The sequence below is a fragment of the Phytobacter sp. RSE-02 genome, from assembly GCF_040578655.1.
GTDB lineage: Bacteria > Pseudomonadota > Gammaproteobacteria > Enterobacterales > Enterobacteriaceae > Phytobacter > Phytobacter diazotrophicus.
This window is the reverse complement of record NZ_JBEULY010000002.1, coordinates 286,500-344,170: the sequence shown is the minus strand read 5'-3', so window position 1 is coordinate 344,170 and position 57,671 is coordinate 286,500. Positions and strand designations below refer to the sequence as shown.

Sequence of the window (57,671 nt, the reverse complement as noted above, 5' to 3'; positions counted from 1 at the left end):
CGACGGGGGACAAATTCTCTCCGGCGTATTATGTGATGGCCGCTGCGTTGATTACCTTCCTGACAGTCCTGCGCGCCCGCGAAACGGCTGGCTTGCCCCTGAAACGTTAATAGCTCGCCCGGTAGCCATGTTGCTACCGGGTGTTTATCTCTTGCGCTAAAAGCGGTCAAAAAGCGATCTTTCGATCGGTTTCGTCGATCAATGATATATTTTTATTTGATTAATCCTTTCAATGGCATAGACTCAATTCTGTTCTGCTTGTTAGGCCAACACCAGAAAAGGCAGAACATGTTGCCCTGGCAAGACCTACGCGGTCTTTCAGCTAGCTCAAGGATGGCGTAATAGTTCATGCCAGGGCGACACCCTTAAATCCAGCCATGATATTTTTCCGTGCTCGTGCTTTATTCATGTTGGTATGTTATTGAATGAGATTGAACAGACCCGACATTGATGATGCGCCTTAAAGGAACACGTTATGCTGGAATTGAGACCTGGCTGCGAATGCTGCGATACCGATCTTCCCCCCGATTCCACCCAGGCGCGCATTTGCTCGTTTGAATGCACATTTTGTGAGGATTGCGCGCAGAAGATGGCAATGCGCTGCCCGAACTGCGGCGGTGAACTGGTCAGCCGACCCCGCAGGCCGGCGGCAAAACTGGTGAATAACCCGCCATCAACAACCCGCATTTTTAAACCGCAGGGGTGCGCTTAATTACTTACACCCCGGTGAGATTCCGGGCGTAATAATGCAGCGCTTTTTGGTAGCGTTTAATATTCTCTGTCGGTGGATGCTGTGCAAGGAGTTCCAGCATCATCGACATCGCCTTATCGTGTTCGCCAAGGTTATGCAGGCAGAGGGCATAAAACGGGATAATTTCCGTTGCCTCTGGCCAGGTTGCCAGTGCTTCGGCAAAACGGGCTTTGGCTAAAGTGTATTTCCCCAGACACCGGTAAGTGCAGGCGAGGCCAAATAGCGCTTCAAATTTGTCTTCTCCTTCAAGCCCTGCCTCTAAAGCGGCTTGATAATATATTTCCGCTTTATCCTCAACGCCCTGGTTGTCCCAGGACCAGGCAATATTGAGCAACGCGCGCGCCTTTAATGCATCAATATTAATAAGGCCTTCAAGCAATTCACGGCTTTTTTCATATTCGCCCCCCTTACGCAGAGCAATGGCGGTGTGCAGGTTCTTTTCCATAGGTTCTGTTTCAAAGCCTCAGCCAGATTTACGTCATCCCCGACAGTAAAAGGAATAACAGGAAAGAGGATTTTCCTCGATACACAGCATCATTGATGCTTACCTTGCGTTCACGCTGAGATGTGCTTTGGTTGAATAAAGTGACAGTTGTGAGGACAAATAAGGAAGCGAGAAATGGTGACTGATTTATTGCTACGCGTGGCACTGGCGGGGTTACTTGGCGGGCTTATTGGTCTTGAACGTCAGTTGCGCGCTAAAGATGCTGGATTAAGAACGCATGTTCTTGTCGGGATTGGTAGCGCGCTGTTTATGATTGTCTCCAAATATGGTTTTGAGGATATTTTGCAGGAGAATCATGTGACACTGGATCCCAGCAGGGTGGCGGCACAGGTGGTCAGCGGCGTGGGGTTTCTGGGGGCCGGGACCATTATTATTCAAAAGCAGATCGTCAAGGGGCTGACCACAGCGGCAGGGATGTGGGTCACATCAGCCATTGGGTTGGTTATTGGCAGCGGAATGTATGCCATTGGCATCTATGGCGCATTTATGACGCTTTTCGTGCTCGAAGTCTTCCGGCAGTTAAGTCATCATTTTTTGAGCAAGCATTATGGCGTGCAGATAAAACTGAAACCGGAAAGTGTACCCATCGTTTTGGTCGCGTTGCAGGAGAGGAACGTTAAATTTGCCTTTCGCTCCCTGAAAAATAGCCAGACGGGCGATAAAACAAGCGAATTGTTTCTCGTATTAACGCTACGCCCCGGTACGCCAATAAGCGATATTGGCGCGGATTTATCCCGCATTGAAGGTGTGAAATCACTGGCGGTTAAATGAAAACCAGAGTGGCTTATGGCGAAAACGCCTGTGCGCCAGGATGGCGATCCTGGCGCAATATGAGACTAAACCACGCGGAACGTTCCTACTGTTTGTGTCAACGTTGACGCCTGTTCCTCCAGAGAGGCCGCAGCCGCTGCGGCTTGTTCAACTAACGCGGCGTTTTGCTGCGTTACGTCGTCCATCTGGTTCACTGCCACTCTGATATGTTCAATGCCGGAAGATTGTTCTCCGGATGCCGATGAGATTTCGGCCATCAATGAAGAGACTTCACGAATAGAGGCCATGATTTCATCCATCGTGGAGCCAGCCTGACCGACCAGCGTCGTGCCTTCTGATACTTTGGCACTTGACGCTTCTATCAACGCTTTTATTTCCTTTGCAGCGGTCGCGCTTCGCTGCGCAAGTCCCCGGACTTCACTGGCGACGACAGCAAAACCACGACCTTGTTCTCCTGCTCTTGCCGCTTCAACTGCCGCATTTAATGCCAGAATATTCGTCTGGAAAGCGATCCCCTCGATGGTCGCGATGATATCAACGATGTGTTGCGAACTGTCGGAAATAGAGCTCATTGTATTAATGACATTTTGCACTACCTTGCCACCACGCTCCGCGACAGACGAGGCAGTGGCTGCAAGCGTACTGGCATGCTGTGCGTTAGATGTGTTTTGGCGCACCGTTGCCGTTAGTTGTTCCATGCTGGCCGAGGTCTCGATGAGTGATGCGGCTTGCTCCTCAGTCCGGCTCGATAAATTGGTATTCCCGATCGCCACTTCTCTGGCGGCCTCGTCAATTGACGCCGCTGAATCCTGAATTTTTTCGACAAGGGAACGTAACTGTATCTGCATGGCATCCAGCGCGTTAAGAAGTTGCCCGGTTTCATCACGGGAGTGCCCTTTAATCGAAGACGTTAAATCACCTTGCGCAATTGACTCTGCGGTTTTTACGGCAATCTGCAACGGTGCAGTAATGATACGTGCAACAATAATGCACAGTGCCACAGCAATAATCACGCTCAGGAGGGCGCCAAAAAGAAGAATAGAGCGAGTTTGTGTCTCAGTAGACTTCACGGTGTCTTGCCTGACGAGTAGTAATGCACTTTCCGCATTAATCATCTCATCAATTATGCCTCGCATAGTGTCCATCTGACTTTTGCCTGTATTCGCTTCGAAACTGGCATTAAAGTCATTAATACTCATCTTTTGGTTCACGACTTCCCGGCGGTGGTTAATAATTTTCTCGGCGACGTCGTGTAACCACAGCGAATACTGTTCAGAAAGGTGTTTTAAGCGCTGTTGCTGAGCGGGATTGTCGGCGGTAAATTCTTTAAGCGCGTCCCAGTGGCTGGAAAATGATTTCATGCCGATGTTGTAAGGTTCCAGCATCTCCTCTTTACCCGTGAGCGCAAAACCACGTAAACCGGTTTCCATATTTACCAGGCTTAATGTCAGTGCTCTGTTCTCATCAATGACTTGATAAGTATGCACATTCCAGTTGTTTGCGTTAACCAGAGTGGAAAAATTATAATAAAATACGCCACTTAGCACCAATAAGACCAAAATAATCAAGCTAAAAGCCGATGTTAACTTCCGACGGATGTTCATATTCTTAACCATATCTTCCTGCTCCAGCGTGAAACCAAAAATAATGCGACTGTATAAATGTTCAATAAAAGTATTATCGTCATGGGGTTTTAATAATTTATATTTCGTGAGAAATAAATGAGTCTGGCGTTACACATAGCTATATATCAATAAGTTGAAGGCGCCGGAATCATTTTAAAAATGAGGGTTATTAATATTGCTGCTTGTTATTATTTAGTGAAGCTGAATTAATGCAAAGCATGGCTAAACTTCTTCCGATAATATATTTATTTTATTCTTCACTCACACATCTTGCCGTTTCGCAAGATATATTCCTGTGCGTATGTAGAACGCAACAAAATTGCACATGCATTGCTTAAAAATATATCGGTTATAGATGACGCTATACCAGGGCGTTTATCCTGGGTCGGGATAATTATCTGGCCAGCGGGAAAAAGCAGGGGGAATACGTTCACTTTCGGCCTTTCCGATGGTGCTGACTGTGCAGGTCAATCCCCATACCATTCAACCAGTGAGTCATTGACACGCGAAGGCCAACCTGTGTGCCGGCTGTTTTATTTGGTAATGCAACACATTAATTTTACAGCAAGACCCCGAATCCTGTACCATACCCCCCTATAGTATAAAAAGGAGTGGCTATGCCGCATTCACCTGAAGATAAAAAACGTATCCTCACACGGGTTCGTCGTATCCGTGGGCAGGTCGACGCACTGGAGCGCGCGCTGGAAAACGGCGATCCCTGCATTGCTATCCTGCAACAGATCGCTGCCGTACGCGGTGCAGCGAACGGTCTGATGGGGGAAATGGTGGAGATACACCTGAAAGATGAACTGGTCAGTGGTGATACTACGCCCGATCAGCGCGCCGCCCGTATGGCGGAAATCGGTCATCTTTTACGCTCTTATCTAAAATAAATTCTAACGTACACATAAAAAGGAAGAGTCTGATGAAATCACGTGCTGCTGTTGCGTTTGGGCCGGGTCAACCGCTCAAAATTGTTGAGATTGATGTCGCGCCGCCGAAAAAGGGTGAAGTTCTGGTACGCATCACCCACACCGGCGTTTGCCATACCGATGCCTTTACCCTTTCAGGAGATGATCCGGAAGGCGTATTCCCGGCGGTCCTGGGCCACGAAGGCGGCGGTATTGTTGTGGAAGTCGGTGAAGGGGTGACCAGCCTGAAACCCGGCGATCACGTTATTCCGCTGTACACGGCAGAATGTGGCGAGTGTAAGTTCTGTAAATCCGGTAAAACGAACCTTTGTCAGGCCGTTCGCGCCACGCAGGGTAAAGGCCTGATGCCAGATGGCACCACCCGTTTCTCCTACAATGGCGAGCCAATTTACCACTACATGGGCACCAGTACGTTTAGTGAATATACGGTGGTGGCAGAAATTTCCCTCGCGAAAGTCAACCCGCAGGCGCCGCTGGACAAAGTCTGCCTGCTCGGCTGTGGTGTGACCACCGGTATTGGCGCGGTGCATAACACGGCGAAAGTAAAAGAGGGCGACACCGTTGCGGTGTTCGGCCTGGGCGGGATTGGTCTGGCGGTTATTCAGGGTGCGGTTCAGGCCAAAGCCGGTCGTATAATTGCCGTGGATACTAACCCGGATAAATTCACCCTGGCAAAAGAGATGGGGGCCACCGATTTCGTCAATCCTAAGGATTACGAAAAACCGATTCAGGAGGTGATTGTTGAACTGACTGACGGCGGTGTTGATTTTAGCTTTGAATGCATCGGTAATGTGGATGTGATGCGCGCGGCGCTTGAGTGCTGCCATAAAGGCTGGGGCGAAAGCGTTATCATCGGTGTGGCCGGTGCGGGCCAGGAGATCAAAACCCGTCCGTTCCAGTTGGTAACCGGCCGTGTCTGGCGTGGTTCAGCATTTGGTGGTGTAAAAGGGCGTACTCAGTTACCGGGAATGGTGGAGGATGCGATGGCAGGCAAGATTCGTCTCGACCCGTTTATTACCCATCGACTCCCGTTAGATCAGATCAACGACGCCTTCGATCTCATGCATAAAGGTAAGTCTATCCGTACCGTCATTCATTTCGGTGACAAATAAGTAAACGACCTGCCAGCGGTTACGCCGCTGGCATTTTCAATGTCTAAATCTGTGACCCGCCTGACATTTTTCCCCTTAACATAAATCCCACAATTGCCGATACCTTTCTTACAGGCGTGTTTTACGCATCTTATATAAAAGAGAGTCGATAGCCATGGATAACACAGCAGCGATGCACAGACAGCAAGGCATTGGATTTATGCACAATATTCGATTGGTTCCCTTATTTTCCGCTATCCTGAGTGGCATTTTGCTGTTATTTGCGCTGAGTTCCGGGTTAGCAGGGTATTTCTTGATGCAGGCTGACCGAGACCAGCAGGATGTTACGCAAGAAATCCAGGTTCGTATGGGGTTATCTAACAGTTCCAATAATTTACGTATAGCGCGTATCAGCCTGATCCATGCCGGGGCGGCCAGCCGCATTGCGGAAATGGATGATATGAGAAAGAACATTGCGGATGCGGAAAAACGTATCAAGCAAGCGCAAGATGGCTTTAACGCCTATATGGCCCGTGCGGTGAAAACCCCGGAAGATTTAGCGCTCGATGGCGAGCTGACCACGCGCTTTAACGCCTATTTCGACGGTATGCAACCGATGCTGAAATATGCCAAAAACGGCATGTTTGAAGCCATCATCAACCATGAAAATGAGCAGGCGCGCGTTTTAGACAGCGCATTTAATGAATACCTGCTTAAAGCCATTCAGATTCGTAGCGATCGCGCGACTCGCCTCGGTGAACTGGCTCACCAACGCACTCAGCTTGGGCTGATCTTTATGGCTGGGGCTTTTGCTATCGCGCTGTTCTTAACGGTCATTACCTTTACCGTATTACGTCGTGTGGTTATTAATCCGTTGCAGCGCGCAGCCAAACGTATTGAACATATCGCGTCCGGAGACCTTACCGTCGCGGAAGAGGTCACCGGACGCAGTGAGATTGGTCGTTTGACCCACGATTTGCAGTTGATGCAGCACTCCCTGGTCAAAACCGTTACCACTGTGCGTGATGGCGCGGAAGAAATTTATCGCGGGACCAGCGAGATCTCTGCCGGGAACACCGACCTTTCTTCACGTACTGAACAGCAGGCTGCAGCGATTGAGCAGACCGCAGCCAGTATGGAAGAGCTTACGGCGACCGTGAAACAGAATGCGGACAATGCGCATCATGCCAGCAGCCTGGCGCGTGATGCCTCCGGTAAAGCGACGAAAGGCGGTGAGATTGTTGATGGCGTGGTACAGACCATGGGCAATATCACCTCCAGCTCGAAGAAAATCTCTGAAATTACTGCGGTCATTAACAGTATCGCCTTCCAGACAAATATTCTCGCGTTGAACGCCGCGGTTGAAGCTGCGCGTGCCGGTGAGCAAGGCCGCGGTTTTGCAGTGGTAGCCAGCGAAGTCCGTACACTGGCAAGCCGCAGTGCGCAGGCAGCGAAAGAGATTGAAGCACTGATCAGCGAGTCAGTGAGTTTGATTGATAAAGGCTCAAGTGAAGTCGTGGCCGCAGGTGAAACGATGGATGAGATCGTGACGGCGGTGAAACGCGTTACCGATATCATGCTGGAAATTGCCGCTGCGTCGGATGAGCAGAGTAAAGGGATTACTCAGGTAAGCCAGGCTATCACCGAGATGGATAATGTCACCCAGCAGAACGCCTCACTGGTAGAAGAGGCAACGGCGGCGGCAACGTCTCTGGAAGAGCAGGCTGCGCGTCTTACCGAAGCGGTTGGCGCGTTTCGCGTGCATGCCGGTGGCACAAGTCGTCCGGTGAAATCTTCATCAACCCCGACGAAACCCGTCAGTACTCAGCGCCCTGCGATGGCACATGGCAGCGAGAACTGGGAAACGTTCTAATGGTATGAGGGCCGTAAGGTTCGTCGTAAAGGCCGTGGTGAATATCGCCACGGCTTTTTTTATGAATGAATTGGGCGTGAATCGCAAGGATGTTGTAAATTACCGGCAATATGACGTGAGACTGCGTTGTAATAAATAGCGAGCAGATATTTGTGACAGGAGTCTTTAGTAATGAATAAGCTACTTATTTTTATACCACTTTTATTTATATCCTATGGTTTATCGGCGGCCTCCACTGGCAATATAACCACCTCAAAAATAGTGGACCAATGTTTCGATAAGTACGGCGAAAATAATGTTGAGTGTTTAGAGGAGATGAGTGACAAATCTGAACATCAACTTAAAAAAAGCTATCAGAAAAAACTAAAAGAAATCAAAAGCTTTGATTATACAAAATGGTGGATGGCAGATGAAAACCGAAGAACGGGCATGGCTGACGCCTTAAAGAAAAGTCAGGTGCAATGGTTGAAATATCGTAGTGATTACTGCAATGCGGCGACGACCGCTGCACAAGGCACGCACTATCTCGGCGCTGCTTTTACAAGTTGCGAAATTAATATGAACAAAAGGCGAATTGCTGAAATTGAAATGATCAAACTGGATACAGAATAAGCTCATTTTTTGTTATAGTTCCCACAACTTGCCAGCATTAAAAAATCTTAGTTAAAACTTCATGTTGAATAACAAACCCGCCATTGCGGCGGGTTTGTTGATAACGCGGCCAGTTTACGGCTTATCCGGCAACGCGTAAGCAATAATATAATCACCGCGATCCGGGGACTGACGTGCGCCACCCGCATTGATGATGATGTACTGTTTGCCCGTTTTTGGCGAAACATAAGTCATCGGGCCAGACTGGCTGCCGACCGGCAGACGCGCCTTCCAGATTTCTTTCCCCGTTGCGGTATCAAACGCACGCAGGTAGAAATCCTGGGTGCCAGCGAAGAACAGCAACCCGGACTGGGTAGACAGCGATGCGCCCAGCGTCGGCATCCCGACCGGGATCGGCATATGCATGCGGATACCCAGCGGACCGGTATCCTGAACGGTACCAACGGGAACCTGCCACACCATTTTCCCGGAGGTCAGGTCGATAGCGGACATTGTCCCGAACGGCGGTTTCTGGCACGGAATACCCAGCGGTGACAGGAAACGTTCGCGCATTGCGCCAAACGGTGTGCCGTCCATCGGTACAATACCCATCTCAATCCCACTGGCGTTTTTCGCCACGTTTTCACGCGGCACCATATAGTTTGCCAGGCCCAGACGCATATCGTTCACAAACATCAGGTTGTTAGTGGGATCGACCGAGACGCTGCCCCAGTTCATGCCGCCCAGCGACCCCGGATATTGCAATGCGCGATCCAGCCCCGGCGGAGTGAAGACACCCTGATGACGCATCCCTTTAAAGGCGATACGGCACATCAGCAGATCGACAGGCGTTGCTCCCCACATGTCGGACTCTTTCAGGGTTTCATTACCGATCATAGGCATGCCCACCGAGTACGGCTGAGTAGGGGAATAACGTTCGCCTTTCACATTACCAGCCGGAACCGGGCGTTCCTCAACCTTCGCCACCGGCTCACCGGTTTCGCGGTTGAGCATAAAGATCATGCCCTGTTTACTGGTCTGTACCAGTACCGGCGTGGTCCCGCCTTTACCATCCGGTAAGTCATAGAGCAGAGGCTGTGAGGGTAAATCAAAATCCCACAGATCGTGGTGGGTGGTCTGAAAATGCCAACGTACATCGCCGGTTGTCGCATCAACCGCCACAATCGACGAGCTGTATTTATCATCCAGCGCGGTACGTTCACCCGCCCAGAAATCTGGCGTGGCGTTGCCGGTCGGCAGATAGATCAGGTTCAATTTGGCGTCGTAAGACATCGCCGACCAGACGTTTGGCGTACCGCGTGTGTAGGTTTTCCCCTCAGGCGGCAAGCCTTTCAGGTCTGGGTTACCCGGATCCCACGCCCATGCCAGTTTGCCTGTATGGACATCATAGGCGCGAACCACGCCCGGCGGTTCGCCGGTGGAGAAGTTATCCGCCACGCGGCCACCGATCACAACAATATTGCCTGCCACCAGCGGCGTGGACGTTTGCTGATAATAACCCGGTTTGATTTCGCCCATGCCGACGCTCAGATCAACGGTGCCGTTATCACCAAAGTCTGCGCAGGGTTGCCCGTTATCGGCATTGAGTGCCACCAGACGTGCATCGGTGGTGGGCAGAAACAGTCGACGTTCGCACGTATCAGGCTGAGCCTGCACCGTTGGAGAGGCGGCAGTGTGCGGCTCTTCGTAATATCCTAAGCCACGACAGCGCTGCCAGTTTGGCGCTGTCGCTTTCGCGTCGAAGCGCCATTTCTCTTTACCGGAATCCACATCCAGCGCCAGCACTTTGCTGTACGGGGTACAGACAAATAACGTGTCGCCAATCTGTAGCGGCGTGTTCTGGTCTTCCGCGCCGGAGCCATTGCTCTGCGGGATATCCCCGGTATGTGCCATCCAGGCGACTTGCAGCTTGTCGACATTCTGTTTGTTGATCTGGTCAAGCGCCGCAAAACGATCGCCATGGGTGGTATTGCCCCAGTGTTTCCAGTCGTGCTGTTCACTGCCAGGTTGAACCGGTTTGACGGTAATGGATTCGGTTGGGGAGATCACATTCCACGTTTTAAACATCCCGCCAATACTGACCAGAAGTAAAACGGCGAGGATCGCCGCGACGCTAAACGCAGATTTGTTAACCGGTTTTATCGTCTGCCGGGCCCGCATAAATGGCCACAACAGTGCCGCCAGAAATGCCAGCACGGCAAAGGTAAACAAGCGTGAGAACAGAGGCCAGAATGCCCAGCCGGCATCGTAAATTGCCCAGATGATGGAAACGATAAAGCCCAGCGCATACAGAATGAGGCCGCCGGAACGATTTCGCAGGATAAGTATTGCGGCAATCAGCATCACAATCCCCATCGCGGTAAACCAGACGCTGCCGCCTAATGTGATGAGTTTGATGCCAGGAATGCCGATGGCCAGACCGATGACGAGCATCAGAATGGCGAGGAGCCAGCGCAGAAGGGTAACCAGCCTGCGTGGGGTGCTGCCAGGTGCCATATCCATCTCCTTAAACACACCGTTTATCCGGTACGCAATGATGAAGTCTGTACCAAATGGATAACGGTTTTAGAGGGTTATCGTTTTATTGCAGATATTATCGAGGGAATCCGCGTTAAAAACTCACAGTTTGCATGGTAAGCGAACCATTTGGTGAATTTGCAAATATGATAAATCTGTTAAATTGCTTGGCGCAATTGTTAATAAATTAGATCGCATTATTTGAGAATTGGCCCGCACAGGGCGGGCCTTGCTGTTCAGGCGATACGCAGCGTATCGGCGCTTTGCGACGGGGTAATCGTGACAGGGATAGATTTAGAGGTCGGTGTGCCGGTACCGTCACCATAGCGGGTCAGGGGAACCAGTGGGTTCGTTTCCGGATAATAGGCTGCGAGATTACCGCGAGGGATAGCGTACGCAACGAGACGGAAGCCGGTAACCTGACGCGTAATGCCGTCGGTCGACAGGGTGGTGATATCGACGCGGTCGCCATCGCTCAGTCCCAGGGCCAGAATATCATCCGGGTGCATAAACAGGACGTCGCGCTGACCATAAACGCCGCGATAGCGGTCATCCAGACCATAAATCGTGGTGTTGTACTGATCGTGGGAACGTAGTGTCTGTAACACAAAGGGCGCGCTGATCTCCGGGCAGACGGCATCCGGCAGCGACGCGCTGCTGAATTCCGCTTTCCCGGATGGCGTGGCAAAGGTGAGGGATGCCGCCGCGTTCCCCAGCCAGAATCCACCGGGTTCTTCGCAACGGGCGTTGAAATGGGTGAAGCCGGGGATAGTGGCGGCAATATGATCGCGAATCAGGTTGTAATCATCGGCTAAGGCCAGCCAGTCCAGCTTGCTGTTTCCCAGTACCGCATGGGCGATACCGGCCACAATCGCGGTTTCTGATTTTTGCGTGTCTGCCAGTGGCTTACCGATGCCTTCTGAGGCGTGCACCATGCTAAATGAGTCTTCGACGGTCACGAACTGACGGCCTGTCGCCTGCATGTCTTCTTCGGTTCGTCCCAGGGTCGGTAAAATGAGCGACTGCGCACCTGGCATCAGATGGGTACGGTTGAGTTTGGTACTGATGTGCACAGTCAAACCGCAACGTTTCAGCGCCTCGCAGGTCAACGTGGTATCCGGCGCGGCGGCAGCCAGATTACCGCCCAGCGTGATCAGTACTTTCACTTCATCGCGCAACATAGCCTGAATCGCGGCCACGGTGTGATGTCCCGGAGCGCGCGGTGGTTCGAAACCAAAGTGACGCGCCAGGCTGTCGAGCAGGGCGGCAGGCGGTTTTTCATCAATCCCCATTGTCCGGTTGCCCTGCACATTACTGTGTCCGCGCACCGGGCACAGCCCCGCGCCCGGTTTGCCCAGATGGCCGCCGAGCAACTGCAAATTGACGATTTCACGTACCGTATCCAGCGAGTGTTTATGCTGGGTAATGCCCATCGCCCAGGTGCAAATGACACGCCTGGCGCTCTGCCAGACGGCGGCGGCGTCACGTAATTGCTGCTCACTCAAACCGGATTGCGCTTCAAGGGACTGCCAGGACGTGGCATCGATTTGCGCAAACCAGGCCTCAATGCCGTTAGTGTGTTGCGCGATAAAGGCATCATCAAAGATACCGGCTTCGCCGTTCGCCAGGCGCTGACGATGGGTTTCCAGTAAGGCTTTTGCCATCCCGCGTACGGCGGCCATATCGCCACCCAGATTTGGCTGGTAATAGGCAGAACTGATCGCGCCCGCCATCGAGGTGACCACTTCCAGCGGTTTTTGCGGGTCAGCAAAACGTTCCAGACCACGTTCACGCAGGGTATTAAAGGTGACGATACGCGCGCCGCGATCGGCTGCATGGCGCAGGCTGTGCAGCATGCGCGGATGGTTGGTGCCGGGATTTTGCCCAAAAACGAAAATGGCATCGGCCTGTTCAAAATCGGTGAGATGAATGGTGCCTTTACCGACGCCAATGCTGCGTTTTAGCCCGGCGCCGCTGGCCTCGTGGCACATGTTTGAACAATCGGGGAAATTATTCGTGCCGACCATCCGGCCAAAGAGCTGGTAAAGGTACGACGCTTCATTACTGGCGCGACCCGAGGTGTAGAGTTCCATCTGGTTCGGGTGGTCCATCTCACGGATATGACGCCCAATCAGGGCAAAGGCATCATCCCAGCTCACCGGTTCGTAGTGATCGGTTTGGGGGTTATAGCGCAGCGGCTCCGTGAGTCGCCCCTGATATTCCAGAAAATAGTCGCTCTGGCGGTTGAGAGCGCTGACGCTGTGTTGCGCAAAAAAGCTGGCGTCAATCTGGCGGCGTGTTGCCTCCCAGGTCACCGCTTTCGCGCCGTTTTCGCAGAAACTGAAGGTACTTTTATTGTCATCACCCCAGGCACAACCTGGGCAGTCGAAACCACGGGCTTTATTCATGCGCAGCAGGTTGCGCAAGTTTTTAAGGGCATTTTTGCTGTCGATAACGAAGCGGGTAGTTGCTTCAAGAGAACCTAATCCACCGGCAGCGGCGCGATAGGGTTTTATGGCAGTTTTGAATTTCATGTGTTCTTCCGGACAGCGGATTGCGCTTACGCAAATACTACGCTGCGTAACAGCAATCCTTAATCAACAACTATCTTTTATCACACAATTAACAATAAGTTTACCATTTGCGCAACTGCCCGTGCCTGCCGCGCGTGCAGATTAATCCGGCACGGTTTTACGAATAGCGGCGATCAACGTTTGTACGCCGATGGAGAGGGGGGCATCCACGCGGGTAAGAATGCCAATAGGATCGCCCATACCCGGCGGAACAATGGGAAGCGCGGTGAGTGAACCCTCGCGTAAATCGTTCTTAACTGCGCCGGAAGGGACAAACCAGACATAATCAAAATTGACAGTCAGTTGTCGCGATAGCGACGCAGACAGCGTTTCAATACAGCCGGTCGGCAGTTTGCAACCCTGACTTTGCAGCAGATCCTCCGTGTTCTGACGTGGCACCGTACCGGTAGGCAGCACGACGACGGGCCATTCCAGCACCCGGCTCAGTGTTATCGTGGTTTGCAACAGCGGATGGTTGGGGCGTACCACCAATTTGAGCGACTCAAGGAACAGCATCTCATAGGTCAATCCGCTCATCAGTTCCGGGTCTGACATACGGCCAATGCCGACATCCAGCTCACCCGATTTCAGCCCGGCCAATAACATCGGATTGTTAGTGGTGGCCACCTGAATGGTGATATCGGGTTGCTGCTTATGGACCTGGCCAATTACCGACGGCAGAATGCCCAGCGCCGCAGTAGGTAACGCGCCAACACGGATCACCGCATTGTTCTGCTCGGGTTTGTAGTTGAGCGACTGCCCTGCGGTATTGAGCGCATCAAGTACCCGAACTGCATGTGTTAAAAACTGCTCGCCCACCAGGGTAAGTTGCGCCCCCAGACGACCACGTTCAAACAGACGTGTGCCGGTGAGTTGTTCCAGTTCATTGAGCGTCTTGGACAGTGCTGGTTGACTAAGGTTAAGGGTCTCTGCCGCACGCCCCAGGGTTCCCTGCTGAGCGACGGCGACGAATGTATGCAGATGGCGCAAGCGTATGCGCTGATTGAACAAACCGTTTTTTTCCATAAGATGATGTAAAAACGAAGCGATGTCCGTGGCAAGTAAAGTTGCTTAATTATGTTAACTTGGTAGCAAAACATTCTTAACATTTAATCTCGTTGAGTTACAAACAAATTTTCCCGGCAGTGTGATGTCAACCGCATGTCTGTGAGGGTTTAAGCATAATTTTTGGTTATGCAAATAGCCGGAAATACGGCATTTTTGGTTTTATGCCGCGATCACACTTCGTAAATTATCTCCCACAGGCCAGCAAGGGCTTCTCTACACTCCAGGTAATACACACTGGAGACATGACAACATGGCGAACACCATCACGGCTGATGAAATTCGGGAACAATTTTCGCAAGCAATGTCAGCGATGTACCAGCAGGAAGTTCCGCAGTACGGCACCTTGCTGGAGCTGGTTGCGGACGTCAATCTGGCAGTCCTTGAGAATAATCCCCGCTTGCATGAACAACTGGTTAACGCAGACGAACTGGCGCGGCTGAACGTCGAACGTCATGGGGCGATTCGTGTTGGGCGCCCGGATGAGTTGGCGACGCTACGACGGATGTTCGCGATTATGGGTATGTTTCCGGTGAGCTATTACGACCTGTCTCAGGCGGGTGTTCCGGTACACTCCACCGCCTTTCGCCCCATTGATGATGCGGCTCTGGCGCGTAATCCCTTTCGCATCTTTACGTCGTTATTGCGCCTTGAACTGATTGAGGATATGCAGCTTCGCAATAAAGCCGCTGCCATTTTACAACGCAGGGATATTTTCACCCCGCGTTGCCATGAACTCATTGCCCTACATGAACAAACCGGCGCGTTCACTGCCTCTCAGGCGAGTGAGTTTGTGAAAGAAGCGCTGGAGACTTTTCGCTGGCATCGTCATGCCACCGTGGACGCCCTGACATACCATGCGCTCCACAATGAGCACCGCCTGATCGCCGATGTGGTCTGCTTCCCTGGTTGCCATATCAACCATCTGACGCCGCGCACCCTGGATATTGATCAGGTACAGGCGCTGATGCCGAAATATGGAATCGAGCCCAAAATCCTGATTGAAGGGCCGCCACGCCGTGATATACCGATTTTATTGCGCCAGACCAGCTTCAAAGCGCTTGATGAACCGGTATTGTTCGCCGGTGAGCAGCAGGGGACACATACTGCGCGTTTTGGCGAAATCGAACAGCGTGGCGTGGCCCTGACACCAAAAGGCCGGGCACTGTATGATCGGCTACTTAACGAAGCGGGAACCGGAAAAGACAACCTGACCCATCAGTTACATTTGCAGGAGATGTTTCACGCTTTCCCCGACAGCGAAATGCTACTGCGCCGCCAGCAACTGGCCTACTTCCGTTATCGCCTGACGCCCTCCGGCGAGGCTCACCGGAAGGCGATTCGTCCGGGCGACGATCCGCAGCCGCTTATTGAGCGCGGTTGGGTTGTTGCGCAACCTATCATCTATGAAGATTTTCTCCCCGTTAGTGCGGCCGGGATCTTTCAGTCAAACCTTGGCAATGAAACGCAACAGCGTAGCCACGGTAACGCCAGCAAGCTGCGTTTCGAAGAGGCGCTCGGCTGCGAAGTGCTTGATGAGTTCACCCTCTACGCGCAAGCGGAAGAGCGCAGCAAACGACGTTGCGGTCTGTTGTAAAAAAGGTACTCTGCTACGGATGTGAATAAACAGGATGTTGTCATGGAAAATCCCTCCGCCCCGATAGCAGAAACCCGCCACGGCACGCTTTTGGGCACACTGGATGATGATTGCCTTAGCTGGCGCGGTATCCCTTACGCGGCGCCGCCCGTCGGTCCACTACGCTGGCGGGCGCCACAGCCGCCAGCGCCCTGGCAGGGGATCCGCGTTGCCGATACATTTTCTGCCGCCAGTTGGCAAAACAGTGAAACCTGCACGCAGATCGCTGGTGGCGATCCGGGAAGGCTTTCCGAAGATTGCCTTTATCTGAATATCTGCGCGCCTGCCGCGCGTAGTGGGTCACTCCCGGTGATGGTCTGGCTGCACGGCGGCGGTTTTACGATGGGCGCGGGCGATCTGCCGCCCTATGATGGCAAAGCGCTTGCCCGGCGCGGCGTGGTACTGGTTACGCTCAATTATCGCCTTGGTCATCTCGGTTTTTTTGCCCATCCGGCCCTGCAAGAAGAAGAGGAGGAAACCCTCTGTAATTTCGGCCTGCTCGATCAAATTGCGGCACTGCATTGGGTTAAAGAGAATATCCACGCTTTTGGCGGTGATGCCCGCAATATTACGCTGTTTGGCGAATCCGCCGGGGGGCGTAGCGTGATGTCGCTGATGGCCTCGCCGAAGGCAAAAGGGCTGTTCCATAAAGCCATTATCCAGAGTAGCTATACCTTGCCGGATACCCCGCTTGAGCGTGCGCTGGAAAAAGGGATTGCCGTTGCAGAGCATCTCGGCGTGGCTGACGCCACGGCAGAGACACTGCGTGCGATCCCGGCTGAGGCATTCTGGCCGCTCGCTTCCCCGTTAAAAATTGCCCCCGCGCCGATTGCCGGAGACAGCGTCTTACCCGTGCCAGCGCTGGACGTTTTTTTCAACGCAACGCAGCATCCGATGCCGGTTATTGTGGGGTCGAACAGCGATGAAGCCAGCGTAATGGCCGAGTTTGGCGTCGACCTTGCCGGGCAAATTGATAAGTTACGGCGCGAGCAGCGTTTTGGGTTGGGGATCATTAAGCTGCTTTACCCTGGGGTAAAAGGGGATGCGGAACTGGGGCGCCAGGTTTGCCGGGACATGGCGTTTACCTCGCTCGGGCTGGTGGTGATGCAGGCGCAACAACGCATCGGGCAGCCGTGCTGGCGTTACTGGTTTGACTACGTTGCAGAGGCCGAGCATGACACCTACGCCAACGGCGCGTGGCATGGAAACGAAGTGCCGTATGTGTTTGATAACCTCATGCTGACGGAACCGGCGCGCCATTACGTCAATGAACGAGACCTGGCGTTTGCGGCGAAGGTTGCCGATTACTGGGTGAGTTTTGCCCGCGAGGCCAGCGTCACCTGCGATGTGCTGCAGGGGCCTGTACACTGGCAGTCCTGCGGTAAAGGGCGCGACAGATTGCTACGCATGGGACTGAATAAACATGCGGGCTTTCGCATGACAAATCGCTTTATGCGCGCACGCCTGATGCTGTTTAAACGGGTCATGAGGCATCACGTCAAACTCGATTAATTATTCAGTAAACTCGTACGAAATGCCGCCAGCCCGGCGGCATTATTCTGTGAATCTCTCAGTACCAGACGATAGCTCGCACCCGTCTTAACGCTTTGCGCATAGGGGCGCATCAGCCGTCCGGCACGAATATCCTCCGCGACCAGGGTTTCATCGGCAATCGCCACCCCCAGCCCCTGGATGGCCGCCGTGATCGCCAGATCCATGGTGTCGAAGTGTTGATTTTTTTTCATAACCCACGCTGCGCTGTCCTGTTTCGCCAGCCACAGTGACCAGTCCGTTTTGTCTCTGGTCGGATGCAGAAAGGTCAAATGGCTGAGCGTTTCATCAGCCATTAATTGCGTGCTCATTACCGGCGTCAGCGCTTCATCAAACAGCAGATCGCCCGCGCTGAAATGGGTACCAAAAACGATCGCCGCATCATACGGCTCGGTTTTGAAGTTAACGCCATGGTCAGTGGTGGTGGTCAGTGCTACCTGCACGTCCGGGCAGGTCTGCTCAAGCTGGATAAGCCGTGGAACCAGCCAGCGCATCGCACAGGTTGGCGCTTTCAGACGAACGACCGTTTGTTGCGCGCGCGCCTGTGCGGCAAGCGTTTGCAGGTGTTCAAAAGCCGAGCGCAATTCCGGCAGCAGGGCGCTGCCCTGAGGCGATAACCGCAAACCACGCGCATGGCGTTCAAACAGCGGGAAACCAAACCATGCTTCCAGCGAAGCAATCTTACGGCTCACCGCGCCTTGCGTCAGACATAACTCTTTTGCCGCATGGGTAAGGTTTAAATGGCGGGCTGTGACCAGAAAAGCGTCAATAGCGTTCAGTGGCAACGTACGGTTCGGCATGACGACTCCAGCTATGCAATTTACTCATGGCTATTATGACAACAAATCGATTGTGGACTCAACGCGCTTTTATTTGAATGGTTATGCACTTTTAATGAGAAAGGATTAAGAATGACTCTGCGTACACCGGTGAAAACCCGCTCTAAATTACCCGACGTGGGTACGACCATTTTTACCGTTATTGGCCAGCTTTCCGCACAGCATAATGCGATTAACCTTTCTCAGGGCGCGCCCAATTTTTCCTGCGACCCGCAACTGATCTCCGGCGTGACCAGGGCGATGCAGGCCGATCATAACCAGTACGCTCCGATGACAGGTTTACGCCCGCTGAAAGCACGCATTGCGGAGAAAATTCACGACCTGTACGGCACGCAGTATGACGTGGACAGCGAAATACTGATTACCGCCAGCGCCAGTGAAGGTCTCTATTCGGCCATCAGTGGTCTGGTTCATCCGGGCGATGAAGTTATCTATTTCGAGCCGTCGTTTGACAGCTATGCGCCGATTGTCCGTCTGCAAGGGGCGACCCCCATCGCCATTAAACTGACGGTCCCTGATTTTGCGGTGAACTGGGATGAAGTTCGCGCGGCCATCACACCCCGCACGCGCATGATCATCATTAACACGCCGCATAACCCGAGTGGCCAGGTCTTTTCCGCTGATGATTTGCAACAACTGGCGGCGTTAACGCGTAACACGGATATCGTGATTCTGTCTGACGAAGTGTACGAGCATGTGGTCTTTGATGATCAGCCGCACCACGGTATGGCGACCCATCCGCAACTTGCGGAGCGCAGCGTGATTATCTCGTCCTTCGGTAAGACCTATCATGTGACGGGCTGGCGCGTGGGTTATTGTGTCGCGCCTTCTGAGTTGATGGATGAGATTGTGAAAGTCCATCAGTTTTTAATGTTTTCCGCCGATACGCCAATGCAGTACGCTTTTGCCGAGCATATGACCGATCCCCAGAGCTGGCTGTCGCTGTCGGCGTTCTACCAGCGCAAACGCGACTTGTTGCAAACCCTGCTGGCAGAATCGCCATTTCGCTTACTACCGAGCGCAGGCTCGTTCTTCCTGTTGGCGGATTACAGCCATTTCAGCGACGAGAGCGACAGCGAGATGGTGAAAAGGTTAATTACCGATTACGGCGTTGCCACCATTCCGTTATCGGCGTTTTACACTGATGGCACTGATAACAAATTGATTCGCCTCTCTTTTGCCAAAGATGAGGCCACACTCAGAGCAGGCGCGCAGGCCCTGTGTCGTGTTAAGCCACGCTAAGGAGCGTTAATCGTGAAATTGAAAGCACTCTTTCTGGGCATGGGCATGCTTTGCTCATTATCGTCTTTCGCCGCCACCCAGTTACGCTACGGCCTGGAAGCGGAATATCCGCCATTCGAAAGCCGCAATGCGTCCGGCGAACTGGAAGGCTTTGATATTGAGCTGGGCAATGCCATCTGTAAAGCCGCAGAACTGAAATGTACCTGGGTTGAAACTTCGTTTGATGCGTTGATCCCAGGCCTTGTGGCGAAAAAATTTGACGCTATCAATTCAGCGATGAATATCACCGAGCAGCGTCGTCAAAGCATTGATTTTACCCAGCCTATCTACCGCATTCCCTCGCAGTTAGTGGGCAAATCGGGTGATGGGATGGAAGCGACAGCCGAAGGTCTGAAAGGCAAAACCATCGGTGTATTGCAGGGTTCCATTCAGGAAACTTATGCAAAAGAGCACTGGGAAAAACACGGTGTCACCGTGGTGTCTTATAAAGATCAGAATATGGCATGGGGTGATTTGCTAAATGGCCGCATTGACGCCTCGCTGGTCATGTCGGCGGCCGGGCAGGCAGGTTTCCTGAGCAAACCGCAGGGTAAAGGTTTTGGCTTTATTGGCAAACCGGTATCAGACGATACGATCCTCGGCAGTGGCATCGGCTTTGGGTTACGTAAAGGTGACGAGGCCACCAAAAAGCAACTTGACGCCGCAATTGATAAAGTCCGCGCCGACGGCACCATCAAAACCCTGGCGGAGAAATATTTCCCGGGTATTGATGTTAGCGTCAGCGCTAAATAACAAGCCCACCTTTTCTGACCCCAGCCGTCGATGTCCGGATGGGGTCTTTTTATATCCGAAATCATCTGACCCGATACACCATGGGATACTTCATGCGGTAATGGCGTATGCGCCGTTACGTTTGCACTATGACCAGGCGCGAAAAAGAGTCGCGATACATTTAGCAAAGTAATGGGATATTTTCCGCTCCGCGAAAATTATACCTTTCTTTACACCGTTTTCAGGTCGATCCCATCGACAAAAATATTTCAAGCTTTGCGCAGAATATCACCCGTCAACAATTGGATTCTCAATCAATTTTGTCTAGAGTGTGCGGTCATAATCGTTAGCTTTTGCCGTGGTTTTGTTTTGTACAAAACCGCTTCTCACGACCATAAGGACGTATTATCAGGCATGAACCGCAGACGTTTCATTAAGGCATCAATGGCGCTGGCCGCAGCGTGCGGGACTTCCGGCTTTGCTTCTCTGTTCTCCCGTGCGGCGTTTGCTGCTGATTCCGATATCGCCGATGGTCAGAGTCGTCGTTTCGATTTTTCCGTGTTGCAGTCCATGGCACATGACCTGGCGCAACAGCCGTGGGGCGGTGCGCCGCGTCCACTGCCGGATACGCTCGCAAACATGACGCCACAGGCCTACAACGCCATTCAGTACGATGCGCAACATTCATTGTGGAACAATGTTGAGGGTCGTCAGCTTGACGTGCAGTTTTTCCATATGGGGATGGGTTTCCGTCGCCGCGTGCGCATGTTCTCGCTTGATCCCGTAACCCAACAGGCGCGTGAAATTCATTTCCGTCCTGAATTGTTTAACTACCATGATGCAGGCGTCGACACGAAGCAGCTTGAAGGGCAGAGCGATCTGGGGTTTGCCGGTTTCCGCGCCTTTAAAGCGCCTGAACTGGCTCGTCGCGATATTGTCTCTTTCCTGGGCGCCAGCTATTTCCGTGCGGTAGACAGTACTTACCAGTACGGGCTTTCTGCACGTGGTGCGGCAATCGACACCTTTACAGACACACCGGAAGAGTTCCCGGATTTTACCGCCTTCTGGTTTGAAACGGCGAAAGCCTCTGATACCTCTTTTACGGTCTATACGTTGCTCGACAGCCCGAGTCTGACCGGGGCCTACAAATTCGTGATCCACTGTGAACAGAGCCAGGTGATCATGGAGGTGGATAACCACCTGTATGCGCGTAAAGACATCAAACAACTGGGTATCGCGCCGATGACCAGTATGTTTAGCTGCGGTAACAATGAACGTCGCGTGTGCGACACCATTCATCCGCAGATCCATGACTCCGACCGTCTGGCCATGTGGCGTGGTAACGGGGAGTGGGTTTGCCGCCCTCTGAACAATCCGCAGAAACTGCAATTCAACGCCTTTTTGGACAACAACCCGAAAGGCTTTGGTTTACTGCAACTTGACCGCGACTTCTCTCACTATCAGGACGTAATGGGCTGGTATAACAAACGCCCAAGCCTGTGGGTCGAGCCGCGTAACCAATGGGGTAAGGGCAGCGTTGGATTAATGGAAATCCCGACCACCGGTGAAACCCTGGATAACGTGGTCTGCTTCTGGCAACCGGAGAAACCGGTTCGTGCGGGTGATGAGCTGGCTTTCCAGTATCGTCTGTACTGGAGCGCAATGCCGCCGGTACGCTCGCCGCTGGCGCGTGTCTATGCCACCCGCACCGGTATGGGCGGCTTCCCGGAAGGGTGGGCACCTGGCGAGCATTACCCGGAAAAATGGGCGCGTCGTTTCGCCATTGATTTTGTCGGTGGTGATCTGAAAGCCGCTGCGCCGAAGGGGATTGAACCGGTTATCACCTTGTCTAACGGGGAAGCCAAACAGGTTGAAATCCTGTATGTTGAGCCTTTCGACGGCTACCGTATCTTGTTCGACTGGTACCCAACGTCCAATTCCACCGACCCGGTTGAAATGCGCCTCTTCTTGCGCTGTCAGGGGGATGCGATCAGCGAGACCTGGCTGTATCAATATTTTCCGCCTGCGCCGGACAAGCGCAACTACGTGGATGATCGCATCATGCGCTAAATCGGTAACCTCCCTCGGGGAGGGAGGTTATGATACGAGGAGATGTCATGGATTCCACCGACAGCCTGATCGTCGTCAACGACCATCTGGCACTGCATGCCATTGATGAGCGTTTTGTTCACGATCTGCACCAACTGATCGTTAAAAACCGCGAATGGCTACAGCATTTTCTGGACTGGCCGCAGTATGTGCGCTCGGTTGATCAGACCCGGCAAACCGCGCAAAGCAATATTATTCTGCATCAGCGCGGCTACGCAAAAATGTTCCTGATCCTCGAAGATAACGTGCTGGTGGGTGTGCTCTCCTTCAATTCCATCGAGCCGACCAACAAAACCGGCTATATCGGTTACTGGCTCGATAAAGACAAAGAGGGAAAGGGGATTGTCTCCACCTGCCTGCAGGCGTTTATGGCATTTTACGCTCGTCGGGGTGATGTCCGCCGTTTCGTCATTAAATGCCGGGTTGCGAACGAGGCAAGCAACCGTGTCGCGTTGCGTAACGGCTTTATCCTCGAAGGGTGTCTGCGGCAGGCGGAGTTCCTGAACGGCAGCTTTCATGACCAGAATATCTACGGGCAGATTATCGATCGCTCATCATAGCAGCCCGGCCAATGGCGTGCGGGTAATATACTGTGCGCCATTAATCACCTTCTGACCACGCAGCAAAATGCTTTCGCCATCCGGTGCCTCCACTACAGCGTCATCGGTAATTTCAATATGATTCTCGATCAGCACATTGCCTTTAATACGCGCATTTCCCTGGATAACAACTTTTTCATCCAGCAAAATCGGTCCGCCGATTAAATGCGCATTGCCACCGACAAGCACGTGGTGTTTGAGCACACAGTTGCCTTCTATGGTGGCATTTTCCGCAACCTGAGCACTGTAGCGCAGCGTAGGAATGGCATCTTCATCACTTCCGGCCACAACGCGCGCTTTACCGTAAACTTTGGCACAGTCGCACACCCAGACGTCATTTTGCTCATTGCCTTCCAGCAGGGCGAAATCAAACACCTCGGCGCGATGTTCTATAAACGCGAACTTAACGATGGCATCGCCATAAATTTGCGCCTGGTGGACCACGCGCGAATGGGTAACCGTGGCGCGATCATAAATTTGCAGTATTTGTTGGTTATCCGGCGTAAGGCCCTGCGCCGCGATGATTTCACAACCGTGTAAAATACGCGCATTACCGAACAGGTGGCAGGCGCCACGAACGGTGGATGTCTGCACGGTGACGTTGTCACTTATTACGACGCCATGACTTAGCTCTGCCGCATCAACCCAACTGTTACCGCCAATTTCAACGTCATGGCAAACAAGACAGGGTTGCGTCAGACGGGCGTCAGCACGCACATGACTGTTGGCAAACACCATGCTGTTGACATCATAAATCCAGCAATCTCCTTCTTGTGACAGGGTGGTTTCATCCTCCACCCAGCCACCAACGGTGCCCGCCGTTACATCACCAAAATCACGCAACGCAATAATCTGGCGCAGCGAGACCTTCTGTTTTTCGCCGTTAATCTGATAACTGAACGCACGGCGCTCATCACTGAGTCGGTATTTAGTCATTGTTTGCTTCCATTAATTCCCCACGATAAACGTAGCAAACTTTGCGATACTGACTATTCAGAATGAAAAAATATAAGATGCATTTAAAATGCATCTTATAAATTTTGCGCTTATGCAGGGAAAAATAAGGAACAACCATGACCACGTTTGACGACAGCTATTTTACTGAAAAATATGGACTGACCCGCACCCACTCAGAGGTACTGCATGCCATGCAGTTTGTGAAACCGGGCAAAACACTGGATCTGGGTTGCGGCAACGGGCGTAACAGCCTCTATCTGGCGGCCAATGGGTTTGATGTGACGGCATGGGATAAAAACGCCGCGAGCATCAATAATATCGAGACCATTCGTCAGGCCGAAAGGCTCAACACGCTGCAAACCGCCGTTGTGGATTTGAACGCACTCAGCTTTGAGGGCGAATACGATTTTATTCTCTCGACCGTGGTAATGATGTTCCTTGAGCCGCAAACCATTCCGGGGCTTATCGCCAATATGCAGCGTTGCACCAAAGCGGGAGGTTACAACCTGATTGTGGCGGCGATGGACACGGCCGATTTCCCCTGCACCGTTGGTTTCCCGTTTGCCTTTAAAGAGAATGAATTGCGTGATTACTACGCAGGGTGGGAACTAGAAAAATACAATGAAGACGTCGGTGAGTTGCACCGCACCGACGCCAATGGCAACCGTATCAAGCTGCGCTTTGCGACCTTACTGGCGCGTAAAGCTTAACGCGCCGCCAGCAGGCATAACTGTAACGCGACCTGATATGAGGCCTCGAACGACTTCACCGGCAGAAACTCAAATTGCGAATGAAAATTGTGCGCGCCGGTAAAGAAATTCGGGGTTAATAACCCTTTTGCAGACAGCGCCGCGCCGTCTGTGCCGCCGCGCATGGGGGTGGGTTTGGGAGTGATGCCAAGCGTGGTCATCGCTTCAAACAGTAAATCAATCGCGCGTTTGTCTTCGCCGATGGCATTACTGATATTGCTGTAAATATCGCTGATGCTGTACTCCACTTTTGCGGTGGGGTACTGCGCGGCGATTTTTTTTGCGACATCGGCAATCTGCTGTTTCCTGCGCTCAAAGCTCGCTTTGTCGAAGTCACGGATGCTGGCGCTAAGATGCGCGTGCCCCTGAACAGCTTCCATCCCATTGAACCACACATAGCCTTCGCGGCCTTCGGTATGTTCCGGCGTTTGCTGGCGGTCAAAGTGGCTGATGTAATCCATGGCCATCAGCAGTGGGTTAACCAGCACACCTTTTGCCGACATCGGATGCGCGGTGACGCCGGTAAAATGGATAGACGCCGAGGCGGCATTGAAGTTTTCAAAAACAATCTCGCCTTTTTCGCAGCAGTCGATAGTCCAGGCGAAATCGACATCAAAGCGTTTTAAATCCAGTGCCTTCGCCCCACGCAGGCCGACTTCTTCATCCGGAACAAACGCCACGACAATATCCCCGTGTTGCTGTTCTGCCGTCAGATTTTCCAGCAACGTCATCACAACCGTGACAGCGGCTTTGTTATCTGCCCCCAGTACGCTGGTGCCATCGCTAAAGATGATCTCTTCATCGGGGTAGGCGTTAATTTCCGGGTGTTCCTCCACACGCAGCCAGATATCTTTGCTGGCGTTCAGACAGAGATCTTCTCCCTTGAAACGCAGAATTTGCGGATGAATATCCGGCGACAAACCCACGTCTACGGTGTCGATATGGGTGATAAAACCAATACGTGGCGCGCCCGGCACCGTGCCTTTTTTCACCGCAGTGACCGTGGCGTGTTCATCCAGCACAATTTCATCCAGGCCCAGCGTTTGCAGCTCTTGCGCCAGTGCGCGCGCCATGTCGACTTGCCCGGGCGTGGTCGGTAATGTCGTGGCGGCAGCGTCACTTTGGCTGGTGATAGCAAGATAGCGAAAGAAGCGTTGCGTTAATTGACTGGCGAGGGGCGATGTCATAGTGATTCCTTCTTTATTTGACTTATCAGGTGCTTGCAATATTACTTTAATGTTATTTATGGAAGCGCAAACAACAAGCACTATTTGGCTCATGGAAAGAAAACGACAGGAAAATCTATGACTAGAAAACAGACAACAGTTGCGCTGGCCTTGCTGGCCCTGGCAGTGAGTTCCTCTGTGGCGGCAAAAACCCTGGTCTACTGTTCAGAAGGATCGCCAGAGAATTTCAATCCGCAACTCTATACCTCAGGCACCAGCGTCGACGCCAGCGCGGTTCCGGTTTATAACCGGCTCGTCGATTTTAAAGCCGGGACGACCGAACTCCAGCCAGGGCTGGCCGAGAGTTGGGAAGTCAGCGAAGACGGCAAGGTGTATACCTTCCATCTGCGTAAAGGGGTGAAATTTCAGAGCAATAAATACTTTACGCCGACGCGCGATTTTAATGCCGACGACGTCATTTTCTCTTTTATGCGGCAAAAAGACCCGCAGCATCCTTACCATAACGTCTCTAACGGCAACTATTCCAATTTCGAAAGTCTGGAATTTGGCAAGCTGATTACCGCTATCGATAAAGTGGACGACAATACCGTGCGTTTTACGCTGGCACATCCCGAAGCGCCCTTTGTGCCTGACCTGGCCTGGTATTTCGCCTCTATCTTATCTGCTGAATACGCCGATGCGATGCTAAAAGCCGGGACGCCGGAAAAAGTGGATATGGAGCCAATTGGTACCGGCCCGTTCAAACTGGCTCAGTACCAGAAAGATTCCCGCATTCTGTTTACCGCCTTCCCGGAATACTGGCAGGGCAAAGCAAAGATCGACCGTCTGGTGTTCAGCATTACGCCAGATGCCTCAGTACGTCTCGCCAAGCTTGAGAAAAATGAATGTCAGGTGATGCCGTTCCCGAACCCGGCGGATTTGCCGCGTCTGAAAGAGAACAAAGACATTACGCTGATGAGTAAATCGGGGTTGAATACCGGTTTCCTTGCTTTTAACACGCAAAAAGCGCCGCTTGATAACGTTAAAGTGCGCCAGGCGCTGGCGATGGCTATCAATAAACCGGCCATTATCAATGCGGTTTTCCAGGGCACAGGAACCGCCGCGAAAAATCTTCTGCCCCCTGGCGTCTGGAGTGCGGACAGCGAATTGCAGGATTACGCTTACGATCCGCAAAAAGCCAAAGCTTTATTGAAAGAGGCCGGGTTGCCAGAGGGCACCACCATTGATTTGTGGGCGATGCCGGTTCAGCGGCCTTACAACCCGAATGCCAAACGGATGGCCGAGATGATTCAGGCCGACTGGGCGAAAGTCGGGGTCAACGCGAAAATTGTCACCTATGAGTGGGGTGAATATTTAAAACGGGTGAAAGGGGGCGAGCATCAGGCGGCGCTGATGGGGTGGACAACGGCGACCGGCGACCCGGATAACTTCTTCGGCCCGCTATTTACCTGCCAGTCTGCCCATGGCGGTTCTAACTCGTCGAAATGGTGTTATCAGCCGTTTGATAAAATCATCGCCGAAGCGAAAACCATTACCGATCACGACAAGCGCGTGGCGCTGTATAAAGAAGCCCAGCAGATGATGCACGATCAAATGCCTGCGGTGATGATTGCCCATTCCACTATTTTTGAACCGGTACGAAATAACGTGAAAGGCTATGAAGTCGATCCGTTCGGTAAACATATTTTCTACCAGGTCGATATTAATAAATAATCAGACGCGCCGGTGCCTTGCGCCGGCGTAAGCGTCCTTTATTAGAACAGTGAGTATTATATTTTTCTGAAATTTGAGCGTGACAGCTTTTTTCCGCCATCGCTGTAGCCGATTGTTTGCTATAACTTTTAGTGCATATATAAACTCAAAGGGACCTTCCATGCGTACTGTATTTAACGTTGCCGTGCTTGCCGGCCTGCTTGCGTTATCAGGCTGTGCATCAAAAGTGACTCAACCTGAACAATATTCCGGCTTCTTAAAAGACTATTCCAACTTACAACAAACAACGTCCGCAAGCGGTAAACCCGTATTGCGTTGGGTTGATCCTTCATTTGATCTGAGTAAATACGACAGTATTGTCTACCATCCGGTAACCTATTATCCGGTGGCAAAACCGACCAGCCAGGTGAGCCAGCAAACGCTTGATGGGTTGTTGACCTATACGAACACCAAATTGAAAGCCGCCGCCGCACAGCGTAAACCGCTGGTGACCTCTCCGGGGGCGCATAGCCTGATTTTCCGTGGCGCCATTACCGGCGTGGACAGCAGCAAGCAAGGCCTGCAATTCTATGAAGTGATCCCGGTTGCGATGGTGATTGCCGGTACGCAGGCCGCCACAGGTCACCGGACTATGGACACGCATCTCTATTTCGAAGGTGAATTGATTGATGCACAGACCAATAAGCCGGTGATTAAAGTGGTGCGTCAGGGCGAGGGTAAAAGTCTGAGCAATGCCAATGCGCCGATGACGGTAGATACGCTGAAACAGGTCATTGATAACATGGCGACCGATGCCACCATGTTTGATGTTTCCAAAAAATAAAAACAGGCGCGCCATCCCAAAGGATGGCGCTTTTTTTCAGGCTAACTTCCGTTTAAACGACAGCGTTCCCGGTCGCGAAAACATCACTAAATTTCCCGTCAGAATCAGCAGCAGGCCGACAATCCCGTTCATATGCCAGATATAACCTTCATAGACCGTTGAAATACTCAGCGCGACCAGCGGAAACAGCAGAGTACTGTAGGCAGCATTACTGGCACCGATACGGCCCACCAGAGTGAAATAGGCGCCAAAGGCAATGACCGATCCAAAGAGGGCGAGATAAACCAGCGCACCCAGATAGCTGAAGGTCCACTCAGGGGTAAAATCATCGCCGCGAAACAGGGCTATTGCGCCCATAATAATTGTCCCGTAAAGCATTGCCCAGGCGTTAGTGGTCATGGTTTCCAGCCCGTTGCGTTGGTGGCGCATGCTGATCATATTGCCAAGGGAAAAGCCAAATGTACCCAGCATCGAAAGTCCAATACCCAGTAACAGCGTGCTGTTCAGACCGCTGGCCAACAAATCATCCCAGAATAGCGTCACAATGCCCGTCAGCCCCAGAAAAGCCGCGGGATAGAAGCGCGAAGGGGGCTTCTGACCGAAGAACAGGAAACTGTTAACCGCATTAAACAAGACGGCCATTGAGAAAATGACCGACTCAAGCCCGGTGTTAATCCACGCGGCGGCGTTGTAAAAACAGAGGAAGTTGAAGCCAAACACACAGCATCCTTGCAGGATGCAAAAAAGATGATCCCGCAGGACAAGTTTGCGCAGCCGCCGCAGGGCAATCAACACCACCATGATGGTGAGTGATGCGAGTGCAAAGCGCCAAAAAATAGAGACCGGTGCCGCGACCGGACCCTGTTGCAGAAAAATGGCAATCCATGTCGTGCCCCATATCACCACCACCAGACAATATAAAAAAATGTTCATTGCGATCCCCGTTACGCCAACAGGTTTCCAGTCTTGCCAAAAAATGCCTCTCCGGCTTGCATAAACCCGCCGGTCACTTGCAAATTCTTGCGTTTTTTTGGCGAAACACTGGTATCGGGCAGGCGCAATTCATAGACTGAGATTCTGGTGACATTTTTGTTAATTGCGTCCATGACTGTTTATAAAGCCTTCGAAAATCTGCAACATCACAATGCCGTTCTGCATGACTCGGTTGCGCTGCATTCTGGTATTCAACTGGCGGCATGGTCTAATAAGCGCGATAACATCACCCAGTATTGTGATCATCACACCCTCAGCCTGTACATTGCCGACGGCTACGAGAGCTACCATAAAACGTCGCAGGGCTGGAAAAATGGCGGTGGGCCGGACAGGTTTTGCCTGATGCCAAAAGAGAGCGAATCCAGTTGGGATATCCGTGATGATTTGTCGTTTGTGCATCTTTATTGCACTGACGAACATCTGCGGGAGATCGGGGAGAAGGTGTGGGATCGCAGTCCGGCGTCGTTTACCCTTGATGAGAAAACCTTCGCCCAGGATGAGCGCATTACCGCGCTCTACCGCCAGTTCTTACTTGGCAGCGACTGGCATCAGCAGGCGAATCAGCTCACGCTCAGTACGGCTTCTACGCTGCTTCTCACCCATCTTGTCCAGCATTACAGCAATGTGCAGTGGCGTTTGCCCACCGTTAAAGGCGGTCTTGCGCCGGTGGTACTGCGTCAGGTGCTGGACTGGATAGAGGCGAATCTCGCCCAGCCGCTGTTGCTGAGCGATCTGGCGGCGCAGGCAGCGTTAAGTGAATACCATTTCGCGCGGATGTTCCGCCAGTCGATGGGGGTTGCGCCGCATCAGTATGTGATGCATCGCCGGATGGTGCAGGCGAAAGCGCAACTGTTAAATACCGGGCTGCCGCTGACGACAATCGCTATGGCCTGCGGTTTCAGTTCTGCCAGCCATTTCAGTAACCGCTTCCGCGCCGTTTTTGGCATGACGCCGTCGCAATTACGCGCGGCGCGCCAGTGACAGTGCGGCATAGCAGACGCCCCCTGCAACCAGTCCCCAGAAGGCTGACCCCACACCCAGCAGTGTGACGCCGCTGGCGGTAACCAGAAACGTCACGATGGCGGCATCACGCTCTTTTTCCTGGGACAGCGCCTGGAACAGGCTGCCGCCGATCGTACCGAGTAAGGCAAGCCCTGCCAGCGTCTGGATCCAGCTCAGCGGTAAGGCTGCCAGCAATGCGGTGATCGAGCCGCCAAATACGCCCGCTAGCAGATAGAATACACCCGCCGCCACCGCCGCCTTCCAGCGCTGTGCGGCGTCGGGGTGCGCATCCGGGCTCTGACAAATTGCCGCCGTAATGGCGGCGATGCAGATAGAGAAAACCCCAAACGGCGAGAAAAGCAGCGCCAGCCCTCCGGTAAAAATGATCAGTGGCGACACAGCCGCTCTGTAGCCCGCCGCCTGCATTGTCGCGAAGCCTGGCGCATTTTGTGACGCCATCGTGGCGAGAAAAAAGGGTATGCCGATACTGATAAAGGAGGTCCAGTTAAAGACCGGACGGGTAAATTCCGGCACCACAAAGGCAACATCCAGTTTCGCTGTGACAATATCGCCGCTAAGCCAGGCGACCAGAGCGCCAATAATCAGTGTCGCCACAATGGCATAGCGTGGGGCGAGGGCTTTACAGACCAGCCAGGCCAGTAGCATACTGCCGCACAGCACAAAATGGCCCTCAACGTTGTGAAACGCTTGCAAGCCGAAACGCAACAGGATCCCGGCGAGCATGGCTGCCGCGAGGGTATGCGGAATAATTTTCATCAGCCGGGCGAACAGTCCGGTCACGCCGCAAAGCACAATCAGCGCATTAGCAAAAATAAACACGCCGATGGCTTCGGCAAGCGTCAATCCTTGCAAGCTCGTCGCCAGCAATGCGGCACCGGGCGTGGACCAGGCGGTCAGTATTGGCATGCGATACCACAGCGACAGCGCGATGGTGCTGACACCCATGCCTAAACCGAGCGCCGTCATCCAGCCGGCAATTTGTGTGGCGCTGGCGCCCGCTGCGGCAGCAGCCTGCCAGATAATAGCGGCAGAACTGGCATAGCCGACCAGTACGGCCACAAAACCCGCCAGAAGCGTGGTAAAAGGAAACATGTGAGTGCGCATGATTATTCCTCGTGCGTTATAGCGTCCAAAGAATGTACCATTGTGCGTTATAGCGTACAAGTATGCGCAGCGAGACTGACAGGAGGAAAAATGGATCTAACACATTATCTGGCGAGCACCTTAAAGAATCTCCGTCAGGCGCGCGGCTGGAGCCTCTCGCGTCTGGCTGACGAGACGGGCGTGTCAAAAGCGATGCTCGGGCAAATTGAACGTAATGAGTCCAGCCCCACGGTGGCAACGCTGTGGAAAATCGCCACCGGTCTCAATGTGCCGTTTTCGTCCTTTATTGCGCCGTCGGAAAGCGAAACACTCCATTCCTTCGATCCGCAGCAGCAGGCCATGGTGGTCACTCCGCTGTTCCCCTGGGATGAAGCGCTGCATTTTGATCTCTTCTCGATAATCCTGGCGCCGGGCGCCCTGAGCGAATCAACGCCGCATGAGCAGGGAGTCATTGAACATGTGGTGGTGATTGGCGGGGTGCTGGAGATGTGTATTGAAGGGCAGTGGCGAACCCTGACGGCGGGTAGCGGGATTCGTTTCGCTGGCGACCGTCCCCATGCCTATCGTAATAGCTCCGCACAGAGCGCTCATTTCCACTCGCTCATCCACTACCCAAAAGAAAAAACCGCAAGCAAGCTTGCGGCAAAGAACGACGACGAGTAAACAACAACGTACAACGTGACGAGGAATGTCCGATTACGCGTCCTCTTCCAAATGGCCTCTTTGAGCCTGCCCCGGCCACTCAGTCACTTACTCATGTAAGCTCCAGAGGTTGCCGATTGCCGCCGCGACGCCATTTGAACGCTTTCGCGTAATAGAGGTTACCTTAACCTGCGCCGTTACGGCTGGAAAATAGCAATTTCATCAATGCTTTGCCGCCTGGCGGAAATTGGCCTTCGCCACAGGTGGTGAAAAGCCGGGGATGTGACTACAATAGCCGCCATTTTGCACATAATGGATAACGACGATTGTATGCGCCTGCAACCCCATCATCTTGAACTCTTAAGCCCTGCCCGTGACACCGCGATCGCTCGCGAAGCCATTTTGCACGGTGCGGACGCGGTCTATATCGGCGGTCCGGGGTTCGGTGCCCGCCATAACGCCAGTAACAGCTTGCAGGATATTGCCAGCCTGGTGCCGTTTGCCCATCGCTATGGCGCGAAAGTGTTTATCACACTGAACACCATTCTGCATGATGATGAACTGGAGCCTGCTCAGCGCCTGATTACCGATCTGTACGAAACCGGGGTTGATGCCCTGATTGTGCAGGATATGGGGATCATGCAACTCGACATCCCGCCGATTGAGCTGCATGCCAGTACCCAGTGCGACATCCGCAGCGTAGAGAAGGCGAAGTTCCTCTCCGATGCCGGTTTTAGCCAGATTGTATTGGCGCGTGAGCTGAACCTGCAGCAGATCCGCGATATTCACGCCTGTACTGACGCGACCATCGAGTTCTTTATTCATGGCGCGCTGTGTGTGGCCTATTCCGGGCAGTGTTATATTTCCCACGCCCAGACGGGGCGCAGCGCCAACCGTGGGGACTGTTCTCAGGCCTGCCGCCTGCCGTACACCCTGAAAGACGATCAGGGGCGCGTCGTGGCCTATGAAAAACATCTGCTGTCGATGAAAGATAATGACCAGACCGCTAATCTTGGTGCGCTAATTGATGCCGGAGTACGCTCCTTCAAGATTGAAGGGCGCTACAAAGACATGAGCTACGTAAAAAACATTACCGCGCATTATCGCCAGATGCTGGATGCGATTATTGAAGATCGCGGCGACCTGGCGCGCGCATCGGCGGGGCGCACAGAGCACTTCTTTATTCCGTCCACCGATAAAACCTTCCATCGCGGTAGTACTGATTATTTTGTGAATGCGCGTAAAGGCGATATCGGTGCGTTTGATTCGCCGAAATTTATCGGTCTGCCGGTCGGTGAAGTGCTGAAAGTAACCAAAGAGTACCTGGATGTAGAAGCCAGCGAACCGTTGGCAAACGGCGATGGTCTGAACGTACTCATCAAGCGCGACGTTGTCGGTTTTCGCGCCAACACGGTAGAAAAAACTGGCGAAGGTCGTTACCGCGTCTGGCCGAATGAAATGCCCGCGGAGATGTATAAAGTGCGCCCGCACCATCCGCTGAACCGTAACCTGGACCATAACTGGCAACAGGCACTGACCAAAACCTCCAGTGAACGTCGCATCGCCGTGGATATTGAAGTGAGCGGCTGGCAGGAACAACTGGTGCTGACCCTGACCAGTGAAGACGGGGTTAGCGTGACCCATACTCTCGACGGGCAATTCGATGAGGCGAACAACGCGGAAAAAGCGATCAATAGCCTGAAAGAGGGCGTGGCAAAACTGGGTCAAACCATCTACTACGCGCGTCAAATCTCTATCAATTTGCCGGGTGCGTTGTTTGTGCCGAACAGCATGTTAAATGCGTTTCGTCGCGACACTGTTGAAATGCTTGATGAGGCGCGTCTGGCGAGTTACCAGCGCGGCAGCCGTAAAGCTGTCTCCGATCCGGCACCGGTCTATCCTGATACCCATCTGACTTTCCTGGCGAACGTTTACAATCATAAGGCGCGTGAGTTCTACCAGCGTTTCGGTGTGCAACTGATTGATGGCGCATATGAAATGCATGAAGAGAAGGGCGATGTGCCGGTGATGATCACCAAACACTGCCTGCGCTTTGCCTTTAACCTGTGTCCGAAACAGGCCAAAGGGAATATCAAAAGCTGGAAGGCAACCCCAATGCAACTGGTGCATGGCGATGAAGTGCTTACGCTGAAATTCGATTGCCGGCCATGTGAAATGCATGTGGTTGGGAAAATCAAAAATCACATTCTGAAGATGCCGCTCGCCGGGAGTGTTGTGGCATCGGTCAGCCCTGAAGATCTGTTGAAAACGCTGCCTAAGCGCAAAGGCGTTTAAGACAGCACATCCCGCACAGTCGCGGCAGGGTATGTGCCGCGACTGATTTAAATCTTAGCGTTTATCATCCGGCAGCGGCGGTTTTTTACCGTCTTTGGGCGGCTGTTTGCCGTCATGTTTTGGCGGTTGGCCGTCGCGGTGATTCGCGTTGTCATCATGCTTCCACGCTTTCCCGTCATTTTTCCTGTGCTCCCGCGCGTGTTGCGGGTTTTTGTCGTCATGACGCGGCGGCTGACCGTCGTGCGTTACCGGATATTTTGGCGGTGGGACAGGCGCGTTGTCTGCGGCAAACACATAAGACGATAAACTCATGGCCACAATGGCAGACAGTGTCACGATCTTTTTCATACTCACTCCTTCTCTCATTTATCTGAGTGACACGGATTTCAACAACAAATCATGGAGAGAGTATGAAGACAGATTCAATTAAGAATATTCCTTCCATAGTAACTGCAAAAAATAAACGAATGTGTTAGCTGTCAGACAGTATTTTTATTATTTGCTGCAATTTATGCGTTGCATCACACTATTAACATAATTTCTGCGTGGTTAATAATAACACTAGCGCCTCATTTTTTAACTTATTGATATATAATGTTTAATTGTTAATTTAAGCGTAAGGGTATAATCTGAATTCATTAAAGATTTCACTTAGTTTGACGATAATTACACTGTGATCAAAATATATTCGTGGAATTTCCCGGCACTGTAAAAATCGTAGACTTGATGTATAGCCTGCTAAGTTCCATAAATTCACCAGACGCTCCACCCTATAAATGATCTCATAATACATAAAAGGTGAAATATGTTATCTATGGCGAAAAGGTTTTTAACCGCACCGTTAGGTCGCAGCCGCTCACAGCCTGCGAATGGTACCTATGATTGCCAGAATATGCCTCAGTCATTATCGGCAGCGGGTTTAAGCAATAAAGCCAGCGGTATCCTCATGACATTCGTCCCCCCTGGTGCCGACTATTCAAACGTGAGTCAGGCGTGGCAACGGTTTTCTTCTCCAGCCTTAACGGTTATTACGCTTTCTTCCAGTGGTGCGTTGAGCAGTAGCTGTCGTGAGACGACCTACTGTGATGCGGCGGGGCAACAGGGCAGTTGGTTAATGCTGCCCAAAACACTTATTGCCGGGCACGAAACCCATATTATTGATTTGCATGTGAAAGATACCCGAACAGCAACAGATCGCATCATTGCAATTCAGAACGAGCTGGAGCGGTTACAGGTACGCATGCCGCTCTCCTCAGATCATACTTTTGCCATGGTGTACTGTGACGGGCTCTCTGCTTCCGAAGGCTTTCTGATGCAGGCCTGGTATAATTGTGGGCGTTTTCCCTGCCTGGCTATCGGCGGTTCAGCAGGCGGCAAACTCACCTTTGACGGCACCTGGATAAGCGTGAATGGCAAAGTGCTGCAGGGCAAAGCGGTGATTATCTTTTGCAAAATGGCGCCGGGAAAATCCTTCGCACCCTTCAAAAGCCAAAACTTCAAACCACGCAATAAAAGCTGGCTCATTGCTCAGGCGGATCCGGTTGCCCGGACGGTGACGTCAGTCTTTAATGAACAGGGTGAACAGAAGCCTTTCACTGCTGTTCTGGCCGAACTCCTGCAATGTGGTGAGCAGCAGGTGGCAGAAAAACTAAAAGGGCTCACTTTCGGGGTTAAAGTCGGAGATGAATATTTCATTCGCTCTGTCGCAAAAATCGATGCTGAAGGCATTCATTTTTTCTGTGATCTGGAATTTGGCGATCGCTTGCATTTACTGGAAGAAACCGACTTTAAGCAAGCGACACTGCATGACTGGAAAAACTTTATTACCGGACGAGGTAAACCGGCGGCCATTCTGATGAATGACTGTATTTTGCGCCGCCTTGGCAGTGAATCACACTTACACAATGCCCATTTTTTTAAAGGTTTGCCCGCTGCCGGTTTTTCCAGCTTTGGGGAGATCCTGGGCGTTCCCATTAATCAGACGCTCTCCGCGCTGGTCTTTTTCAATCATGACGTGAAAGCCATGGCGCATTTCCCGGTGGAATATGCGCGATATGCCGGGCATTACGCCCAGCGTGCGCTGCGCCGTTGGGAGGCACTGAATGATTTTCAAAGCGGTGTGATTAATCGTGTCGTGGCATATCAACAAAAATTAGGCCCCCTGATGACGGCATTACCGATGCTGGAAGCCGCGACGCAGACACAAAACGACACCTTAGGACTGGCAGAAAACAGCATCCGTTCTATCAGCGATATTGCGCTCAAGAGCCAACAGGCGCAAAACCGGCTGGTGGAAGGGCTGGACGACCTGGAGAAAATCTCAGCGGGGATTAATGAGATAACCAGCGGGATCAGTAACATTGCTTTTCAGACAAACATTCTCGCGCTCAATGCGGCGGTGGAAGCTGCGCGGGCGGGTGAGGCAGGGCGCGGATTTGCCGTGGTGGCAAGCGAAGTCCGGCGGCTGGCGCACTCATCCAAAGAGCAGGCAGACGCGACGGCCGCCAATATCAACCAGGCGGTAAATACGATTTCCCGCATCCGTACCGTTGCCAATAATACCGTGGAGACCGCCAGCAATATGGCTCAGCACTCCATTTCCGCGGCTGACACCATCGCGGCCATGAGCAGTAAAACCAATAACGAACGGGATAATATTGTGAAGCATCTCAGTAGCCTGCACGCCCTGACCTCCGGCATGGATGCGATGCAGGAAGCGGTGGCGCAACTGACGGTGTTGCAAAAACTCTCCACCCGCCACGGCCAGCACTAAAAAAGCTGCCCTGATGTTCAGCATCAGGGCAGCTTTGCAAGCCGGTTGCGTGCGCCGCCGGGCCATAAAACTAGTGCGACTTAAACCCCGCGGCGGTCATCAGTACGCGGAAAAACAGGCCGACCAGCGCAAGGGCCAGCACACTGCCGCCCCACAAAACGACCAGCCACATCAGGCGTTTCCATAAGGGTTGTTGCATCAGTGATACCCCTCCCCATGCTGAACTTTGCCGCGAAATACGTAGTAGCTCCAGAAGGTATAGACAAGAATAATCGGGATAATCAGCAGCGCGCCAACCAACATAAAGCCCTGGCTTTGTGCGGGGGCTGCCGCCTGCCACAGGGTAATGGACGGCGGAATAATATGCGGCCAGATACTGATGCCAAGCCCGCTGAACCCGAGGAAAATCAGCCCGAGCGTCAGCACAAACGGTAATTTTTCGCCTTGTGGATGATTCAGGCTGCGCCATTGCCACAGGCTCAGCAATACGACTAATACAGGGACGGGCAGCAGGAAAAACAGATTCGGCAACGTAAACCAGCGGCTGGCGATGGCCGGATGAGCAAGCGGTGTCCAGAGACTGATTACCGCAATCACCAGCAGCAGGGCCAGTAAGAGCCGCTTTGCGAGCTGGCGCATCCGCGCCTGCAAGCTGTTTTCGCTCTTCATCACCAGCCACGTCGCCCCCAGCAAGGCATAGGCGACCACCAGCCCGAGGCCACAAAACAGAGTAAACGGGCTCAACCAGTCGAAGGGCCCCCCGGCGAAGGTGCGCCCATTGACCGGAAAACCGTTAATCACCGCCCCAACAACGACCCCCTGTGTGAAGGTTGCCAGAATCGAGCCGCCTAAGAACGCTTTATCCCAGAAAGGACGGTGCGCGGGTGTCGCTTTGAAGCGAAACTCAAAGGCTACGCCGCGAAAAATTAACCCCACCAGCATCAGCGTGAGCGGAATGGTCAGCGCATCGATAATCACCGCATACGCCAGCGGGAAGGCGCCAAATAGCGCCGCACCGCCGAGCACCAGCCAGGTTTCGTTGCCGTCCCATACCGGGGCGACGCTATTCACCATCACATCGCGGTCTTCGGCGTTTTGCGTCGCGGGAAAGAGAATGCCAATCCCCAGATCAAAACCGTCCATCACGATATACATCAGGGTGGCAAAAACGATGATCACAAACCAGATAAGCGAAAGATCGATACCCATTACGGTTTCTCCTGCAGGCTGTCATGAGTATTCACCGCAGAAAGCGGCCGGGCGGGGCGTCCATCCTGTTCACTGGCAAAGGATTCATTCGCCTGAGGCCCTTTTTTAATCAACCGCACCATGTAGCTGTACCCCACGCCAAACACCGAACTGTAAACGAGGATAAAACCCAGCAGGCTGATGCTCATGTGCAGCGTGCCATGGGCGGAAACGGCATCGGCGGTGCGCTGCAAACCATAGACCACCCACGGCTGGCGGCCCACCTCTGTGGTCACCCAACCGGCAAGAATCGCCAGCAAACCCGATGGCCCCATCAATAATGCGAACCACAGAAACGGGCGCGAGTGATAGAGGCGCTGCTTGCGGCGCAGCCACACGGCGACAACGCCCAGCAATATCATCAACAGACCAAGCCCCACCATCAGGCGAAACGACCAGAACACCACGGTCGAATTAGGCCGGTCTTCTTTGGCGAACGATTTCAGCGCGGGAACCTGTTTGTCCAGGCTGTGGGTGAGGATCAGACTACCCAGCGCCGGAATCGCCAGCCCATAGCGGGTGCGCTCTTGTTCCATATCCGGCCAGCCAAACAGCAACAAAGGCGTCGGCTCGCCGGGTGGGTTTTCCCAATGGCCCTCTATCGCAGCAATTTTGGCGGGCTGATGCTCAAGCGTGTTCAGCCCGTGCATATCGCCGATCAGCGCCTGGATAGGGGCCACAATGAGCGTCATCCATAGCGCCATGGAAAACATGGTGCGAATGGCGGGTGAATGATTGCCCTTAAGCAAGTGCCAGGCGGCCGACGCGCCAACAAACAGCGCGCTGCTAAGGAAAGCGGCAACGGACATATGCAACAGGCGATACGGGAAGGAGGGGTTAAACACCACCGCAAACCAGTCGACAGGCACCACCTGGCCATTCATAATTTCATAGCCCTGCGGCGTTTGCATCCAACTGTTGGAGGCGAGGATCCAGAAGGTGGAAATGATCGTCCCCAGCGCCACCATGCAGGTGGCGAAGAAGTGCAGCCCTGGGCCAACCTTGTTCCAGCCAAACAGCATCACCCCTAAGAACCCGGCTTCGAGGAAGAACGCGGTCAGCACTTCATAGGTCAGTAACGGGCCGGTGATGCTACCGGCAAACTGGGAAAATCCGCTCCAGTTGGTGCCAAATTGATAGGCCATCACCAGACCGGAGACTACGCCCATGCCAAAATTGACGGCGAATATTTTCGACCAGAAGTGGTAGAGCGAACGCCACACCGGATTGCCGGTTTTCAACCACAGCCCCTCCAGCACCGCAAGGTAGCTGGCAAGACCGATGGTGATCGCCGGAAAAATAATGTGGAAGGAAACCGTAAAGGCAAACTGGATCCTTGCCAGATGAAACGCATCTAAACCCAACATACTTAACCTCTGAAAAATGACTCTCCCGCAAATGGTAAAGAGCGGCGGAGAGGATTATCAGAGGCAGAAAAGCCAAATTTATCTATAACAGTTGGTAAAAATGTGCTTTTTAAGCGTGCTGATATAGAATGAATGCAGGGAAGGAGAGAGCGATGAAAAAATACCAGCGCCTGGCGCAGCAAATCATTTCGCAAATTGAACTGGGCGTCTGGCGACCTGGCGACAGGCTGCCCTCGCTGCGTGAACAGGTGACCAGCAGCGGGATGAGTTTTATGACCGTCGGCCACGCTTATCAGTTGCTCGAAAATCAGGGCTATATTACCGCCCGGCCTCAATCGGGCTATTATGTGGCGCCGCGTTCTCACCGTCCGCAAACCTTACCGCCCGCCACCTTAAAGCAAGACGAAGCGGTGGATATCAATACCTATATTTTTGATATTTTGCAGGCCAGCCGCGATGCCTCCATCTTGCCCTTCGGTTCGGCGTTTCCGGATCCGCGGCTGTTTCCTCTGCAACAGCTTAATCGCTCGTTAGCCAATGTCAGTAAAAGTGCGACTGCGGTCAGCATCATTGAAAACCTGCCGCCGGGAAATGCCGGGCTGCGTCATGCCATTGCCCGTCGCTACGCCCAGCAGGGGATGACCATTTCACCAGACGAAATCGTCATTACCGCCGGGGCGCTGGAAGCGTTAAACCTGAGTTTGCAGGCTGTAACAGAGCCAGGTGACTGGGTGATTGTCGAAAATCCCTGCTTTTATGGTGCGCTACAGGCGCTGGAGCGCCTGCGCTTAAAAGCGCTGTCGGTGCCGACGGATATTAATGAAGGTATCGATTTACAGGCGCTGGAGCAGGCGCTCAAATCCTACCCCGTTAAAGCCTGCTGGCTGATGCCTAATAGCCAGAACCCGCTCGGTTTTACCCTGAGTGCAGAGAAGAAAGCGCAACTGGTGGCGTTGCTGATGCAGCACAACGTGACCTTGATCGAAGACGATGTCTACAGCGAGCTCTATTACGGGCGGGAAAAACCGCTACCTGCAAAAGCCTGGGATACCCAGGACATGACACTACACTGTTCATCGTTTTCCAAGTGTCTGGTTGCCGGGTTTCGTATCGGTTGGGTGGCGGCCGGGAAACATGCCCGCCGGATCCAGCAGTTACAGTTGATGAGCACTTTATCCACCAGTTCGCCAATGCAAATGGCGCTGGTCGATTACCTTGGCACGCAACGCTATGACGCGCATCTGCGGCGTCTGCGGCGCGCCCTGGCTGAACGCAAGCATCAGGCATGGCAGGCTCTGGTGCGTCATCTGCCTGCGGAGGTAAAAATTCACCGCAGCGACAGCGGTTATTTTTTATGGCTGGAGTTGCCGCCAGAGCTGGATGCCGGAGAGTTAAGTCAGCGTGCCCTGGCCCATCAGGTCAGCATCGCGCCGGGCAAAATGTTCTCCACCTCCAGAGAACCGACGCCGTTCTTTCGCTTTAATGCATCCTGGCAATGGGGCGAGCGGGAAGAACGCGGCGTTATTCTGCTTGGCAAAATTATTCGCGAAATGATGAAATAAAAACGCAGGCGGTTGTTCTTATTTTCTGAATAATATTTTCTCAAATTAAAAATATCTCTGCGGAAATTTAAGCCGCAGAGGTCATTATTTTCTGTACTTGCCCATCAGGCATTCATACGAAATGCGAATGGGAACATAAATTAACCTTTCTCTGCTAACTCCTTGTCTATACTCCAGAAGATGCACCGCCAGCATTTTCGTAATAAATGTAATGCGCTGTATGTCACAACCTGGCGAAATTTCTCATTGACGGGATTCAGCCTTTCGGCGCTCCGTCTACCTTTAAATCAGGAGATATTTTTACGGCAAGGCGGCCGCTCATTTTCATTACGACAGGAGTAAAACATATGAGCAAGAAATTTGCCCCGAGCTGCCTGTGTGCGCTGGGCATGACCCTTATGACAGCACACGCCGCCGAGCCAACGGAAGTAGGGAAAGGAGAAGGTCGTCTGGATATTATCGCCTGGCCGGGTTACATCGAACGTGGCCAGACGGACAAGCAATATGACTGGGTTAGCCAATTTGAAAAAGAGACGGGCTGCGAGGTCAACGTAAAAACGGCAGCGACCTCCGATGAGATGGTCAGCCTGATGGCTAAAGGCGGTTATGATCTGGTGACCGCATCCGGCGATGCCTCGCTGCGTCTGATCATGGGCAAACGCGTACAGCCCATTAATACCGCGCTCATCCCGAACTGGAAAACCCTCGATCCGCGCATTGAGAAAGGTGAATGGTTTAACGTCGGCGGTAAAGTGTATGGCACGCCCTATCAGTGGGGGCCAAACCTGCTGATGTATAACACCAAAACATTCCCGACGCCGCCAGATAGCTGGTCGGTCGTCTTCGTGCAGCAAAATCTGCCGGATGGCAAAACCAACAAAGGCCGCGTGCAGGCGTATGACGGGCCGATTTATATCGCCGACGCCGCGCTGTTTGTCAAAGCCACTCAGCCGCAGCTTAGCATTGAAGACCCCTACCAGCTAACCGAAGCGCAGTATCAGGCGGTACTGAAAGTGCTGCGCGATCAGCACGCCTTAATCCACCGTTACTGGCATGACACCACTGTCCAGATGAGCGACTTCAAAAACGAAGGCGTTGTGGCGTCCAGCGCCTGGCCGTATCAGGCCAACGCCCTGAAAGGGGAAAACCAGCCCATCGCCACCGTGTTCCCGAAAGAGGGGGTAACGGGATGGGCAGATACCACCATGTTGCACGCGCAGGCGAAACACCCCAATTGCGCCTACAAATGGATGAACTGGTCGCTGACCCCGAAAGTACAGGGTGACGTCGCCGCCTGGTTTGGCTCACTGCCGGTGGTGCCGCAAGGCTGTAAAGCCAGTGATTTGCTGGGTGAAAAAGGCTGTGAGACCAATGGTTACAGCTTCTTTGACAAGATTGCGTTCTGGAAAACGCCTGTTGCTGAGGGTGGCAAATATGTCCCTTATAGCCGCTGGACGCAGGATTACATCGCCATTATGGGTGGACGTTAATCGGTCAGGAGTGATGTATGACCTATGCTGTTGAATTTGAGGATGTCTCGCGGCTGTATGGTGATGTTCGCGCCGTCGACGGTGTCAGTCTGGCGGTAAATGACGGGGAGTTCTTCTCGATGCTGGGGCCATCTGGCTCCGGCAAAACCACCTGCCTGCGTCTTATCGCCGGTTTTGAGCAACTAAGCGGCGGGGCTATTCGTATTTTTGGCCGTGAGGCCAGCGAACTGCCCCCCTGGGAGCGCGACGTCAATACCGTTTTCCAGGATTACGCGTTATTCCCCCATATGTCGATCCTCGATAACGTGGCGTATGGCCTGATGGTCAAAGGGGTGGACAAGAAAACACGCCATGCCAGCGCGCGCCAGGCGCTGGAAAAGGTGGCGCTGGATTTTGTTCACACCCGTAAGCCATCGCAACTTTCCGGCGGCCAGCGCCAGCGTGTGGCTATCGCAAGGGCGCTGGTTAATCAGCCTCGCGTTTTACTCCTTGATGAACCGCTGGGGGCACTGGATTTAAAATTACGCGAGCAGATGCAATTTGAGCTGAAAAAGCTCCAGCAGGATCTGGGGATCACATTTATTTTCGTCACCCATGACCAGGGTGAAGCGCTGTCGATGTCCGACCGGGTGGCGGTGTTCAACAATGGCAAGATTGAGCAGATTGATACGCCGCGGGAACTCTATCTGCGCCCACGCACGCCTTTTGTGGCGGGCTTTGTCGGCACGTCTAATGTTTTTGACGACCGGCGGGCGGGCGCGTTGTGCGCGATGAACGGCGTTTACTCTTTGCGACCCGAACATATTCGCCTCAATCAGCCGGGGGAAATTCAGGTCCAGGGGGTGGTACAAGCGGTACAGTATCAGGGGGCGGCTACCCGTTTTGAACTGAAACTTACCGACGGCGAAAAGCTGCTGGTCAGCCAGGCGAACATGTCCGATGCGCTGTTGCCTGATACCTTAGCACCGGGGCAAACGGTGCTGGCGTCGTGGTCGCGAGAGGCGATGGTGCCGTTACAGGGAGCGGGGTGATGGAGATGAGCCTTTCCCGTTCACCCCAGCGTAAACCGGGAAGCCGCCTGAGTGGCCTGTTCTGGCGCAAACCGGCGCTGGGGCTGTTCCTGCTGTTGCTGGGGCCACTGATGTGGTTCGGCATTGTGTATCTGGGGTCGTTGCTGACGCTGCTATGGCAAGGCTTCTACACCTTTGATGATTTCACCATGTCGGTAACGCCGGATTTCACGCTGGCGAACCTGCAGGCGCTGTTTAATCCCGCCAATTACGACATCATCTTACGTACCTTCACCATGGCGGTCGCCGTGACGCTGGCAAGCGCTATTCTTGCCTTCCCGATGGCATGGTATATGGCGAAATACACCAGCGGAAAATGGAAAGCCTTTTTCTATATTGCGGTGATGCTGCCCATGTGGGCGAGCTATATCGTGAAAGCTTACGCGTGGACGCTGCTACTGGCGAAAGACGGTGTTGCCCAATGGTTTCTCGGCCATATGGGGCTGGAACCTGTACTCGGCGCGCTGCTGACGCTGCCTGGCATCGGCGGCAATACGTTGTCTACCTCCGGGCTGGGACGTTTTCTGGTCTTCGTCTACATCTGGCTGCCGTTTATGATTCTGCCGATTCAGGCGGCGCTCGAACGGTTGCCGCCGTCGTTATTGCAGGCGTCCGCGGATCTTGGCGCCCATCCCCGGCAGACCTTTCGCCATGTGGTTTTGCCGCTGGCAATTCCGGGTGTGGCCGCCGGTTCTATCTTTACCTTCTCCCTGACGCTGGGTGATTTCATTGTGCCGCAACTGGTGGGGCCGCCGGGGTTCTTTATCGGCAACATGGTCTATTCGCAACAAGGGGCGATCGGCAACATGCCAATGGCGGCAGCCTTTACGCTGGTCCCCATTGTATTGATTGCCCTTTATCTGGCGTTCGTGAAACGTTTGGGAGCGTTCGATGCACTCTGACCGCGCACCGTTATTTCTCAAAATTGCCGCCTGGGGCGGGGTTATCTTTCTCCATTTCCCGTTATTGATAATCGCCATCTATGCTTTTAATACCGAGGATGCCGCGTTCAGCTTTCCCCCGCAGGGCTTTACGCTGCGCTGGTTTAGCGTGGCGGCGGCGCGGGGCGATATCCTGGATGCCGTGACACTGTCACTGCAAATTGCGGCGCTGGCGACCCTTATTGCCTTAATCCTTGGCACGCTTGCTGCAATGGCTCTCTGGCGCAGTGAGTTTTTTGGCCGGAACGCCATCTCACTGTTGCTGCTGCTGCCGATCGCCTTGCCCGGCATTATTACCGGGCTGGCGCTGTTAACGGCATTTAAAACAGTGGATCTGGAACCGGGTTTTTTCACCATCGTTGTTGGTCATGCCACGTTTTGCGTGGTGGTGGTTTTCAACAACGTGATAGCCCGATTTCGTCGCACGTCGTGGAGTCTGGTTGAAGCCTCAATGGATTTGGGCGCCACCTCATGGCAGACGTTTCGTTATGTGGTGTTGCCCAATCTCGGTTCGGCGCTGCTGGCCGGGGGAATGCTGGCGTTTGCCTTGTCGTTTGACGAAATCATCGTCACGACCTTTACCGCAGGGCATGAACGCACCTTGCCGCTCTGGTTGTTAAATCAACTGGGGCGCCCGCGTGATGTGCCGGTAACCAATGTGGTGGCGCTACTGGTGATGCTGGTAACGACCATCCCGATTTTGGGCGCCTGGTGGCTGACCCGTGACGGTGAAACCGTAGCCGGAAGCGGCAAATAACTGACAATTCTGAAAGGATAGCGCTATGCAACATCAATTATTTATCAATGGAGCACTGGTCGACGGCGAAGGCGAGAAACAGGCCGTGTTTAACCCGGCCACCGGCGAGGTGTTGCTGGAGATTGCCGAAGCCTCGCCTGCGCAGGTAGACGCGGCGGTGAAGGCGGCCGATGAGGCCTTCAAAACATGGGGACAGACCACGCCAAAAGCGCGCGCCGAGTGCCTGCTGCAACTGGCGCAGGTGATTGAAGACAATGCCGAAACCTTTGCGATGCTTGAGTCACTGAATTGCGGCAAACCCTTGCATTGTGTGCTGAGCGATGAAATTCCGGCGGTCGCGGATGTTTTTCGCTTCTTCGCAGGTGCCGCGCGTTGCCTGAACGGACTGGCCGCCGGGGAGTATCTGGAAGGGCATACCTCGATGATTCGCCGCGATCCGGTTGGCGTTGTGGCCTCTATCGCCCCGTGGAACTACCCGCTGATGATGGCGGCCTGGAAGCTGGGGCCAGCGCTCGCGGCAGGTAACTGTGTGGTCATTAAGCCGTCAGAAATCACGCCGCTGACGGCGCTCAAACTTGGCGAGCTGGCGCAGGATATTTTCCCGCCGGGAGTACTGAATGTGCTGTTCGGTCGGGGGAAAACCGTTGGTGATCCGCTGACCGGACATGAAAAAGTGCGCATGGTCTCGCTGACCGGCTCGATTGCCACCGGTGAGCACATCATCGGTCATACCGCCTCTTCGATTAAACGTACCCATATGGAGCTGGGCGGCAAAGCGCCGGTTATTGTGTTTGATGACGCCGATCTGGATGCGGTTGTCGAAGGCGTTCGTACCTTTGGTTTCTACAATGCCGGGCAGGACTGTACCGCCGCTTGTCGCATTTATGCCCAAAAAGGGGTTTACGATGCGCTGGTTGAAAAACTGGGTGCCGCGGTGGCGAGTCTGAAAATGGGTCCGCCGGATGATGAAACCACCGAGCTGGGCCCCCTGAGTTCCGAAGCGCATTTGGCGCGCGTCAGCAAAGCGGTGGACGAGGCTAAAGCATTAAGTCATATCCGTGTGGTGACCGGCGGCAGCAAGCGTGAGGGGGCGGGTTTCTACTTCCAGCCCACATTGCTGGCTGGGGCAAAGCAAGACGATGCGATAGTGCAACGCGAAGTCTTTGGGCCGGTCGTCAGCGTGACAGTATTCGATGATGAAGAACAGGTGCTGGACTGGGCTAATGATTCGCAATATGGCCTGGCATCGTCCGTGTGGACCAAAGATGTTGGCCGCGCGCACCGTCTCAGTGCGCGTCTGCAATATGGCTGCACCTGGGTCAATACCCACTTTATGCTGGTCAGTGAGATGCCCCACGGTGGACAAAAATTTTCGGGGTACGGCAAAGATATGTCGATGTACGGGCTGGAAGATTACACCGTGGTTCGCCACGTGATGATCAAACACTGAGCTTTTAACCCGGCTTAGCGTGAGCGTGGGAGTTACCGTTTCTGTAGCCGTTGATTCACAGGTACAGAATAATTGAGGTAATTCTCACGCTTTATAATTTCTTGTGTGTCAAAAAACGTAAAGATGGTATATTCCTGACAATGCTTAACGTGCCTTACCCGCGTAGCGTGACCAACATTAAAATAAAACCTACAAATGTACTACTGCATATCACGGCTGGGATTGTCACATTAATTTAATTAGTGCGACAAATTATCATCACATCCCGCCATTGATAATATTGCTTTTTTAGTCTCTGGGGGAAACAAAATGAGTAAAGTCGTTGTGGTACTGCTGCCTGGCGGTATCCCTGAGTATTTAACGGTTAATGATAGCGACACCACCATAACCTGGTCTGTAAACCAGACGTCAGAAGACGCGTCTGGCCTGACGTTGCCTATAGAAACCTATTTCTGTGAAGGTGAGGAGTTTCATTTTGTCCGCTATGAACCTGCGTTAAGTAACGCAGTGACCGGGCAATATTTTTTAACTGCCTGAAAACCATGCCAGTTAATTGTGCAATTGACGGGTAATCGCGTTTCATAAACGTTTTCAATAAACTTAGCAGGCTATGTGAAATAGAGCATGACCGGTGATGCGACGGCAGGGATGCACGGCGTAAAGCGTATTGCATATTAAACACGTGAAAATAAAAAAGGGCGCAGCGGCCCTTAATATTCTAATGATTCGCAGGCTAGCGTTTCAGGATGTTTTCATTATCCCGTGGAGCCCAGTCTTTTTCTGAGAAGTCATATAAAGAATAAGACTGATCGCGTAATCCATTGGCGCGTAACATTCCCCGGACATCCGCTGGCAGATTCTCATCACGAAAAAGCTCAGCTATCACAAACATTGCGTCGCTAAAGGAGAGCTGTTTAATTTCAAAGGGTTTCCAGCCAGTACGCTTGAAAATAAGATGCCACAGAGCTTCTTCCCCGGCCAGTGCCACATATGGGCTGGCATACTTCTCCCGATGACGAGACAGCAGGACTTCCAGAGTAAAAATATGTGCGACGCGTTGCTTCGCCGCAGATCCCCTGGCCGTCGTTTCGTTCGTCAGTTCCTCGTGCGTTATGTCATTGTTTTCACACACTCTGGTCTCGATGGCTTGCCATAGATCGTCAAACTTTTGCATTACTGTTACCCTGTAAGAATTAGTTACGGCATTGAGACAATACCAGAGAAATCAGCCATCCGCCAAAGCAAGCATCCGGTGAATTTATGACAAAAATGGAGGCAACCCGTTCTCTTTTTTAATGTCAATTTCACGCCAGGCTTAATCTTATGATTTATAAAAAACTTAACGTAAATCAAAAAAGAAAAATATATAACACGCAGACTGAGTGGTCTGAGAAAACAATCGGATGTTGCTTGCGATCAATATTGTCGTGGGGGGAGCGTCCTACATTGAAAGCTCATCCTCTCCTTAATGAGACGCCTCAATGAGAATCACACCGTGGGTGTTGATCATGCTGGCTGTAACCAGTGTGCTGAGCATCGAAAACAGTCTGGCTAAAACGCAGGCGTTGAGTGACGCACAGGTTAAACAAAAGGTGATTGAGGAGTCCATTGCAGCTTACCCGGGGCCATGTGCCTGTCCGTTTAATCAGGCCAGAAACGGCAGTAGCTGCGGTAAACGTAGCGCATGGAGCAAACCCGGCGGCTATGATCCTGTCTGCTATGCCAGTGAGGTGACACCGCAGATGATCAAAGACTGGCGTGAAGAACATAAACAATAGATGGCTCATGCAGCAGCGTCAGTTTTTGTGGCTAAGCGCTTAAGCCCGCCATCCTGATGTTCAGCACGTTTTAATGCCGTTTACTCTCGCTGTTATATAGTAGCGCCAGTGAGATATTCAGGACGTTAAAATGTTCGAATTTGCATGCGATAAATGCGGAAAAGCCGTGATTATCGAAGATTTGGCAGCCATCGCCAAAGATAAGGCGAGGGGAATAACCTACTGTCCCCATTGCCATGCCAGCATTGCAGACGAAAAAATTGTCGCTCATGCAAAAATCAGGGCGACTGAAATGATTCACGCCGCTCTCGATTCCCTTCAGGCGCGACGTAAGGCCCCCGGCGCAGGGTCGACCACCACCACCAGAGAACTTCAAACGCATTCTTAAACGCATTTTTCTTTCGTTGAATTACCAGAGTCAGCCTGTCATGTCCTTTGAAGGCAGACTGGGATGCCATAGTGTATGTTTCAGGGTCGAACAAGGGAGGTTTTCATGGTCAGGCGTGCTTTCGTGAGTTTTTTCCTGTTTTGCGCATTTGCCGCAAACGCTGCTAATGGCGGAAATGGGGGGGACGGGGGAAACGGTTCTGATGGAGGCAACGGAACGGATGGTACGGCTGGCGTCAGCGCTGCGGGCCGCTCGGGTTGTCCGGGTGGCACAGATCCAGATCGGTCGGGAAAATTTTATCTTCCGGGTACAAAAGAGCAATGCAATCCCGGCAAGCAGGATGCAATGAAAAGCGCCAGGCAATAGTGTTGATGCGGGCTGATTTGCATCCAGTGATGGCCCGGCTTCGCCACGCGGGCATTACGAATACGGGTAAAATGCAGTAACGAGAAGCGACGGTCGCGCGTTGCCAGTCCGTAAAATCAGGGTCACGTCAATTTCCCCCTCGTGATAAAGCGCACAATTAGTGAAAAAACTTGATAAATGTCAATAAAAGCGGCATATTGCGCCCGTTTTGTTATCACAGGGTTAGTGTGGCTATGTCGCTTTATCAAAAAATGCTGGTTTTTTACGCAATTATGGCGCTGCTTTGCGCAATTATTACCTGGTTTTTATCCAGCGACCGTAAACGGATCCGTTTTCTGAGCGCGTTTCTGGTGGGCTCAACGTGGCCGATGAGCTTCCCGGTGGCCTTACTGGTCTCACTGTTTTGATCTTTTGATAAAGAGTGACGCAAGGCGTGACCGGTTAAACAAAAATAACCTTAAAAAATGTGCAACATAGTCTGCGTATGTTTTCCATGGAAAGGAGGCGGACGATGGACTTGTTCATTAAGATGTTAATATTTTATGCCGTGATGGCATTACTGACGGGCGTAGCGACCTGGTTTTTATCCAAAGAGACTCGCCGGATCAAAACGCTCAGCGCGTGCTTAGTCGGCGCAACATGGCCGATAAGTTTCCCGGTTGCCCTGGTGTTCTCATTTTTTTAGCATACTGAGCGCGTGTAAAGCGATAAGGCCCGACCCACCTTTTATGGTGGCCGGGTCTTTTTTATGGCAGCAGCGTTTTGAGTTTCTTGCGCGCGGTGGGAGAAATATCATGCGGATGGCTATAACCCATGTTTTCCACTGACCGGGTATAGAGAGCGACCAGCCAGTCGTAAACATAGCGCGTTGCAGCATGAACAGGTTGTTCGCCTAAACGCGTTAACCGTTCCGTCGAGCCAGAACTCGCGGAGGCGAACACAGCGCTGCCTTTCTGCACGCGGCTGGCAGGGCGCTGCGCTTCCGGAACATCGGCATAACCCAGCCAGGCGACAAAATTACCAATAGCGGCGTACAACTGCGCCGCAGAAGCGGTATCGCGCTGCATAATCTTCTGCAACTGCTCCGGCATATTCAGTCGGTAGCTACTGATGATGATGATTTCCGCCATCTGCCGCACCGTGGCGGACGAGAGGCCAAGCCGGGCGGCGTTCTCATCATTACGACTCCACTGACGCAAGTGGTTGATCCACATCGCGTGCGCCTGTTGGCCCGCATCACGCGCCACTTGAGGCTGTTCGCTGCTCTCTGCCGCCTCGCCAAACAGGTCGATGGCATCGTTAAACAAGCCGCTGACCTGTTCTTCGCGCGGTTGCTGAACCTTCCACAGAGAGTCAAATTGCTGCATATCCGGGAGCAGGCCTTCCAGCAATTCGCCATGACGCGCCGCATGGGTCTGCAACTCACGCACGACCGCCTCTGCGCGGGTACGCTGAGCGGCATTCTCTTTTGCGGGGGCAATAAGCCAGGCCTGCATCAGATCGCGCAGCGCCAGTTGATGACGTTCGCGCAGGGATTTGAAGCGATGCTGACGCAGCGCCGGGGCGGTTGCCTGGGCGAGCCACTCAAGAACCCGTTGTAAACTGCTGGCATCCAGCGCCTGCAGCGTACCCCAGTGCTGGCCCGGTTTCCCGACCAGTTGTTGCACCATTTCATCGAGATTCTGCCCGCTGGTAAAACGGGCATCGTGCGGGGTGATGGTCCAGACCAGGCCAGGCAGTGCGGTCTCATGGCCCGATTGTGTCTCCTTCACCCAGTTCAGTAACGCTTTCGCCGTTGCCGTCGTGGTTGAGCGATGCGCCGTGGCATTGCAAATCAGTAAGACATCCGGCTGTAATTGCTGACGATAGCTCTCCAGCAGCCAGCGGCATTTACTGTTCCACAGCGGATGTCCCTCCTGCGGCGCCGGGGTGGGGATATCCAGAATATCCACACCGTTCAGTTCACTGTTTTCGACAGGAAGCACCAGCTCTTTGGTTAACAGCGCCAGCGTCGAAACAGGAATACTGACCGCATTCTGTAATTGATCGTCCGACCACGGATGCACTACCACCTCACCGGCAATGGCTTCATTGTCCTGTTCCGTAGGGGTGAGAAAACCTTCGGTCGGCAGGGCGAAGTTATCGACTAACAGGCTCAACGGCGCCGCCAGTTCCCGGGCGTTTCCGGTCTGGTGCAGCGTATGCGCCAGCGATAGCCATTGTTGTGTTAATTCCTGTTGCTCACCCCACAGCAGTGCCCAGGCACTGGCGCGAGCGCTCAAGTCGAGCGATGGCAGAAGGCAGGCGAACTGATACCACAGCGCGTCGTCCATATGCTGTTGTGATGACGGCACCACCGAGCGCCAGAAACGGGCAATTCCCCCGACATCTTCCGCGCTAATGCCCGGAACCGGGTTTGGCTGGCGCAGTGCGCGCCATTTTGCCAGACGACTTTCAATAACCGTCTTGTCGACGACACGCACTTCCGGCATGGCCTGCGCGTGCGCGATAAACACCTGCACCAGTTCCGCCTCGCTAATCAGACGTAAGCGCAGGGGGAAATTGTCATCAACACGCGGATTCTCGCGGCTGAAACGCAGCGCCATACTGGTCAACATATGGCCGGGGTTGAGATGGCTGAAATAATCCAGCGTCTTCTCGCCCAGCAAGACATGCAAACGTCCGTTGCCGCTGTCACACAGCGCGGCAAGTAAATGGGCTTTGGCTGCCTGAGCGTGCCCGTACAGTCCAACGGTGCAGGGCATTTTCGCGGCGCTTTCCAGCGCGGACTCCTGCGCCGTTAGCGCCGTTAAGCGCGCCAGTAGCGCGTCCGCGTCATCATCCAGCAACGGTGAAATTTGACGGTTTTCATTGATCCATGCACTGATCGCCTGGGTCGTGCTCATACTTGCACTCATTTCAGATACACACTCCCGCTGTCGATCCAGTAATGGCTGCCACTGTGGCGGCGATCGGCCAGCGTATTCAATTTGAAGGTTAACGCATCGGCGGGAACCGGCGTACCATCCTGCAGCCAGGCTTCGCTCAGAATAAACGATTCCGGCCCCTGGTGTTTATTGCCGCCGCTAAATTGCAGCCGCACATTCAACACCCCGTCGCCCGCGATGGTTTTCGCCAGGTCAGAAGAGTTAATGCTCAGCGTGTAGAGCGGGGTGGCAGGCCAGCGGGCGTTTGCCAGTTGACGAAAACCGAGCGTGACATTACCACGCAGCGGGAAATGCAGACGGGCATCCAGCTTCGCGCCCGGTTTATCCAGATCGATATCGTGATACCAGATATTCTCATCGCGCAGGGTGTTGACCACGTTATCCAACACGCCGAGATAGCGCACGGTTGAGTAGGCGCCGATGTCAGCGGCTTTAAAGTTAAAGCGCGGCAGGCGCAGATCCAGCGCCAGGCTGCACAGCATTGCCCCTACCGCCGCGGTCGATTTCGGGTTGCCGATTTTGCCTTGCTGGCTGAACGGATACCACTCATGTACGCGGTACTTATCAAGCCAGATCATGCGGTTAACCGGTACCGGCTGCAAATGGCGAATCAACGCCTGCACACCCGGCAGACAGCCAGGACGTCCGGTAATCAACAGGACATCACAACAGTAATGGCTGATGGCTTCGCAGACCGCGTGCAGCGGCGAGGCAAGAGTAAATTGCCCGGCTAGCATCGCGTCCTGTAATTCGCGGAAGTTGACCTGAATCGGCACGCTCAGCACATCAAACTCCGGCGAGCCGGCAGGGAGCGCGTGGTCGATCGCCTGTTTCAGGTAGTTCATCACGTTGCGCGTTGGCAACTGGCTCAACAGTTCGCCGAACGTGGCATACAGCCCGGCAAGCGGATCGTTGACGTCACTCTCTTCCCACGCCGCCAGAATGGCATGGCCAATGGGCATAAACAGTTGCAGGGTGGTTTGTTGGCGCAACACCGCCTGCGTATCAATACGCCCGGAGTCGCCAAACAGGGTAGCCAGCAACGAGGCGGCATCCGTAATCCCGGCTTTTTGCAACTGAGTTTGCATCGCAGGCAGCACGCAGCGCTGAATCACATCCAGCAGTACATCGTCACCCGCCACTTTAAACCCTTCACGGAACAGCAATTGCGGGGTGATTTTAACGTTGCTGCCGGTGCCATCATCAAGCTGATAATGGGTGATCGCCATATCGGTTGTGCCGCCGCCAATATCCACCGAGGCAACGCGCAGGGAGCGTCCCGGCCGCGCGCCTGGGGCTTCGGCCCGATCGGGACGGGCGAGGGAGGCAAAAAAGGTTTCTGTTTGCCCGGCGTAGCGGGAAATTGCCTCGTTATACAGCCAGACGAGTTGACCGCAACTGGCTTCGTCCCACTCCATCTGAATATGCGGAACCGGCACCACGCTTTTTTCCTGCTGCTTGCGATGCGCAAAGTCATCATCCTGCGGATGCCAGCCCATGGCTTTCCAGACCAGCGCAATGGCTTCGAACATCCGGCGGCGGAAAATTTCACGTTCCTGCTTCGGCATCGCCGACGGCAGAGTCAGAATAATGGTACGCAACTGACGCGGCGAGGCGGGAAAGCCCAGACGCAAACGGGTGGCGACGCTGTTAATCTGCCCGAGCGCCTGTGCCAGCAACTCGCACAGCATATGTGTCATCAAGGTGCTGCGACTGTATTGTGGCGAAAAGACGGGCAGGCGCTCATCGACGGGCAGGGTATACAGCGGCTGGCCTTCATCGTTCATCAGGTTCATCAGCGGAAACGCGGTTGCCAGAGGTTCGCGCTGTGTTTTGCTGTTCATCTGGCTAAAACGCCAGTCCTGTAATACCGGGGTTTCATCCCAAAGGTAACGACGCGGGCTGGAAATTCCGCTGTTGCCTTCGGTTCCCAGGCGCTGCATCGCCAGTTTGCGGGCCTCGTCGCCGACTCGCACAATAGAAGGCCAGATAAACGCGTCTTCGCGCCCGCTTTCCACCGAGAAATGCTGTTTGCCAAAGCGCGCTTCGGAGAACTCCAGGCGGCTGGTGAACAGGGGTTCATTAAGGAATTGCGGCTCACTTAAGGAGCGCACCTGCAGTTCGGCGGTCTGGCGCAGGCCATCGTTGGCATCGCCATGATCTTCAATAATGACGCCACAGGTGTGGGTATTGCCAACATCGAGAATTAAATCCACCGGGATAGCCGGGGTGCTCAGCGTGTGGGTGACAATTTTCACCTCAGGCACCAGAAGTTGCGTTCCCAGAAGGGTAAGCAGGTTCAGCCAGTGCGCCTGATATTCAAAGCTGCGCAACGCCTGGGTAATTTCACGCTCACTGCGTTGTTCGTCCTGATTGATGTGCTGAAGAAACGCTTCCCGTAACCAGCCATCTACCCAGGTCTGATCGAGAAAATCCGCCACTTCGTCATCACGCCAGGCCAGCGCGAAGCGTGTGCCGTTAAGAATATCGTTCTCTTGCGGTGCCAGCGCAGACGGGGAGTTGCCGTTGATCTGGCTGTCGAGGGCCAGGGTTACGCGGTGGGTATTCCCGGCGCCATCCGGTTCACTCAGTTTACGAATCTGTACCCGCGCCCAGTTTTCTGGCCCTTCGACGAAGGTACGCGGCGGGTTGAAGCGTAAGAACGGTATGGGCAGCCACACGCCATCGAGCACAGCCAGCGACGCGTGCAGCGACTGGGTGCTTTCCGGTTTGACCACCTCGGGCATACCGCCATTGTGCGCCGGTAGGGTATAGCGTTCATTGACCAGATCGTAATCCAGACGCAACAGTGGACCGTTCGCCGTCTTACGTACAAAGCGACCGCTTTGCGCCGACTCCTGTGGCGTCAGGCCAAAATCGAGAAACTGGACGCCACTGTTGGCGATAAGTGTGACGCTCTGTTTGTAATCACAAAGATTAACCAGCATAAAATCAGGCACCTGTTTTTCTGAAGGTCACCGCAACGGGCGTGGTATTCGCTTCAAAGCGCGCACTGCATTCCGCGATATCATTGGTTCCGGCTTTGCAGGAAATCTCCGGCATTGGATAGCGGGAACCGTCGGTGCAACGTGCCGTGCTGCGACTCTTGATCATTAAAACCCCGGTTTCGTGCAGGCCGGAGTACAGGTCGGCGCGACAGCTCAAATTATTGCCCTGAATAACGCGCGCCGTGCCTTTATTGTTCTGAATCTGAAAACGCATGGTGACATCTTTACCGGTGGCCTGGTCTTTCACGTCCATCACGACGCGCCAGTTACCATTGAGGAAACGGGTTGAGCCCGTTTTCACTTCCAGCGCGTCCATGACCAGCGCATCTTTCGGGATAGCGGTGATCACCAACGGTTTTTTCTCATGTACCACGGGTTCAGGTGTTTCCACTTTGGGCGCAATCACCTCGGCCTGATGGAGCGGCAGATTCGCATTCAGTGTTGGGATGTGACGCACAACGGCGACCGGCGCAGGTTCGGGGCTGGCCACCACAGGCGCAGACTGTACGGTTTTCGGTGCGGGGGCTTCATGTTGCTGATTTAACCATAATGGCACCGCAACTGCCGCAGCCACGGCGGCCGCAATCGGCAAAACCCACAGGCCGTAGCGGCGACGTTTTATCGCGACAGGGGCTGGCGTCGGTTCCGGCTCGGGAGCGGGCTCAGGTTCAGCAATCGGCGAGGCCATTTGCATTACCGGTTCGTCTTTCGCTACGGCTGTGCTGATTCCCGGCACAGGCGCGAGCAGCGGTTCGTCGGCGTGGCTTATCGTGACCGTGGCAACAGGCTCTTCGGCAGGTTCCGGTTCTGGTTCGATAACGGCAAGCGGCTCCGGAATATCTTCTTTGCGCAGGCATTCCAGCACATCTTCTCTGGCACTCTCATTGAGATTAACAAAGCCCCAGAAGGTGATGACCGGCTTACCGTCGACAAGAAAAACGTGGTTTTCACCGGGAAACTGCAACGCTTTTTCCAGCAGTGAACCAAACAGTTGCTGTGCTGTTTTTGGCGACTGCATGCATTTGCGGCTGAGGGTCGCGGCGCTGTCCAGGGTGCTTTCCAGGTAACGTAAGGCACGAAAGCGCGCATCTTCATCGGCGGCTTTCCAGGCCTGGGCGCGGCCTTCGACAGGGGAGTACCAGTCAACGCGGTCGCCTTCATCATTCACCTGCGGTATGGCAAGGCAGTCAACCAGCGCCTGCTGCTTACGCAGACGCAGGGCTTCACGAATTTGTAACGCCGAATCAAATACGGCCTGACCGCCGCCGCCCACGGCTTGAAAATCATCAAGATCGCCGCTGCGCAAGAGTGTTTTTGCCACGTTTTCATCCCATAGACTTTTTCACGCGTCTACTGTACGCAATGTCATCACAAACAAACGGCAGAAGAGAGCGCAAAACCATTGAATTCTCGACGCATTGAGACCATCTCATAAACCTTGACGGCAAGAAGTTCGTTTAAGCTGAATGATTAATTTAATTTTGCTGGAAAATTCAGCAAAAACAACTGGATTAGAATAACCTGATAGTGATTCGTTATTTGCCAGTTCACTTCTGCTGTGCTGAGATTAATACTCCAAATAATAAATAAGGCCCGAATCTATGTTCGCAAGGAAATCCCTGCTCGCGCTGGCGCTGAGCACGCTGTTACCTGCAGGCGCCGTGTGGGCGGCAAACAATGACACCCTTGTCTATTGCTCCGAAGCCTCGCCGGAATCGTTCAATCCGCAAATCGCCAGCTCTGGCCCATCGTTTGTCGCCAGTTCACAGGTGCTGTATAACCGTCTGGTGAACTTCGATCCGGTGAAAAACACCCCGATTCCGTCACTGGCCACCGCCTGGACAATCTCACCGGACGGGAAAACATACACCTTTACGCTGCGTCAGGGCGTCAAATTTAACAGCAATAAATACTTTAAACCGACTCGCGATTTTAATGCGGATGATGTTATTTTCTCCGTCATGCGTCAGAAAGACC

51 protein-coding genes (2 of these 51 cut by a window edge) are annotated in these 57,671 nt (G+C 53.3%); 32 read left to right on the top strand and 19 right to left on the bottom strand.

The window, feature by feature from the left end; all coding sequences use genetic code 11:
* Together ABU190_RS05245 and ABU190_RS05240 are read left to right on the top strand one after the other, a co-directional pair.
* Positions 1–110, top strand: the 3' portion of a protein-coding gene (locus ABU190_RS05245; RefSeq protein ID WP_039079138.1) for an MFS transporter. The gene continues 1,216 nt to the left of window position 1, outside the view; only the last 110 of its 1,326 coding nucleotides appear in the window; its start codon lies beyond the left edge, outside the window; its stop codon occupies positions 108–110.
* A gap of 365 nt (positions 111–475) precedes the next feature.
* Positions 476–712 (top strand): DUF1272 domain-containing protein, encoded by a 237-nt coding sequence (locus ABU190_RS05240; RefSeq protein WP_354690628.1) that lies wholly within the window; start codon positions 476–478, stop codon positions 710–712.
* Between the two features lie 4 nt (positions 713–716).
* Here the strand turns inward: ABU190_RS05240 and ABU190_RS05235 are convergent, their stop codons facing one another.
* A complete protein-coding gene (locus tag ABU190_RS05235) occupies positions 717–1,196 on the bottom strand; it encodes a tetratricopeptide repeat protein (RefSeq protein WP_354690627.1) in 480 nt (159 codons plus the stop codon).
* Positions 1,197–1,370: 174 nt separating this feature from the next.
* Between ABU190_RS05235 and ABU190_RS05230 the strand changes: the two genes are divergently transcribed.
* On the top strand, positions 1,371–2,027 hold the full coding sequence (locus tag ABU190_RS05230) for an MgtC/SapB family protein (protein WP_354690626.1): 657 nt from the start codon (positions 1,371–1,373) through the stop codon (positions 2,025–2,027).
* A gap of 65 nt (positions 2,028–2,092) precedes the next feature.
* Here ABU190_RS05230 and ABU190_RS05225 read toward each other — a convergent pair whose 3' ends face one another.
* Entirely contained in the window at positions 2,093–3,643 is a 1,551-nt protein-coding gene (locus tag ABU190_RS05225) for a methyl-accepting chemotaxis protein (RefSeq protein WP_354690625.1), read from the bottom strand.
* 626 nt (positions 3,644–4,269) lie between these two features.
* On the opposite strand from ABU190_RS05225, the gene ABU190_RS05220 reads away from it, so the two are divergent.
* From ABU190_RS05220 to ABU190_RS05205, 4 genes are all read left to right on the top strand, one after another.
* Positions 4,270–4,545, top strand: a complete 276-nt coding sequence (locus ABU190_RS05220; RefSeq protein ID WP_354690624.1) for a metal/formaldehyde-sensitive transcriptional repressor — start codon at positions 4,270–4,272, stop codon at positions 4,543–4,545.
* A 32-nt stretch (positions 4,546–4,577) separates the two neighbouring features.
* Positions 4,578–5,696, top strand: coding sequence for an S-(hydroxymethyl)glutathione dehydrogenase/class III alcohol dehydrogenase (locus ABU190_RS05215; protein WP_354690623.1), 1,119 nt, complete (start codon positions 4,578–4,580; stop codon positions 5,694–5,696).
* 154 nt (positions 5,697–5,850) lie between these two features.
* Complete coding sequence (locus tag ABU190_RS05210; RefSeq protein WP_354690622.1) at positions 5,851–7,548, top strand: methyl-accepting chemotaxis protein; 1,698 nt, start codon at positions 5,851–5,853, stop codon at positions 7,546–7,548.
* A gap of 171 nt (positions 7,549–7,719) precedes the next feature.
* A complete protein-coding gene (locus ABU190_RS05205) occupies positions 7,720–8,160 on the top strand; it encodes a lysozyme inhibitor LprI family protein (RefSeq protein ID WP_222556099.1) in 441 nt (146 codons plus the stop codon).
* Positions 8,161–8,274: 114 nt separating this feature from the next.
* Here ABU190_RS05205 and ABU190_RS05200 read toward each other — a convergent pair whose 3' ends face one another.
* The 3 genes from ABU190_RS05200 to ABU190_RS05190 form a co-directional block, all read right to left on the bottom strand.
* The gene (locus ABU190_RS05200; RefSeq protein WP_354690621.1) at positions 8,275–10,656 is read right to left on the bottom strand and encodes a glucose/quinate/shikimate family membrane-bound PQQ-dependent dehydrogenase; all 2,382 of its coding nucleotides are present in this window, start codon (positions 10,654–10,656) and stop codon (positions 8,275–8,277) included.
* Between the two features lie 257 nt (positions 10,657–10,913).
* Entirely contained in the window at positions 10,914–13,211 is a 2,298-nt protein-coding gene (locus ABU190_RS05195) for an FdhF/YdeP family oxidoreductase (RefSeq protein WP_354690620.1), read from the bottom strand.
* A 141-nt stretch (positions 13,212–13,352) separates the two neighbouring features.
* Positions 13,353–14,276 carry a LysR substrate-binding domain-containing protein gene (locus tag ABU190_RS05190; protein ID WP_039079126.1) on the bottom strand — a complete coding sequence of 308 codons (924 nt, stop codon included), beginning with the start codon at positions 14,274–14,276 and terminating at the stop codon, positions 13,353–13,355.
* Positions 14,277–14,568: 292 nt separating this feature from the next.
* On the opposite strand from ABU190_RS05190, the gene ABU190_RS05185 reads away from it, so the two are divergent.
* Together ABU190_RS05185 and ABU190_RS05180 are read left to right on the top strand one after the other, a co-directional pair.
* Positions 14,569–15,912 (top strand): VOC family protein, encoded by a 1,344-nt coding sequence (locus ABU190_RS05185; RefSeq protein ID WP_354690619.1) that lies wholly within the window; start codon positions 14,569–14,571, stop codon positions 15,910–15,912.
* Positions 15,913–15,954: 42 nt separating this feature from the next.
* Positions 15,955–17,463 (top strand): carboxylesterase/lipase family protein, encoded by a 1,509-nt coding sequence (locus ABU190_RS05180; protein ID WP_354690618.1) that lies wholly within the window; start codon positions 15,955–15,957, stop codon positions 17,461–17,463.
* Here ABU190_RS05180 and ABU190_RS05175 read toward each other — a convergent pair.
* A complete protein-coding gene (locus ABU190_RS05175) occupies positions 17,460–18,302 on the bottom strand; it encodes a LysR family transcriptional regulator (protein ID WP_354690617.1) in 843 nt (280 codons plus the stop codon). The two genes, ABU190_RS05180 and ABU190_RS05175, sit on opposite strands and share 4 nt — an antisense overlap.
* Before the next feature lie 111 nt (positions 18,303–18,413).
* Here ABU190_RS05175 and ABU190_RS05170 point away from each other — a divergent pair, with 111 nt between their 5' ends.
* From ABU190_RS05170 to rimL, 4 genes are all read left to right on the top strand, one after another.
* Entirely contained in the window at positions 18,414–19,583 is a 1,170-nt protein-coding gene (locus ABU190_RS05170; RefSeq protein WP_354690616.1) for a pyridoxal phosphate-dependent aminotransferase, read from the top strand.
* 12 nt (positions 19,584–19,595) lie between these two features.
* Positions 19,596–20,375: a transporter substrate-binding domain-containing protein gene (locus tag ABU190_RS05165; protein ID WP_039079121.1), complete on the top strand. Its 780-nt coding sequence runs from the start codon at positions 19,596–19,598 to the stop codon at positions 20,373–20,375.
* A 393-nt stretch (positions 20,376–20,768) separates the two neighbouring features.
* Positions 20,769–22,424 carry a glucan biosynthesis protein gene (locus ABU190_RS05160; RefSeq protein ID WP_354690615.1) on the top strand — a complete coding sequence of 552 codons (1,656 nt, stop codon included), beginning with the start codon at positions 20,769–20,771 and terminating at the stop codon, positions 22,422–22,424.
* Between the two features lie 47 nt (positions 22,425–22,471).
* Positions 22,472–23,023 carry a 50S ribosomal protein L7/L12-serine acetyltransferase gene (gene rimL, locus ABU190_RS05155; protein ID WP_039079119.1) on the top strand — a complete coding sequence of 184 codons (552 nt, stop codon included), beginning with the start codon at positions 22,472–22,474 and terminating at the stop codon, positions 23,021–23,023.
* On the opposite strand, the gene ydcK is transcribed toward rimL, so the two are convergent.
* A complete protein-coding gene (gene ydcK / locus ABU190_RS05150; protein WP_354690614.1) occupies positions 23,018–23,998 on the bottom strand; it encodes a YdcK family protein in 981 nt (326 codons plus the stop codon). The two genes, rimL and ydcK, sit on opposite strands and share 6 nt — an antisense overlap.
* A gap of 137 nt (positions 23,999–24,135) precedes the next feature.
* On the opposite strand from ydcK, the gene tehB reads away from it, so the two are divergent.
* Positions 24,136–24,729 (top strand): tellurite resistance methyltransferase TehB, encoded by a 594-nt coding sequence (tehB, locus tag ABU190_RS05145; protein WP_354690613.1) that lies wholly within the window; start codon positions 24,136–24,138, stop codon positions 24,727–24,729.
* Here tehB and pepT read toward each other — a convergent pair.
* Positions 24,726–25,955 (bottom strand): peptidase T, encoded by a 1,230-nt coding sequence (gene pepT / locus ABU190_RS05140; RefSeq protein WP_354690612.1) that lies wholly within the window; start codon positions 25,953–25,955, stop codon positions 24,726–24,728. The genes tehB and pepT overlap by 4 nt on opposite strands.
* A 117-nt stretch (positions 25,956–26,072) precedes the next feature.
* Here pepT and ABU190_RS05135 point away from each other — a divergent pair, with 117 nt between their 5' ends.
* Positions 26,073–27,668 carry an ABC transporter substrate-binding protein gene (locus tag ABU190_RS05135; protein ID WP_132439311.1) on the top strand — a complete coding sequence of 532 codons (1,596 nt, stop codon included), beginning with the start codon at positions 26,073–26,075 and terminating at the stop codon, positions 27,666–27,668.
* A 160-nt stretch (positions 27,669–27,828) separates the two neighbouring features.
* Positions 27,829–28,491, top strand: a complete 663-nt coding sequence (locus ABU190_RS05130; protein ID WP_110296420.1) for a DUF3313 domain-containing protein — start codon at positions 27,829–27,831, stop codon at positions 28,489–28,491.
* A 36-nt stretch (positions 28,492–28,527) separates the two neighbouring features.
* Here the strand turns inward: ABU190_RS05130 and ABU190_RS05125 are convergent, their stop codons facing one another.
* Both ABU190_RS05125 and ABU190_RS05120 read right to left on the bottom strand, forming a co-directional pair.
* Positions 28,528–29,424, bottom strand: a complete 897-nt coding sequence (locus ABU190_RS05125) for a DMT family transporter (RefSeq protein WP_354690611.1) — start codon at positions 29,422–29,424, stop codon at positions 28,528–28,530.
* 11 nt (positions 29,425–29,435) lie between these two features.
* A complete protein-coding gene (locus ABU190_RS05120) occupies positions 29,436–29,597 on the bottom strand; it encodes a hypothetical protein (protein ID WP_172600658.1) in 162 nt (53 codons plus the stop codon).
* Here ABU190_RS05120 and ABU190_RS05115 point away from each other — a divergent pair.
* Positions 29,596–30,465, top strand: coding sequence for a helix-turn-helix domain-containing protein (locus ABU190_RS05115; protein WP_039079112.1), 870 nt, complete (start codon positions 29,596–29,598; stop codon positions 30,463–30,465). The two genes, ABU190_RS05120 and ABU190_RS05115, sit on opposite strands and share 2 nt — an antisense overlap.
* Here ABU190_RS05115 and ABU190_RS05110 read toward each other — a convergent pair.
* Complete coding sequence (locus tag ABU190_RS05110) at positions 30,445–31,611, bottom strand: benzoate/H(+) symporter BenE family transporter (protein WP_354690610.1); 1,167 nt, start codon at positions 31,609–31,611, stop codon at positions 30,445–30,447. The two genes, ABU190_RS05115 and ABU190_RS05110, sit on opposite strands and share 21 nt — an antisense overlap.
* Positions 31,612–31,701: 90 nt before the next feature.
* Between ABU190_RS05110 and ABU190_RS05105 the strand changes: the two genes are divergently transcribed.
* Positions 31,702–32,274 carry an XRE family transcriptional regulator gene (locus tag ABU190_RS05105; RefSeq protein ID WP_354690609.1) on the top strand — a complete coding sequence of 191 codons (573 nt, stop codon included), beginning with the start codon at positions 31,702–31,704 and terminating at the stop codon, positions 32,272–32,274.
* A gap of 309 nt (positions 32,275–32,583) precedes the next feature.
* Positions 32,584–34,548 carry a U32 family peptidase gene (locus ABU190_RS05100; RefSeq protein ID WP_354690608.1) on the top strand — a complete coding sequence of 655 codons (1,965 nt, stop codon included), beginning with the start codon at positions 32,584–32,586 and terminating at the stop codon, positions 34,546–34,548.
* Between the two features lie 54 nt (positions 34,549–34,602).
* Here ABU190_RS05100 and ABU190_RS05095 read toward each other — a convergent pair whose 3' ends face one another.
* On the bottom strand, positions 34,603–34,896 hold the full coding sequence (locus tag ABU190_RS05095; RefSeq protein ID WP_354690607.1) for a hypothetical protein: 294 nt from the start codon (positions 34,894–34,896) through the stop codon (positions 34,603–34,605).
* Positions 34,897–35,353: 457 nt separating this feature from the next.
* Between ABU190_RS05095 and ABU190_RS05090 the strand changes: the two genes are divergently transcribed.
* Entirely contained in the window at positions 35,354–37,321 is a 1,968-nt protein-coding gene (locus tag ABU190_RS05090) for a methyl-accepting chemotaxis protein (protein WP_354690606.1), read from the top strand.
* Positions 37,322–37,391: 70 nt separating this feature from the next.
* Here the strand turns inward: ABU190_RS05090 and ABU190_RS05085 are convergent, their stop codons facing one another.
* The 3 genes from ABU190_RS05085 to ABU190_RS05075 are packed head-to-tail and all read right to left on the bottom strand — an operon-like array spanning position 37,392 to position 39,936.
* Positions 37,392–37,520: a DUF2474 domain-containing protein gene (locus tag ABU190_RS05085; protein ID WP_071194133.1), complete on the bottom strand. Its 129-nt coding sequence runs from the start codon at positions 37,518–37,520 to the stop codon at positions 37,392–37,394.
* Positions 37,520–38,530, bottom strand: a complete 1,011-nt coding sequence (cydB, locus tag ABU190_RS05080; protein ID WP_354690605.1) for a cytochrome d ubiquinol oxidase subunit II — start codon at positions 38,528–38,530, stop codon at positions 37,520–37,522. Before cydB ends, ABU190_RS05085 begins: the two co-directional genes overlap by 1 nt.
* Positions 38,530–39,936: a cytochrome ubiquinol oxidase subunit I gene (locus tag ABU190_RS05075; RefSeq protein ID WP_354690604.1), complete on the bottom strand. Its 1,407-nt coding sequence runs from the start codon at positions 39,934–39,936 to the stop codon at positions 38,530–38,532. The genes cydB and ABU190_RS05075 overlap by 1 nt, the downstream gene beginning before the upstream one ends.
* 152 nt (positions 39,937–40,088) lie before the next feature.
* Between ABU190_RS05075 and ABU190_RS05070 the strand changes: the two genes are divergently transcribed.
* The 7 genes from ABU190_RS05070 (at position 40,089) to ABU190_RS05040 (ending at position 47,743) form a co-directional block, all read left to right on the top strand.
* Positions 40,089–41,498: a PLP-dependent aminotransferase family protein gene (locus tag ABU190_RS05070; protein ID WP_132439307.1), complete on the top strand. Its 1,410-nt coding sequence runs from the start codon at positions 40,089–40,091 to the stop codon at positions 41,496–41,498.
* Between the two features lie 347 nt (positions 41,499–41,845).
* Complete coding sequence (ydcS, locus tag ABU190_RS05065) at positions 41,846–42,988, top strand: putative ABC transporter substrate-binding protein YdcS (RefSeq protein WP_071194136.1); 1,143 nt, start codon at positions 41,846–41,848, stop codon at positions 42,986–42,988.
* Positions 42,989–43,005: 17 nt separating this feature from the next.
* Positions 43,006–44,019, top strand: a complete 1,014-nt coding sequence (locus ABU190_RS05060; protein ID WP_354690603.1) for an ABC transporter ATP-binding protein — start codon at positions 43,006–43,008, stop codon at positions 44,017–44,019.
* Positions 44,019–44,960 carry an ABC transporter permease gene (locus ABU190_RS05055; protein ID WP_271850405.1) on the top strand — a complete coding sequence of 314 codons (942 nt, stop codon included), beginning with the start codon at positions 44,019–44,021 and terminating at the stop codon, positions 44,958–44,960. Before ABU190_RS05060 ends, ABU190_RS05055 begins: the two co-directional genes overlap by 1 nt.
* Positions 44,950–45,756 (top strand): ABC transporter permease, encoded by an 807-nt coding sequence (locus tag ABU190_RS05050; protein ID WP_039079101.1) that lies wholly within the window; start codon positions 44,950–44,952, stop codon positions 45,754–45,756. Before ABU190_RS05055 ends, ABU190_RS05050 begins: the two co-directional genes overlap by 11 nt.
* 25 nt (positions 45,757–45,781) lie before the next feature.
* Positions 45,782–47,206 (top strand): aminobutyraldehyde dehydrogenase, encoded by a 1,425-nt coding sequence (patD, locus tag ABU190_RS05045; RefSeq protein WP_354690602.1) that lies wholly within the window; start codon positions 45,782–45,784, stop codon positions 47,204–47,206.
* Positions 47,207–47,515: 309 nt separating this feature from the next.
* Entirely contained in the window at positions 47,516–47,743 is a 228-nt protein-coding gene (locus ABU190_RS05040) for a hypothetical protein (protein ID WP_354690601.1), read from the top strand.
* Between the two features lie 196 nt (positions 47,744–47,939).
* Here ABU190_RS05040 and ABU190_RS05035 read toward each other — a convergent pair whose 3' ends face one another.
* Positions 47,940–48,380, bottom strand: coding sequence for a hypothetical protein (locus ABU190_RS05035; RefSeq protein ID WP_296416750.1), 441 nt, complete (start codon positions 48,378–48,380; stop codon positions 47,940–47,942).
* A 307-nt stretch (positions 48,381–48,687) separates the two neighbouring features.
* Between ABU190_RS05035 and ABU190_RS05030 the strand changes: the two genes are divergently transcribed.
* The 4 genes from ABU190_RS05030 (at position 48,688) to ABU190_RS05015 (ending at position 50,423) form a co-directional block, all read left to right on the top strand.
* A complete protein-coding gene (locus ABU190_RS05030) occupies positions 48,688–48,984 on the top strand; it encodes a hypothetical protein (RefSeq protein ID WP_354690600.1) in 297 nt (98 codons plus the stop codon).
* 130 nt (positions 48,985–49,114) lie between these two features.
* Positions 49,115–49,372 (top strand): hypothetical protein, encoded by a 258-nt coding sequence (locus ABU190_RS05025; RefSeq protein WP_354690599.1) that lies wholly within the window; start codon positions 49,115–49,117, stop codon positions 49,370–49,372.
* 599 nt (positions 49,373–49,971) lie between these two features.
* Positions 49,972–50,145 (top strand): GhoT/OrtT family toxin, encoded by a 174-nt coding sequence (locus ABU190_RS05020; RefSeq protein WP_064572403.1) that lies wholly within the window; start codon positions 49,972–49,974, stop codon positions 50,143–50,145.
* 104 nt (positions 50,146–50,249) lie between these two features.
* Positions 50,250–50,423: a GhoT/OrtT family toxin gene (locus tag ABU190_RS05015; RefSeq protein ID WP_354690598.1), complete on the top strand. Its 174-nt coding sequence runs from the start codon at positions 50,250–50,252 to the stop codon at positions 50,421–50,423.
* Between the two features lie 61 nt (positions 50,424–50,484).
* Here the strand turns inward: ABU190_RS05015 and ABU190_RS05010 are convergent, their stop codons facing one another.
* The 3 genes from ABU190_RS05010 to ABU190_RS05000 are packed head-to-tail and all read right to left on the bottom strand — an operon-like array spanning position 50,485 to position 57,015.
* Entirely contained in the window at positions 50,485–52,656 is a 2,172-nt protein-coding gene (locus tag ABU190_RS05010) for a virulence factor SrfC family protein (RefSeq protein WP_354690597.1), read from the bottom strand.
* The gene (locus ABU190_RS05005) at positions 52,653–55,634 is read right to left on the bottom strand and encodes a virulence factor SrfB (RefSeq protein ID WP_039079094.1); all 2,982 of its coding nucleotides are present in this window, start codon (positions 55,632–55,634) and stop codon (positions 52,653–52,655) included. Before ABU190_RS05005 ends, ABU190_RS05010 begins: the two co-directional genes overlap by 4 nt.
* Before the next feature lie 4 nt (positions 55,635–55,638).
* Positions 55,639–57,015 (bottom strand): SrfA family protein, encoded by a 1,377-nt coding sequence (locus ABU190_RS05000; protein WP_354690596.1) that lies wholly within the window; start codon positions 57,013–57,015, stop codon positions 55,639–55,641.
* A 280-nt stretch (positions 57,016–57,295) separates the two neighbouring features.
* On the opposite strand from ABU190_RS05000, the gene ABU190_RS04995 reads away from it, so the two are divergent.
* Positions 57,296–57,671 carry the 5' portion of an ABC transporter substrate-binding protein gene (locus ABU190_RS04995; RefSeq protein ID WP_079497473.1) on the top strand. Its footprint extends 1,223 nt past the window's final position, so only the first 376 of its 1,599 coding nucleotides appear in the window; it begins with the start codon at positions 57,296–57,298; the stop codon falls past the right edge of the window.

Excerpts from the sequence above, each read along its gene's own strand:
- ABU190_RS05200 (WP_354690621.1), bottom strand. The coding sequence starts at position 10,656 with ATGGCACCTGGCAGCACCCCACGCAGGCTGGTTACCCTTCTGCGCTGG.
- ABU190_RS05075 (WP_354690604.1), bottom strand. The coding sequence starts at position 39,936 with ATGTTGGGTTTAGATGCGTTTCATCTGGCAAGGATCCAGTTTGCCTTT.
- ABU190_RS05055 (WP_271850405.1), top strand. The coding sequence starts at position 44,019 with ATGGAGATGAGCCTTTCCCGTTCACCCCAGCGTAAACCGGGAAGCCGC.
- ABU190_RS05215 (WP_354690623.1), top strand. The coding sequence starts at position 4,578 with ATGAAATCACGTGCTGCTGTTGCGTTTGGGCCGGGTCAACCGCTCAAA.
- ABU190_RS05240 (WP_354690628.1), top strand. The coding sequence starts at position 476 with ATGCTGGAATTGAGACCTGGCTGCGAATGCTGCGATACCGATCTTCCC.
- ABU190_RS05225 (WP_354690625.1), bottom strand. The coding sequence starts at position 3,643 with ATGGTTAAGAATATGAACATCCGTCGGAAGTTAACATCGGCTTTTAGC.
- ABU190_RS05005 (WP_039079094.1), bottom strand. The coding sequence starts at position 55,634 with ATGCTGGTTAATCTTTGTGATTACAAACAGAGCGTCACACTTATCGCC.
- ABU190_RS05010 (WP_354690597.1), bottom strand. The coding sequence starts at position 52,656 with ATGAGTGCAAGTATGAGCACGACCCAGGCGATCAGTGCATGGATCAAT.
- ydcS (WP_071194136.1), top strand. The coding sequence starts at position 41,846 with ATGAGCAAGAAATTTGCCCCGAGCTGCCTGTGTGCGCTGGGCATGACC.
- ABU190_RS05025 (WP_354690599.1), top strand. The coding sequence starts at position 49,115 with ATGTTCGAATTTGCATGCGATAAATGCGGAAAAGCCGTGATTATCGAA.
- ABU190_RS05110 (WP_354690610.1), bottom strand. The coding sequence starts at position 31,611 with ATGCGCACTCACATGTTTCCTTTTACCACGCTTCTGGCGGGTTTTGTG.
- ABU190_RS05115 (WP_039079112.1), top strand. The coding sequence starts at position 29,596 with ATGACTGTTTATAAAGCCTTCGAAAATCTGCAACATCACAATGCCGTT.
- rimL (WP_039079119.1), top strand. The coding sequence starts at position 22,472 with ATGGATTCCACCGACAGCCTGATCGTCGTCAACGACCATCTGGCACTG.
- ABU190_RS05220 (WP_354690624.1), top strand. The coding sequence starts at position 4,270 with ATGCCGCATTCACCTGAAGATAAAAAACGTATCCTCACACGGGTTCGT.
- ABU190_RS05020 (WP_064572403.1), top strand. The coding sequence starts at position 49,972 with ATGTCGCTTTATCAAAAAATGCTGGTTTTTTACGCAATTATGGCGCTG.
- ABU190_RS05100 (WP_354690608.1), top strand. The coding sequence starts at position 32,584 with ATGCGCCTGCAACCCCATCATCTTGAACTCTTAAGCCCTGCCCGTGAC.
- ABU190_RS05050 (WP_039079101.1), top strand. The coding sequence starts at position 44,950 with ATGCACTCTGACCGCGCACCGTTATTTCTCAAAATTGCCGCCTGGGGC.
- ABU190_RS05085 (WP_071194133.1), bottom strand. The coding sequence starts at position 37,520 with ATGCAACAACCCTTATGGAAACGCCTGATGTGGCTGGTCGTTTTGTGG.
- ABU190_RS05070 (WP_132439307.1), top strand. The coding sequence starts at position 40,089 with ATGAAAAAATACCAGCGCCTGGCGCAGCAAATCATTTCGCAAATTGAA.
- ydcK (WP_354690614.1), bottom strand. The coding sequence starts at position 23,998 with ATGACTAAATACCGACTCAGTGATGAGCGCCGTGCGTTCAGTTATCAG.
- ABU190_RS05230 (WP_354690626.1), top strand. The coding sequence starts at position 1,371 with ATGGTGACTGATTTATTGCTACGCGTGGCACTGGCGGGGTTACTTGGC.
- ABU190_RS05180 (WP_354690618.1), top strand. The coding sequence starts at position 15,955 with ATGGAAAATCCCTCCGCCCCGATAGCAGAAACCCGCCACGGCACGCTT.
- ABU190_RS05090 (WP_354690606.1), top strand. The coding sequence starts at position 35,354 with ATGTTATCTATGGCGAAAAGGTTTTTAACCGCACCGTTAGGTCGCAGC.
- ABU190_RS05035 (WP_296416750.1), bottom strand. The coding sequence starts at position 48,380 with ATGCAAAAGTTTGACGATCTATGGCAAGCCATCGAGACCAGAGTGTGT.
- ABU190_RS05105 (WP_354690609.1), top strand. The coding sequence starts at position 31,702 with ATGGATCTAACACATTATCTGGCGAGCACCTTAAAGAATCTCCGTCAG.
- patD (WP_354690602.1), top strand. The coding sequence starts at position 45,782 with ATGCAACATCAATTATTTATCAATGGAGCACTGGTCGACGGCGAAGGC.
- ABU190_RS05170 (WP_354690616.1), top strand. The coding sequence starts at position 18,414 with ATGACTCTGCGTACACCGGTGAAAACCCGCTCTAAATTACCCGACGTG.
- ABU190_RS05195 (WP_354690620.1), bottom strand. The coding sequence starts at position 13,211 with ATGAAATTCAAAACTGCCATAAAACCCTATCGCGCCGCTGCCGGTGGA.
- ABU190_RS05030 (WP_354690600.1), top strand. The coding sequence starts at position 48,688 with ATGAGAATCACACCGTGGGTGTTGATCATGCTGGCTGTAACCAGTGTG.
- ABU190_RS05135 (WP_132439311.1), top strand. The coding sequence starts at position 26,073 with ATGACTAGAAAACAGACAACAGTTGCGCTGGCCTTGCTGGCCCTGGCA.
- pepT (WP_354690612.1), bottom strand. The coding sequence starts at position 25,955 with ATGACATCGCCCCTCGCCAGTCAATTAACGCAACGCTTCTTTCGCTAT.
- ABU190_RS05185 (WP_354690619.1), top strand. The coding sequence starts at position 14,569 with ATGGCGAACACCATCACGGCTGATGAAATTCGGGAACAATTTTCGCAA.
- ABU190_RS05210 (WP_354690622.1), top strand. The coding sequence starts at position 5,851 with ATGGATAACACAGCAGCGATGCACAGACAGCAAGGCATTGGATTTATG.
- ABU190_RS05130 (WP_110296420.1), top strand. The coding sequence starts at position 27,829 with ATGCGTACTGTATTTAACGTTGCCGTGCTTGCCGGCCTGCTTGCGTTA.
- ABU190_RS05190 (WP_039079126.1), bottom strand. The coding sequence starts at position 14,276 with ATGGAAAAAAACGGTTTGTTCAATCAGCGCATACGCTTGCGCCATCTG.
- ABU190_RS05040 (WP_354690601.1), top strand. The coding sequence starts at position 47,516 with ATGAGTAAAGTCGTTGTGGTACTGCTGCCTGGCGGTATCCCTGAGTAT.
- ABU190_RS05235 (WP_354690627.1), bottom strand. The coding sequence starts at position 1,196 with ATGGAAAAGAACCTGCACACCGCCATTGCTCTGCGTAAGGGGGGCGAA.
- ABU190_RS05175 (WP_354690617.1), bottom strand. The coding sequence starts at position 18,302 with ATGCCGAACCGTACGTTGCCACTGAACGCTATTGACGCTTTTCTGGTC.
- ABU190_RS05060 (WP_354690603.1), top strand. The coding sequence starts at position 43,006 with ATGACCTATGCTGTTGAATTTGAGGATGTCTCGCGGCTGTATGGTGAT.
- ABU190_RS05095 (WP_354690607.1), bottom strand. The coding sequence starts at position 34,896 with ATGAAAAAGATCGTGACACTGTCTGCCATTGTGGCCATGAGTTTATCG.
- ABU190_RS05015 (WP_354690598.1), top strand. The coding sequence starts at position 50,250 with ATGGACTTGTTCATTAAGATGTTAATATTTTATGCCGTGATGGCATTA.
- ABU190_RS05160 (WP_354690615.1), top strand. The coding sequence starts at position 20,769 with ATGAACCGCAGACGTTTCATTAAGGCATCAATGGCGCTGGCCGCAGCG.
- tehB (WP_354690613.1), top strand. The coding sequence starts at position 24,136 with ATGACCACGTTTGACGACAGCTATTTTACTGAAAAATATGGACTGACC.
- ABU190_RS05120 (WP_172600658.1), bottom strand. The coding sequence starts at position 29,597 with ATGGACGCAATTAACAAAAATGTCACCAGAATCTCAGTCTATGAATTG.
- ABU190_RS05125 (WP_354690611.1), bottom strand. The coding sequence starts at position 29,424 with ATGAACATTTTTTTATATTGTCTGGTGGTGGTGATATGGGGCACGACA.
- cydB (WP_354690605.1), bottom strand. The coding sequence starts at position 38,530 with ATGGGTATCGATCTTTCGCTTATCTGGTTTGTGATCATCGTTTTTGCC.
- ABU190_RS05205 (WP_222556099.1), top strand. The coding sequence starts at position 7,720 with ATGAATAAGCTACTTATTTTTATACCACTTTTATTTATATCCTATGGT.